The sequence below is a fragment of the Dyadobacter soli genome (assembly GCF_900101885.1).
GTDB classification, from domain to species: domain Bacteria; phylum Bacteroidota; class Bacteroidia; order Cytophagales; family Spirosomataceae; genus Dyadobacter; species Dyadobacter soli.
Map to the genome: position 1 here is coordinate 55938 of NZ_FNAN01000026.1, position 57671 is coordinate 113608.

52 protein-coding genes and 1 pseudogene (1 of these 53 only partly in view) are annotated in these 57671 nt (G+C 49.2%); 22 read left to right on the forward strand and 31 right to left on the reverse strand.

The genetic code is table 11. The features are described from left to right. Nucleotides 1-5: 5 nt before the first annotated feature. The 4 genes and pseudogenes from BLQ88_RS32255 to BLQ88_RS32270 form a co-directional block, all read left to right on the forward strand. Nucleotides 6-155: pseudogene (locus tag BLQ88_RS32255) on the forward strand (type II toxin-antitoxin system HigB family toxin); the annotation flags it as partial. After that, nucleotides 152-526 (forward strand): hypothetical protein, encoded by a 375-nt coding sequence (locus BLQ88_RS32260; protein ID WP_090157150.1) that lies wholly within the window; start codon nucleotides 152-154, stop codon nucleotides 524-526. The pseudogene BLQ88_RS32255 and the gene BLQ88_RS32260, both read left to right, overlap by 4 nt. 245 nt (nucleotides 527-771) lie before the next feature. Next, nucleotides 772-1011 (forward strand): type II toxin-antitoxin system HigB family toxin, encoded by a 240-nt coding sequence (locus BLQ88_RS32265; protein ID WP_262485727.1) that lies wholly within the window; start codon nucleotides 772-774, stop codon nucleotides 1009-1011. Beyond that, complete coding sequence (locus BLQ88_RS32270; RefSeq protein ID WP_090157152.1) at nucleotides 1008-1196, forward strand: hypothetical protein; 189 nt, start codon at nucleotides 1008-1010, stop codon at nucleotides 1194-1196. Before BLQ88_RS32265 ends, BLQ88_RS32270 begins: the two co-directional genes overlap by 4 nt. A 23-nt stretch (nucleotides 1197-1219) precedes the next feature. Here BLQ88_RS32270 and BLQ88_RS32275 read toward each other — a convergent pair whose 3' ends face one another. Both BLQ88_RS32275 and BLQ88_RS32280 read right to left on the reverse strand, forming a co-directional pair. Next, the gene (locus BLQ88_RS32275; RefSeq protein ID WP_090157153.1) at nucleotides 1220-1669 is read right to left on the reverse strand and encodes a GNAT family N-acetyltransferase; all 450 of its coding nucleotides are present in this window, start codon (nucleotides 1667-1669) and stop codon (nucleotides 1220-1222) included. 11 nt (nucleotides 1670-1680) lie between these two features. After that, nucleotides 1681-3162, reverse strand: coding sequence for a cryptochrome/photolyase family protein (locus tag BLQ88_RS32280; protein ID WP_090157154.1), 1482 nt, complete (start codon nucleotides 3160-3162; stop codon nucleotides 1681-1683). Nucleotides 3163-3187: 25 nt separating this feature from the next. On the opposite strand from BLQ88_RS32280, the gene BLQ88_RS32285 reads away from it, so the two are divergent. After that, a complete protein-coding gene (locus BLQ88_RS32285) occupies nucleotides 3188-4135 on the forward strand; it encodes an MBL fold metallo-hydrolase (RefSeq protein WP_090157155.1) in 948 nt (315 codons plus the stop codon). A gap of 33 nt (nucleotides 4136-4168) precedes the next feature. On the opposite strand, the gene BLQ88_RS32290 is transcribed toward BLQ88_RS32285, so the two are convergent. The 5 genes from BLQ88_RS32290 to BLQ88_RS32310 all read right to left on the reverse strand — a co-directional run bounded on the left by BLQ88_RS32290 (nucleotide 4169) and on the right by BLQ88_RS32310 (nucleotide 12699). After that, entirely contained in the window at nucleotides 4169-5068 is a 900-nt protein-coding gene (locus BLQ88_RS32290; RefSeq protein ID WP_090157156.1) for a DUF72 domain-containing protein, read from the reverse strand. 75 nt (nucleotides 5069-5143) lie between these two features. Next, the gene (locus BLQ88_RS32295) at nucleotides 5144-5659 is read right to left on the reverse strand and encodes a cupin domain-containing protein (protein WP_090157157.1); all 516 of its coding nucleotides are present in this window, start codon (nucleotides 5657-5659) and stop codon (nucleotides 5144-5146) included. A gap of 107 nt (nucleotides 5660-5766) precedes the next feature. Continuing rightward, nucleotides 5767-7365 (reverse strand): SusD/RagB family nutrient-binding outer membrane lipoprotein, encoded by a 1599-nt coding sequence (locus tag BLQ88_RS32300; protein WP_090157158.1) that lies wholly within the window; start codon nucleotides 7363-7365, stop codon nucleotides 5767-5769. A 10-nt stretch (nucleotides 7366-7375) separates the two neighbouring features. Further along, on the reverse strand, nucleotides 7376-10561 hold the full coding sequence (locus BLQ88_RS32305) for a SusC/RagA family TonB-linked outer membrane protein (RefSeq protein ID WP_090157159.1): 3186 nt from the start codon (nucleotides 10559-10561) through the stop codon (nucleotides 7376-7378). Nucleotides 10562-10869: 308 nt separating this feature from the next. Continuing rightward, on the reverse strand, nucleotides 10870-12699 hold the full coding sequence (locus tag BLQ88_RS32310) for a sodium:solute symporter family protein (RefSeq protein WP_090157160.1): 1830 nt from the start codon (nucleotides 12697-12699) through the stop codon (nucleotides 10870-10872). Nucleotides 12700-12802: 103 nt separating this feature from the next. On the opposite strand from BLQ88_RS32310, the gene BLQ88_RS32315 reads away from it, so the two are divergent. Further along, a complete protein-coding gene (locus BLQ88_RS32315) occupies nucleotides 12803-13687 on the forward strand; it encodes an AraC family transcriptional regulator (protein WP_090157161.1) in 885 nt (294 codons plus the stop codon). 198 nt (nucleotides 13688-13885) lie between these two features. On the opposite strand, the gene BLQ88_RS32320 is transcribed toward BLQ88_RS32315, so the two are convergent. The 4 genes from BLQ88_RS32320 to BLQ88_RS37630 all read right to left on the reverse strand — a co-directional run bounded on the left by BLQ88_RS32320 (nucleotide 13886) and on the right by BLQ88_RS37630 (nucleotide 16091). Further along, nucleotides 13886-14953, reverse strand: coding sequence for a branched-chain amino acid aminotransferase (locus tag BLQ88_RS32320; protein WP_090157162.1), 1068 nt, complete (start codon nucleotides 14951-14953; stop codon nucleotides 13886-13888). A 142-nt stretch (nucleotides 14954-15095) separates the two neighbouring features. After that, the gene (locus BLQ88_RS32325) at nucleotides 15096-15656 is read right to left on the reverse strand and encodes a cob(I)yrinic acid a,c-diamide adenosyltransferase (RefSeq protein WP_090157163.1); all 561 of its coding nucleotides are present in this window, start codon (nucleotides 15654-15656) and stop codon (nucleotides 15096-15098) included. Then, nucleotides 15653-15823, reverse strand: coding sequence for a hypothetical protein (locus BLQ88_RS36935; RefSeq protein WP_176885175.1), 171 nt, complete (start codon nucleotides 15821-15823; stop codon nucleotides 15653-15655). The genes BLQ88_RS32325 and BLQ88_RS36935 overlap by 4 nt, the downstream gene beginning before the upstream one ends. Next, nucleotides 15801-16091: a BrnT family toxin gene (locus tag BLQ88_RS37630; RefSeq protein WP_090157164.1), complete on the reverse strand. Its 291-nt coding sequence runs from the start codon at nucleotides 16089-16091 to the stop codon at nucleotides 15801-15803. The genes BLQ88_RS36935 and BLQ88_RS37630 overlap by 23 nt, the downstream gene beginning before the upstream one ends. A gap of 116 nt (nucleotides 16092-16207) precedes the next feature. Between BLQ88_RS37630 and BLQ88_RS32335 the strand changes: the two genes are divergently transcribed. The 3 genes from BLQ88_RS32335 (at nucleotide 16208) to BLQ88_RS32345 (ending at nucleotide 18627) form a co-directional block, all read left to right on the forward strand. Then, nucleotides 16208-16720: a glycerol-3-phosphate dehydrogenase/oxidase gene (locus tag BLQ88_RS32335; protein ID WP_090157165.1), complete on the forward strand. Its 513-nt coding sequence runs from the start codon at nucleotides 16208-16210 to the stop codon at nucleotides 16718-16720. 11 nt (nucleotides 16721-16731) lie between these two features. Beyond that, entirely contained in the window at nucleotides 16732-17994 is a 1263-nt protein-coding gene (locus BLQ88_RS32340) for an S-adenosylmethionine:tRNA ribosyltransferase-isomerase (protein WP_229212957.1), read from the forward strand. Nucleotides 17995-18075: 81 nt separating this feature from the next. Next, nucleotides 18076-18627: a Uma2 family endonuclease gene (locus BLQ88_RS32345; protein ID WP_090157166.1), complete on the forward strand. Its 552-nt coding sequence runs from the start codon at nucleotides 18076-18078 to the stop codon at nucleotides 18625-18627. An 11-nt stretch (nucleotides 18628-18638) separates the two neighbouring features. Here the strand turns inward: BLQ88_RS32345 and BLQ88_RS32350 are convergent, their stop codons facing one another. After that, nucleotides 18639-20396, reverse strand: a complete 1758-nt coding sequence (locus BLQ88_RS32350; RefSeq protein ID WP_229212958.1) for a family 43 glycosylhydrolase — start codon at nucleotides 20394-20396, stop codon at nucleotides 18639-18641. 172 nt (nucleotides 20397-20568) lie between these two features. Between BLQ88_RS32350 and tyrS the strand changes: the two genes are divergently transcribed. Continuing rightward, nucleotides 20569-21864 carry a tyrosine--tRNA ligase gene (gene tyrS, locus BLQ88_RS32355; protein ID WP_090157201.1) on the forward strand — a complete coding sequence of 432 codons (1296 nt, stop codon included), beginning with the start codon at nucleotides 20569-20571 and terminating at the stop codon, nucleotides 21862-21864. Between the two features lie 24 nt (nucleotides 21865-21888). On the opposite strand, the gene BLQ88_RS32360 is transcribed toward tyrS, so the two are convergent. Then, a complete protein-coding gene (locus BLQ88_RS32360; protein WP_143016985.1) occupies nucleotides 21889-23109 on the reverse strand; it encodes an NAD(P)/FAD-dependent oxidoreductase in 1221 nt (406 codons plus the stop codon). Nucleotides 23110-23337: 228 nt separating this feature from the next. Here BLQ88_RS32360 and BLQ88_RS32365 point away from each other — a divergent pair, with 228 nt between their 5' ends. Further along, the gene (locus BLQ88_RS32365) at nucleotides 23338-23961 is read left to right on the forward strand and encodes a DinB family protein (RefSeq protein ID WP_090157169.1); all 624 of its coding nucleotides are present in this window, start codon (nucleotides 23338-23340) and stop codon (nucleotides 23959-23961) included. Nucleotides 23962-23978: 17 nt separating this feature from the next. Here the strand turns inward: BLQ88_RS32365 and BLQ88_RS32370 are convergent, their stop codons facing one another. Further along, entirely contained in the window at nucleotides 23979-24794 is an 816-nt protein-coding gene (locus tag BLQ88_RS32370) for a metallophosphoesterase family protein (RefSeq protein WP_090157170.1), read from the reverse strand. Between the two features lie 111 nt (nucleotides 24795-24905). Here BLQ88_RS32370 and BLQ88_RS32375 point away from each other — a divergent pair, with 111 nt between their 5' ends. Beyond that, complete coding sequence (locus tag BLQ88_RS32375; protein WP_090157171.1) at nucleotides 24906-25358, forward strand: regulatory protein RecX; 453 nt, start codon at nucleotides 24906-24908, stop codon at nucleotides 25356-25358. A gap of 54 nt (nucleotides 25359-25412) precedes the next feature. Here the strand turns inward: BLQ88_RS32375 and BLQ88_RS32380 are convergent, their stop codons facing one another. Continuing rightward, the gene (locus tag BLQ88_RS32380; RefSeq protein ID WP_090157172.1) at nucleotides 25413-26408 is read right to left on the reverse strand and encodes a ribonucleoside-diphosphate reductase small subunit; all 996 of its coding nucleotides are present in this window, start codon (nucleotides 26406-26408) and stop codon (nucleotides 25413-25415) included. A gap of 265 nt (nucleotides 26409-26673) precedes the next feature. Between BLQ88_RS32380 and BLQ88_RS32385 the strand changes: the two genes are divergently transcribed. Both BLQ88_RS32385 and BLQ88_RS32390 read left to right on the forward strand, forming a co-directional pair. Beyond that, nucleotides 26674-27468: an FkbM family methyltransferase gene (locus tag BLQ88_RS32385; protein WP_090157173.1), complete on the forward strand. Its 795-nt coding sequence runs from the start codon at nucleotides 26674-26676 to the stop codon at nucleotides 27466-27468. Between the two features lie 11 nt (nucleotides 27469-27479). Then, nucleotides 27480-28547 (forward strand): glycosyltransferase family 4 protein, encoded by a 1068-nt coding sequence (locus BLQ88_RS32390; protein WP_229212959.1) that lies wholly within the window; start codon nucleotides 27480-27482, stop codon nucleotides 28545-28547. On the opposite strand, the gene BLQ88_RS32395 is transcribed toward BLQ88_RS32390, so the two are convergent. Continuing rightward, nucleotides 28534-29520 carry a glycosyltransferase family 2 protein gene (locus BLQ88_RS32395; RefSeq protein ID WP_090157174.1) on the reverse strand — a complete coding sequence of 329 codons (987 nt, stop codon included), beginning with the start codon at nucleotides 29518-29520 and terminating at the stop codon, nucleotides 28534-28536. The genes BLQ88_RS32390 and BLQ88_RS32395 overlap by 14 nt on opposite strands. 384 nt (nucleotides 29521-29904) lie before the next feature. Beyond that, nucleotides 29905-30849, reverse strand: a complete 945-nt coding sequence (gene corA / locus BLQ88_RS32400) for a magnesium/cobalt transporter CorA (protein ID WP_090157175.1) — start codon at nucleotides 30847-30849, stop codon at nucleotides 29905-29907. A 114-nt stretch (nucleotides 30850-30963) separates the two neighbouring features. Between corA and BLQ88_RS32405 the strand changes: the two genes are divergently transcribed. From BLQ88_RS32405 to BLQ88_RS32415, 4 genes are read left to right on the forward strand one after another with little or no spacing between them, the layout of a single operon-like run. Next, nucleotides 30964-31401 carry a DUF6934 family protein gene (locus BLQ88_RS32405; protein ID WP_143016986.1) on the forward strand — a complete coding sequence of 146 codons (438 nt, stop codon included), beginning with the start codon at nucleotides 30964-30966 and terminating at the stop codon, nucleotides 31399-31401. A gap of 4 nt (nucleotides 31402-31405) precedes the next feature. Next, nucleotides 31406-31567 (forward strand): hypothetical protein, encoded by a 162-nt coding sequence (locus BLQ88_RS36940; protein WP_176885178.1) that lies wholly within the window; start codon nucleotides 31406-31408, stop codon nucleotides 31565-31567. Nucleotides 31568-31604: 37 nt separating this feature from the next. After that, nucleotides 31605-32792 (forward strand): MFS transporter, encoded by a 1188-nt coding sequence (locus tag BLQ88_RS32410; RefSeq protein WP_090157177.1) that lies wholly within the window; start codon nucleotides 31605-31607, stop codon nucleotides 32790-32792. After that, nucleotides 32782-33390, forward strand: a complete 609-nt coding sequence (locus tag BLQ88_RS32415) for an IMPACT family protein (RefSeq protein ID WP_090157178.1) — start codon at nucleotides 32782-32784, stop codon at nucleotides 33388-33390. The genes BLQ88_RS32410 and BLQ88_RS32415 overlap by 11 nt, the downstream gene beginning before the upstream one ends. Here BLQ88_RS32415 and BLQ88_RS36945 read toward each other — a convergent pair. From BLQ88_RS36945 to BLQ88_RS32425, 3 genes are all read right to left on the reverse strand, one after another. After that, nucleotides 33387-33551 carry a hypothetical protein gene (locus BLQ88_RS36945; protein WP_176885179.1) on the reverse strand — a complete coding sequence of 55 codons (165 nt, stop codon included), beginning with the start codon at nucleotides 33549-33551 and terminating at the stop codon, nucleotides 33387-33389. The two genes, BLQ88_RS32415 and BLQ88_RS36945, sit on opposite strands and share 4 nt — an antisense overlap. Before the next feature lie 111 nt (nucleotides 33552-33662). After that, the gene (locus tag BLQ88_RS32420) at nucleotides 33663-35426 is read right to left on the reverse strand and encodes a RagB/SusD family nutrient uptake outer membrane protein (RefSeq protein ID WP_090157179.1); all 1764 of its coding nucleotides are present in this window, start codon (nucleotides 35424-35426) and stop codon (nucleotides 33663-33665) included. A gap of 33 nt (nucleotides 35427-35459) precedes the next feature. After that, entirely contained in the window at nucleotides 35460-38741 is a 3282-nt protein-coding gene (locus BLQ88_RS32425; RefSeq protein WP_229212960.1) for a SusC/RagA family TonB-linked outer membrane protein, read from the reverse strand. Between the two features lie 314 nt (nucleotides 38742-39055). On the opposite strand from BLQ88_RS32425, the gene uvrA reads away from it, so the two are divergent. After that, a complete protein-coding gene (uvrA, locus tag BLQ88_RS32430) occupies nucleotides 39056-41908 on the forward strand; it encodes an excinuclease ABC subunit UvrA (protein ID WP_090157181.1) in 2853 nt (950 codons plus the stop codon). Between the two features lie 59 nt (nucleotides 41909-41967). Here uvrA and BLQ88_RS32435 read toward each other — a convergent pair whose 3' ends face one another. The 3 genes from BLQ88_RS32435 to BLQ88_RS32445 all read right to left on the reverse strand — a co-directional run bounded on the left by BLQ88_RS32435 (nucleotide 41968) and on the right by BLQ88_RS32445 (nucleotide 45132). Then, nucleotides 41968-43338, reverse strand: coding sequence for a hypothetical protein (locus tag BLQ88_RS32435; protein WP_090157182.1), 1371 nt, complete (start codon nucleotides 43336-43338; stop codon nucleotides 41968-41970). A gap of 67 nt (nucleotides 43339-43405) precedes the next feature. After that, nucleotides 43406-44137, reverse strand: coding sequence for a LytR/AlgR family response regulator transcription factor (locus tag BLQ88_RS32440; protein WP_090157203.1), 732 nt, complete (start codon nucleotides 44135-44137; stop codon nucleotides 43406-43408). Between the two features lie 2 nt (nucleotides 44138-44139). Then, complete coding sequence (locus BLQ88_RS32445; RefSeq protein ID WP_229212962.1) at nucleotides 44140-45132, reverse strand: sensor histidine kinase; 993 nt, start codon at nucleotides 45130-45132, stop codon at nucleotides 44140-44142. A gap of 380 nt (nucleotides 45133-45512) precedes the next feature. Here BLQ88_RS32445 and BLQ88_RS32450 point away from each other — a divergent pair, with 380 nt between their 5' ends. Further along, the gene (locus BLQ88_RS32450) at nucleotides 45513-48428 is read left to right on the forward strand and encodes a TonB-dependent receptor (RefSeq protein ID WP_090157204.1); all 2916 of its coding nucleotides are present in this window, start codon (nucleotides 45513-45515) and stop codon (nucleotides 48426-48428) included. A 64-nt stretch (nucleotides 48429-48492) separates the two neighbouring features. Here the strand turns inward: BLQ88_RS32450 and hemC are convergent, their stop codons facing one another. Both hemC and BLQ88_RS32460 read right to left on the reverse strand, forming a co-directional pair. Continuing rightward, nucleotides 48493-49425 (reverse strand): hydroxymethylbilane synthase, encoded by a 933-nt coding sequence (gene hemC, locus BLQ88_RS32455; RefSeq protein ID WP_090157184.1) that lies wholly within the window; start codon nucleotides 49423-49425, stop codon nucleotides 48493-48495. Between the two features lie 28 nt (nucleotides 49426-49453). After that, complete coding sequence (locus tag BLQ88_RS32460; protein ID WP_090157185.1) at nucleotides 49454-49813, reverse strand: helix-turn-helix domain-containing protein; 360 nt, start codon at nucleotides 49811-49813, stop codon at nucleotides 49454-49456. 209 nt (nucleotides 49814-50022) lie between these two features. Between BLQ88_RS32460 and BLQ88_RS32465 the strand changes: the two genes are divergently transcribed. Next, nucleotides 50023-51102 (forward strand): DUF2652 domain-containing protein, encoded by a 1080-nt coding sequence (locus BLQ88_RS32465; RefSeq protein ID WP_090157186.1) that lies wholly within the window; start codon nucleotides 50023-50025, stop codon nucleotides 51100-51102. Between the two features lie 102 nt (nucleotides 51103-51204). On the opposite strand, the gene rimK is transcribed toward BLQ88_RS32465, so the two are convergent. The 6 genes from rimK to BLQ88_RS32495 all read right to left on the reverse strand — a co-directional run bounded on the left by rimK (nucleotide 51205) and on the right by BLQ88_RS32495 (nucleotide 56418). Then, nucleotides 51205-52107 carry a 30S ribosomal protein S6--L-glutamate ligase gene (rimK, locus tag BLQ88_RS32470; RefSeq protein WP_090157187.1) on the reverse strand — a complete coding sequence of 301 codons (903 nt, stop codon included), beginning with the start codon at nucleotides 52105-52107 and terminating at the stop codon, nucleotides 51205-51207. Nucleotides 52108-52164: 57 nt separating this feature from the next. Continuing rightward, nucleotides 52165-52638 carry an ATP-dependent zinc protease family protein gene (locus BLQ88_RS32475; protein WP_090157188.1) on the reverse strand — a complete coding sequence of 158 codons (474 nt, stop codon included), beginning with the start codon at nucleotides 52636-52638 and terminating at the stop codon, nucleotides 52165-52167. Further along, entirely contained in the window at nucleotides 52635-53753 is a 1119-nt protein-coding gene (locus tag BLQ88_RS32480; protein ID WP_090157189.1) for a DNA polymerase III subunit, read from the reverse strand. Before BLQ88_RS32480 ends, BLQ88_RS32475 begins: the two co-directional genes overlap by 4 nt. 31 nt (nucleotides 53754-53784) lie before the next feature. Beyond that, nucleotides 53785-54978: a putative sugar nucleotidyl transferase gene (locus BLQ88_RS32485; RefSeq protein ID WP_090157190.1), complete on the reverse strand. Its 1194-nt coding sequence runs from the start codon at nucleotides 54976-54978 to the stop codon at nucleotides 53785-53787. A 154-nt stretch (nucleotides 54979-55132) separates the two neighbouring features. Next, nucleotides 55133-55375: a type B 50S ribosomal protein L31 gene (locus BLQ88_RS32490; RefSeq protein ID WP_090157191.1), complete on the reverse strand. Its 243-nt coding sequence runs from the start codon at nucleotides 55373-55375 to the stop codon at nucleotides 55133-55135. Nucleotides 55376-55506: 131 nt separating this feature from the next. After that, nucleotides 55507-56418, reverse strand: a complete 912-nt coding sequence (locus tag BLQ88_RS32495) for a sugar phosphate isomerase/epimerase family protein (RefSeq protein ID WP_090157192.1) — start codon at nucleotides 56416-56418, stop codon at nucleotides 55507-55509. Between the two features lie 428 nt (nucleotides 56419-56846). Between BLQ88_RS32495 and BLQ88_RS32500 the strand changes: the two genes are divergently transcribed. Beyond that, nucleotides 56847-57671: the 5' end (the start) of a ribonucleoside-diphosphate reductase subunit alpha gene (locus BLQ88_RS32500; RefSeq protein WP_090157193.1), read on the forward strand. Its footprint extends 1620 nt past the window's final position; the window shows 825 of its 2445 coding nt (coding positions 1-825); its start codon is at nucleotides 56847-56849; the stop codon falls past the right edge of the window.

The following is a 57671-nucleotide window of genomic DNA, read 5'->3' on the forward strand; positions in this document are numbered from 1 at the left end:
CGGCGGACGCTGTCGGCGGATACTTGTACGTCTTCAATGTGCGCGGAAATCAGCTCAGGATCGTCGCCAAAATTGTGTTTAGGGTTCGAACTGTTTTTATTAAATTTATTGGTACGCATGCCGAATATGATAAGCTTAACCTGAAAAGTTTATGAAAAAGCAACTGAAATACGAAACCGAAGAAGAATGTGATGCCGCGGTGGCGGAAGTAGAACGGCTCATGGATAAGGGTGAGGAAAATTTGACGGAAGAAGAGCTCGAATTACTTGAAGCGATGGCTTTGGCTATTCAGGAGTACGAAATGGAGCATTACTACGAAGAGCCACCTCAAACGCTGGAAGGCATGATCGAACTTCGTATGTATGAGATGAGACAGGAGGGCGGGAATCTGGCGGAAACGCTGGGCGTCAGTGAGGAAGAGCTGCTGGGGATCATTAGTGGAGAACAAGCTCCCAGTGTAGCGTTTCTCAAAGCGGTTCATACTAAACTCGATATACCAGCTGATTTTATCTTACAGCACGTCTGATTCAATTAAAGTCTTCCCCAAACAAATACCCGGCGTTTTGCTTTGCGCATTTTTGAGGTATTCCGCTTGCTGGCGGTAGCTCACACTACATTCCCGGCGAATCCACCGGCGCGCATCGCGGTGTAGGTGATCGATGTTGCTTTTCAACTTCGACCAAGATTTTACACACACTTGCCAATATGGTCATTCTCAGTTTCAGTACTATACGAGAATTTGGAATGCAATATCCAGATGCAGAAAACGCAATGTTGTCCTGGTTCGACATGGCTAGCGATGCAGATTGGTCAAATTTCCATGATGTCAGGAAAACATTCAATTCTGTTGACGCAGTTGGGAATGACCGATACGTTTTTAACGTTAAAGGAAACAAATATAGAATTGTAGCGCTTATTATATTCTCTACAAGAACAATGTACATTCTGTTCATCGGTACGCATAGTGCTTACAACAAAATTGATGCATCGAAAATCAAATATCAAAAATGATGAAAGAGGTAGTTGAAAAAGTTATCACAAAGGAGGAGTACGACCGGTTGATGGTTGAAATTTTGAATCTCATGAACAAGGGCGAAGCGAATCTTTCAGTTTCTGAATTAAACGAGATCAAAGAAATGGCTTTGCTTGCACAGGCATATGAGCGTGAGCATTATTACCCGTCACATCTGCGCTAAGTTGGCCTGCATTCGGTAACTCGTCAGATTTTCTTCCCCAAACAAACACTCCGCGATTCCTCGGGAAATTCTCCGAAATGCGGGATGTCGTTATACCCCAGCTTCCGGTACAATGCAATAGCTTCCGGCTGGCCGATGCCGGTTTCGAGAATTGCAGTGCCGTAGCCGAGTTGTTTCGCCCAGTTTTCCAGTTCCGCTACCATCACCGAGGCAATGCCCTTGCCGCGGAATTCGGGTTTTACGTACATCCTTTTTAGTTCAATGCGCCCGGCGTCGAATTGCTTGAAGCAGCCGCACGCGATAGCGACGCCATTTTCATAAGCGACTACCACCGTCGGCAGGCCGGTGATGCGGTTGTATTCTTCGTAATCTTCCTTTTTGGTGTTGTAAATGCGGCAGAGTTCGTCGTCGAGTTCGCTGGTGAGATGCTGGAAATCGGGATTGTCGCTGGTGGTGCGGATGTATTCGGGCATTGGCTTGGTATTTAACTGTCGAGTTTGCGAAGATAGGCATTTGCGGTGTCGATGTGCATTTGCTTTTTCTCGTCGGGCATCTGGTCGAAGGTTTTGATCAGCATTCCCAGGCGCGGATTTCTGAGGAAAAATTTTCGGTATTTATCCATAAACCGCCAGAACAATCCGTCCCATGTTTCCTGCCAATCCCCTTTTGGGAAGTCGCTCATTTTCAGGAGATAATTGCTGGCGCTGATGTAGGGTTTGGTGGCCATTAGCCCGCCATCGGAAAACTGGCTCATACCGTATACATTCGGCACCATGACCCAGTCGTAGGCATCGATGAACAGCTCCATGAACCAGTGGTACACATCGTCCGGGTCGATTTCGCAGAGCATCATAAAGTTACCAAGTACCATCAGCCGCTCGATGTGGTGGCAATATCCGGTGTCGAGCACTTTGCGGATGACAATGTCGATAGGCGCGATGCCGGTTGTTGCATTCCAGAAATTGTCGGGAAGCTTTCGTTTGAAATGCCAGTAGTTGCGTGTCCGCTGTTTGCCGCCCTTCACTTCATAAACACCTCTCACAAACTCCCGCCAGCCGATAATTTGCCGCACGAACCCTTCCAGCGAATTGAACGGAATGCGGTGCTCGCGTGCATATGCGATGGCTTTGTCGACCACATGCCGGGGCGTGAGCAAGCCTGCATTGAGTAGCGGCGAAAGGAGGCTATGATGGAGAAAATGCTCATTCGAGACGATAGCGTCCTCATAATGCCCGAAATGCGAAAACCGGTTTTCGAGGAATTGATCAAACCATGATTCTGCCTGACTGAATGTTGCCGGGAAGCGGATATCGGGGGAAATCTGTCCGTAATTTTTTGAAAAATGCATTTCAACATAATCCCTGGCTTCTTCCCAGGCATCGGAATTTCGCGGGAAGCGGATTGTCGGCGGTTTTTGTTTTTTAGGGTATTTCAAACGGTTTTCGTCGTCAAAGCTCCATTTCCCACCGGCTGGTTCGCTGTTCCGGACGATCAGTATGTCGCGGTCCTGGCGTTGGTTCATGTAAAAATCGGCCATGAAATACCGCTTCCGGTTCATGAAATAGCCGTTAAGCTCTTCCCTGGTGTTCAGGAACATTGGCGTAGGATGTTCCACAAGCTCGATTTCAGATCGTGCGGCGGCTTTTCGTAAGCGGGAGGAGAGCCAGTCGTCGGTCAAGTCGGCAAAATGTATTGCTGAAATCCCCTTTTTCGCGAGGAATGCAGGCAACTTTCGTACATCCGAATACGCCTCATTGGCTTCCACATATTCGACATTTACCTTTCGATCTTCGAGAAACGCCTTGTAGTTTTGCATCGTCGCTCGGTGAAAGAGCAGTTTTTGTTTGTGAAAACGGAATTGTGTGAAAAACAACGGCTCTTCCACCATCACCACCGGACGATCAGCGGTAACCGCCGGATGTTTTTCAAAAAGCTGGTGTGGAAAAACAAGCGTGACTGCTTTCATGGCTGATTTTAATTCGAAATTGAATATGAGAAATATTGTTGCTGCCCTTCTCCTCCTGTCGACGATATGCCCGGTGCTTGGGCAGAATGGCTTTAAAGTCGTGCCATTGGGTGTGAAGGGAGGAACTACGGACGGAAACCTTTCCGCGTACATGCTCGCGCCCGCGGGGTCGGACGCATACGTGTGCGTGGACGCGGGCACGGTGAGTAATGGCATCGAAAGAGCCCTCAATAAGAATGCGTTTAATGCAAATGCCGAAACGGTCCTTAAAAATTACATCAAAGGCTACCTCATTTCACACCCGCATCTCGACCATATTTCCGGGATGATTATCAATTCCGTGGATGATACGGTGAAACAGGTGTACGCAATGGAGCATTGCATTGATGTGATGAAAGCGCATTATTTCAACTGGCAGAGCTGGCCCAACCTCGCCAGCGACGGCAATGCGCCCGCATTGAACAAATACCGCTACCAGCAGCTGCCCGAAGGCGTTGAAATGCCGCTTGCGGAAACCGGAATGTCGGTACAGGCATTCCCGCTAAGCCATTCGAAACCTTACACGAGTACCGCGTTCCTGGTGAAACATCAGGATGAATATGTGCTCTACTTCGGTGATACCGGGCCGGATGAGGTCGAACAGGCCGATTACATGAAGCGGGTATGGGCAGCGGTGGCGCCGCTTGTGAAGGCTGGGAAATTAAAAGGTGTGTTTTTGGAAGTATCTTATCCCAATGCGCAGCCGGATCGCCATTTGTACGGGCACCTCACGCCGAATTGGTTCATGAAAGAATTTGAAGTACTGGCCGCGCTAGTTGGGAAGGAGCATTTGCGGAATCTGAATGTAATCGTAACGCACATTAAACCAACGGGAAATAGTGAAGCAACGATCAAAAAGGAGCTTGATGCAGCCAATAGCCTCGGTTTGCGCTTGACCTTTCCCGAGCAGGGCGTCAAATTTGAATTGAAATAATATAGCAAAGGCGGGAACCGGTCCCGCCTTTGGCTACTTGAATAAACTCACTTGCCCACTCGCGACCCTCGGATCGTAAGGGACTTGCAGTTCCATTCCCAGTTCTTTATTGAGTTTTTGGATCAGATAAGACGATAGCAGCGGCGACGCCTCCTCGTGGTTCTGGTGTACAAAGAAATAGACATTCTGAATGCCTTCTTCTACCCATAGTTTCAGCCTTTCAAACCAATCGTCCAGGCGTGTGTAATCCGAATCGACGTTTGCGCCGTTGTAGCGGATAAATGCCGTGGGCGTCGTGAGCCGCATATGCAGCAGGTCGCGACGGCCGGCCGAGTCGGTGACGATATGCGTGATGTTTTTCTTTTCGAGCAGGCTGTACAGGTCTTCGCTGTTGAAAGAACCGTCGTACCAGCCTGTGTGCCGCAATTCCAGTGCCAACGGGAAGCCCGAAGGCCATTCTTCGAGGTATGCTTTTAGAATTTCCCAGTTTTTAGGGCCGAAATTGTCCGGCATTTGGAGGAAAAGCATTCCGAGCTTATCCTGCAAATGGGCGATGCCGTCGAGGTAAATGTTGGTCGGTTCCTTGGCGTCTTTCAGCCGTTTCCAGTGGCTGATCCCCTGGTGCAGTTTCGGGAAGAATTTGAAACCGGCAGGTGTTTTGGCATACCAGGTTTCGATGGTGTCGACAGGGAAGTTGTTGTAAAAGGTCGCGTTCAGCTCGATGCTGTTGAACTGCGTCGCATAATACGCCAATTCATCTTTGGTGCCTTTCGGGTAAAAACCTTTGAGGTCGGTTTTGTTCCATTTGGCGCATCCGATGTAGATCCCCGGCTTTTCGCCTTTTGCCGCATTGAGCAGCGCTTTATTGGCGGGCGCGTCGGGTGGCAGTTTGAAATCTATATCATCGGCATTATCAACTTTTCCGAATTTCATGACTGGCTAGTTTAGGATGAATAAGTATCGATCCGGCAAGCCTCACCAACCTGCCGGATTAAAGCTAATGGCGGATTATCTTCCGAAATCGTCCTGTACGCGAACGATATCGTCTTCGTCGGATGGATTGGTAGGGTCGGTGTGCTGCCAGATTTCAGCTACAAAGCCCCATTCGTTTACACCTACCAGGCGGTGGCGCTCACCTTTTTTGAGGTTTATAACTGTACCGATCGGTAATTGTTGGAGTTCGGTCTCTTCGTCGGTGTCGCTGATTACGATACCCGCGCTGCCGCCGATTACTTTCCAGATTTCGGCGCGACGGTGGTGGTACTGCCATGAAAGGCGTTTGTTGGGAGCCACCACGAGGATTTTCGGGCTCAGCTTCTCATAACCGGCGAAGTCGGCGAGCGACAGATGCGGGAAAAAAGTAGAGATGAATGTTGGCGCCTGGCTTTCGTCGAGTACGAAGAAACCTCCCCACGGACGTGAATGGTCCTTCGCTACAACCGTAAAACCCTGCTCATCTATAAACTGTTGTACTTTTTCGAAAACCTCGTTTTTATCGGCATCGGCCGCAAAAGACTGTATCATAACCGGGAATAATTAGTAAATCAGGTGAATTTCAAAATTAGGATAAAAAACAAAAAGATGCCCCAAAATATTCAGGGCACCTTTTGAATTAAATCTACTAATTTATCCTATTTGTCCCACCATACTTTGGTGGTGAGTTCGTCGGGCATCGTGGCGCCACTCTGGTAGTTCGGGTTGCCCGCCACTTCGTTGGTCGGATAGCGGAGTCTCACGGGAATGGTTCCATTGGTTACGTTGCCGGGGTAATTGATGGCGGTGAGTTTGGGGAAGCCGGTCCTGCGCCAGTCGTTCCACGCTTCCCACCAGTTGAAGAACTTGTTCACCCACATTTGCTCGCCGATCATTTCGAGCGCTGGTCTGGTGGTGCCGTAAGGATAGGTTTTCAGGTAGGCGGTTACCGCAGCGTCCGAAACCGTCAGCGATGCATCGTATGGCGTGTACATTTGCATGGACGCCTTCACGCCGGCCTCGTAATGCGACTGCGCCGTGCCGGAAATCCCCGTTCCGATTTTTCGCTCGATAGCTTCCGCCAGCAGAAACTCCACTTCGCCATAGTTCATGATCATGTATGGATCGGAATCCTGCAACATTTTGACGTTGATGCGGGAGTAGGTTTTGGGCAGTATTACGGCCTGGCCTTCGAGCTTATCGAGCATTGGCTGGTCGTAACCGTTGGGCATGCCTTTCTGTTTCAATGGGTCAACGGTAATAGGTGTATACCCGGCAGCGGTCCAGTCTCCGATGCCTCCGCTGATGATCATCAGTCGCGGATCGTCGTCGGCGGCGCTGTTGGCATTGGTGCCTTTCAGGAAGTTTACCAGCGTAGCGCTCAGGTAAGCAGGCTGCCCTCCGTCGCCCGGATCGAATGCACGGGAAATACCATTCTGGTTGGTCCATTCACCGGGGCCGTCGGCCATCGCTACCCAAACATTTTCGGCGTTGCTTGCAAACACACCTCCGGCGGCAGCTTTGGTTACATAAGTAGCGGCTTTGGCAGCATCCACGTTGGAAATACGCATTGCAAGGCGCAGCATGAGCGAATAACCAAACTTCTTCCATTTCGCAATGTCGCCTTTGTAAATGAAATCGGCGGCGGCAAAACCTTCATCCGGATTGGACGTGCTCAATGCGGAGGAAGCCTCATCCAGCTCTTTCAGCAAATCGGCATACACCGCATCCTGGGTGTCATATTTGGGAAAGAAAATACCTTCCGTGCCTTTGTTTGCCTCAGAATAGGGAATGTTACCGTAAAAATCTGTGAGGCGGGCGAAGCTGAATGCCCGAAGAATGCGGGCAGCCTGGCGCATATTTAGGTATTTACCCTCTCCAAAACCTCCCGGTCCCGATTGTTTCAGGATTTCGGCGAGGTTTTTCAGCTGGTCGTTGTAGGTGAAGTCGAACGGTGCTGCATTGGTTTCGGCATTCACCGTATACTTGTCGCCGGGAGCGATACCGCCACCCGCATTGGCCAACTGCTGAATCGCATAGGCGCACATTCCGATATTGGTACGCCAGTCGATATACCGGTTGTCGCCCGAGGTACCGTTAGAAGCTATACCCAGCTCGGCAGAAGTGAAAATCAGGTTGAGGTTCACCTGGTTCAATGCCTGCGGATTGATATTCAGGTCATGAAGCTCCTTCGTGTCGCAACCTGTTGCCAGCACCACGGCCAAACTGTATTTTAAGTATGTAGTCAAATTTTTCATGTCAGGAAAATTAGAATGTTGCTCTCAGGTTGAAACCGTAACTACGTGTTGATGGGAAACCGAAATAGTCGAAGCCTTGTGAGTTTCCGTTCGAATAGGTGGATTCCGGATCGACGTTATCGATGTTCTTGAACAGGATCGCGAGATTGCGGCCAACGAATGAGATGCTCAGGTTTTGCAGCGGGGTTTTTTCCAGCAGTCTTTTCGGGAAAGTATAACCCAATGTTAATTGTCTCAATTTGATGAAAGAGGCATCGTAAAGGTACATCGGCGTTACCGCATCAGCTTCGCCGCCGACAGACTGCCAGTAGTCAAATGCTTCGCGTGGGGAAAGGGTTTTGGTGAATGGTTTGTATTCGGTTCCTTCCTGTGTTACCCCTGTAACGGTCAACGGAGCTTCACCCTCTCTTCCTTGCAGCGACTGTTTGCTCACGCCCCATTGCGTCAGACGCATATTGGTACCCGACAGGATATCGCCTCCCCATTTGAAGTCTACCAGGAAAGAAAGGTCGATGCCTTTGTAATTGAATGCATTGGTTAAGCCTCCGGTGAGTTTGGCAATACCATTCCCGATAACTTCGTAACCGGCTGATCCGACGGGGCGGCCATCGTTGTAAAACACGGGCTGGCCATCCGGCGACATTTTCTGTACCCGGCCGGTGATCATACCGAAGGGCTGGCCTACAATGTTCTTGATGTAAGCGTTTCGTGTACGAGGCTCTTCCATTACGAGTTCATTGCTATTTCCGATCAGCGATTTCACCTTGTTATTGTTCTTGGCAAGGTTCAACGATACATCCCAGTTCAGGTTGGCGCTTTTGAGCGGAGTAACTGTCAGCAAGAGCTCGATACCCCGGTTTTGCATTTTACCCACGTTTACATAAGTCTGTCCGAATCCGCTGGCTTTGGAAATAGTGGCATTCAGAATATCGTTGGTGGTTTGCTGGTCGTAGTAAGTAAAGTCGACCGCTACCTTGTTATTGAACAGGCGGAAGTCGATCCCGAACTCTTTTTCAGTCGATGTCAATGGCATCAGGTTCGGGTTTGGAATCGTACCATTGTTACCCATTGCCTGTGAAAATGACGCCATTGCATAACCCAGGTGGGGGTTGCCGTTGAGTGAATAGGTCAGGTTAGTCGAATACGCCTCGTTTGTTGCATTACCCACCTGTGCCCAGGATGCCCGTAACTTACCATACGACAGCCAGGAAGGCAGGTTTTTGAAAGCGTCCGAGAATACGAAGCTGGTTCCGACGGATGGATAGAGGGTATTGTTGCTTTCCGGGTTCAAAACGGAAAACCAGTCATTTCGAGCGGTGGCATTCAGGTAAAGGAAACCGTCGTAGGAAATCTCCGCCGACCCGAACAGGGAGTTGATCCCTCTTTCCTGGTAATTGAAATCCCATGATTTCCCTTTCACGTTGTTGATAGCAGGGAAAAACTGAACATTGAAACCGTTACCATAGATATTGACGAAGTCGTATTTCCACCGCATCCGGTTGCCGCCGACGAATGCGTTGACCCCGATTTTTCCGAAGTCTTTGTTAACTCCCACCATATATTCCGCATTGATTTCCTGCACATTCCAGGTTCCCATGCTCCGAGCACCACCCCGCTGATACCCTGTTCCTTCCGGGGTAAGCCCTTCGGCCCGGCGCTGGTACTTGTCGAGACCGACGCGGCCTGAAACATACAACCAGTCGGTAAGCTGGTATTTCAATGACCCGGAGGTGATAAACCGGTTCTTTTTGTCGGTTTTGATAAACTGGTGGGTTACCCAGTACGGGTTCTGGCCCCAGTTGTTGCTGGCTTGCTGGAATTCCTCTCCCACCTGCTTGCCGAAAACGCTCAGGCTGTTGGCATCGGTTCCGGCGGGAATGGCACCCGGTTTGTTAGGATCGCCGTAATAGTCGAGCACATTATAGCTGCCGGGCGTGCGCCACAGCGATTGGATCGCATTTCCAGGTGAATCGGACACGTTCGGGCGGTTTTTAGCTTTCTCTTCGGAGTAAAGTACCTTCGCGTCCAGGGTCAGTCGTTTGCCGAATTTAGCATTGGTCGATAGCGAGATGTTGATCCTGTCGTAACCCGAGTTGGGAATGATGGTGGTACTGTTCAGATTGGTAACCGATGCCCTGAAGTTCTGGTTTTCGTTTCCGCCGGATAGCGCCAGGTTGTTCGTAAATGCATGGCCTGTTTGGTAAAAACGCGAGAAATTATCGCCTTGGTAGGCATAAGGCCTCATTTTGCCGTCAAATCCTACGTATTGGCTGTTATCATATTTAGGTCCCCAGGAATCATCACCCCATTCGTATGCTTGTGTCTGAGTGGATGGTTTGACGGCTACACCATCCGCGTAGGCGCCGCTGCCGTACGACTTTTGCAGGTCGGAAAGGTCATTGAATTTTTCAAAAACATAGTTGGAGCCGAACTCGACGCCGATGCCTTTTCTTTTGGTCCCGCGTTTGGTGGTTACGTTGATAACCCCATTCGTGGCGCGGGAACCGTATAGTGCCGCTGCATTTGCACCTTTCAATACAGTTACCGACTCGATGTCATCCGGGTTGATACTCGAAAGACCATCCCCTTCATCGGAACCGCCCCACAGGCCTGCCTGGCCGAAGTTATTGTTGTCCATCGGAATACCATCAATTACATACAACGGCTGGTTAGGCCCCTGCAATGATTTGTTCCCGCGGATGATCACCCGCGACGATCCTGCGGGCCCGGAAGCAATTTTGCTTACGTTAACCCCGGCTACACGCCCTGCAAGTGCATTACCGAGGTTGGCCTCACGTGCCGCCGTCATATTGGTACCGGATACTTCGGTGATGGAGTAGGCAAGCGACCTTTTCTCACGGCTGATACCCAACGCAGTTACCACCACCTCGTTCAGTGCGGTTGCCTCCGCTGTCAGCGAGAGGTTGAGGATGGTGGCATTGGCTACGACTTCTTTTGTGATATAGCCAATGTAGCTGAATGTCAGGGTTTTTCCTTTTTCAACTGTGATGCTGTACTCACCTTTGTCATTGGTGGTGGTACCTCTTGTGGTACCCTTCACGACCACGTTCACGCCGGCAATTTCTCCGCCCGCGGCGTCGCTGACTTTCCCCGATACCGTCATTTCCTGCGCATACCCTCTCAGGGCAAGCATAGTGAACAGTACCAGCATTTTAACGAGTAGATTTTTTTTCATACGGTTCTCGTACTTCGATAGGTTAAAGTGGTTACTTATAATGAGGAACTAATGCTGAAAATTGGGTCAAATATCAATACTTGGCCGAATATGTGTATAGCACTTTTTTATCTTAAAATAACACAGTTTTAACACCATTTTAATGTCAAAATATGTGTTATTCTAATATTTGATATGACTATATAGTTAAGTTGGTGAAAGCAGAAGCTAGGGTTTCGAGGAAGAATATGGTCGGATACCACCCACAGCAAGGCAGCGGTGCGTTCGCTATGCTGTATACGTCAGTGAGTGGCAGGCAAGGTTGGAGCTCAACGATCCGGGAGATTTTTGTACCAGGTTTTCCAGAGAATGACTGAGGTGATCAGCAAAACAGCGGTGGCTGCGAGTGTTTCTGCGGACATTTTAAGAATACCAAAGACAGGTATAACTGTAATGGCGGTCTGTGCGATGATTCCCGCGCTTACATTGAAAATATCTCTTGAAAAGTCCCTGTTTGGTGAAAATGAAGGGTCGCTTTTGCATACCTCCTCGCGGACCGGTCCCCAGAACCCCCAGGGATTGACTGTCCGGTAGAAAGTCTTGAGTACTTCCATGTCGGTGGGCTTCGTCGCCAGCGACCCGGCGATAGCGCCCAACACTGAAATGCCCAGTATAAGCGGAAAGTAATACAGCGGCAAAGTGCCCGCGAACACGTGCGGGCACACCAGCGCGCATACGATCCCCGCCAGCATTCCCCAGAAAAAGCCGGCGCTGTTGAAGCGCCACCAGTACCATTTGAGTACATTGGAAGCAATGTACCCGCCGTAAAGAGCCGATACGATCCATTGGAGAATACTGTTCACGTCTTTCGTAAGCAATCCGAGCAGAATGCTGATGCAGACGATGATGATGCCGGAGATATAACTTACCCTGCTGATTTGCCGGTTGCCGGCGCCGGGGTTCACCGAGCGGAGATAAATGTCGTTTACGAAATAGGCCTGCGCTGCATTGAACGTACCCGCAAACGTGCCCATGAATGCACCCATGAGGCCGATCAACACCAAACCCAGTAAGCCGGATGGAATGTAGGTATTGAGTACGACGGGGAGCACTTGCTCGAAATCGATTTCGATGGCGGCAGAAATGCCGGGTTGCCGGAAATACAGCAGGGCAAAAATGGCAATGCCGGTAATGAAAAGGTACCGGGTGGGCAGCAGCACTACGTTCACGATCATACTCATCAGCGCGGCTTCCCTGGGCGAGCGGGTCGAGAGGATTTTTTGCATGTCGTAATTAGGGGCCGGGCCTGCCAGGCTTGCGAGGACGCCTTTGGCAGCCATTAATGCAAAGAAATAGCCGAATGGAGCGAAACCGTCATTTTGCAGTTTTCGGGCTGCGGCGGGCAGATGCGCCGCCCAGTCGAGACCGAGTCCTTTTCCGAAAAAGAGGTCTGTCCAGCCTTTGGGTATCGACAAACTGGCTACTCCGGGAAGTGCCGCGTAAGCCATGGCGGCTATGGAAATGCACACGACAACCATGATCAGGTAATGCAGCATATCGACCCAAACGATGCTTTTCATGCCGCCTAGCAGCGCGTAGCAGGCAGTGAAAACGGTAAAAATTACGCCGTAGACGTGTGCGGTATATGCCGGGGGCAAGTCAAAAGGGAGGAATGCGCTGACGATTTTCCAGGGGATGAAAATCTCGATGAATTTACCCAACCCGATGAACCCGTAACCCATAAAACTCAGGCAGCTCAGCAATGCAAAAACGATGATGATCTTGTGCGAAAGCCCGGCCCCGTGCCGATCGCCAAAACGAAAAAGCATCCATTCCGCGCCCGTAGCCGCATTGGAGCGCCTCAGCCACATCGAGAGGTAAACCATCATGAATATCTGGTTGAATACCGGCCAGAGCCATGGCAGCCAAATGCTTTTTACCCCATACACCACCATAATGGCCACCATCCAGGTTGTGCCGGAAAGGTCGAACATACCAGATGCATTGGAAATACCCAGCATCCAGAACGGCATGGATTTTCCCCCGAGCAGGTAGTCGTTTTTGCTTTTTGCAGCCTGTCGTTTCAGGTAAATGCCGATCACCATCACCGTGACCAGGTATAGTACTATAATGAGGAGATCGAACGCCTTTATTTTCATCCGTGCACGCGCCAGTAATGGGAAGGTTACAAAGTGGCTTTATTGATATTTAATCTTTAAATTGTTACCTCAATATAACATAACAAACCGATCCTAATCGCCTATGAGTGAAATCTACCGGGAAATTACTCCTTTGACGCAGTATGATTGCTTTACCGTCTTCGATCGGAAAAAGACCATTTTCGACTTTCCACTGCACAGTCATGAGGAGTTTGAGCTGAATCTGATCCTGTCGGGGAAAGGAGTAAAGCGGGTTGTCGGTGACCATACGGAGGTGATCGACGACGTGGAGCTGGTGCTGGTGGGCAATAATTTGCCGCATGGCTGGCTAACCCATTCGTATCGATGGGAGGAAGGAATGCCGGAGATTGTGGAGGTTACGGTGCAATTTCACCGGGATTTGTTCGATGATAAGTTTCTGAAACGGAACCAGCTGTTTTTTGTCCGCTCGTTGCTGGAAAAATCGGCCAAAGGGATCGCATTTTCGAGGGAAACGATCGAGCGGATCAAACCGAGGCTTACGAGCCTGGCACAGAAAAGCGGGTTCGATTCCATGCTCGAACTGATGTCCATTCTGCACGACCTGTCGGTCTCGCGCGATATGCGGACACTTTCCAGCAGCACATTTACGGATGACGACGTCAATTTCAACAGCCGCCGCATTGAAAAGGTATTTGCATTTATGCGCAACAATTATGACAAGGACGTAAACCTGGCGGGCGTGGCGAAGCTGGCGGGGATGTCGGAGGTGTCGTTCAGCCGGTTTATCAAGAAGCGCACGGGCAAAACATTCGTCGAAAGTCTGAACGAGATCCGCCTCGGCCATGCGTCGCGTTCGCTGATCAATACTTCCAACACAGTTTCGGAAATCGCGTACAAATGCGGTTTCAATAACCTTTCGTATTTCAATCGGGTTTTCAAAACCAGGAACGGCTGCACACCGAAGGAGTTTCGGGATAACTATTCGGGGACGAGGACGTTTGTGTGAGGTGATTGAGTTTAAAGTTTATCAGTTTAGGGTTTATGAGTTTAAAGTTTATGAGTTTAGGGTTGAAGAGTGTTTAGGAGTTTAGGGTTGATGAGTTTAGCGTTAAGAGTTGATGCGTTTGGTTCAAAATAAAAGAGTTCAAAGCAGGCAGTATCCCAAGCTTTGAACTCTTTACTTTGAACTATAAACTCCTGAACTCTACACCTTCAACATCCACCCGAAGATATCCTCTTCTTTGCCGGTACGGAGGTCGGTGAGGTAGTTTTTTACTTTATTCACGAATGAATCTTCCTTGATTTCGGGTAGCGGGTAATCCACGCCTTCGTAAGCGATTGTTGCGAACGGAGAGATTACCACGGCGGTTCCGGCGCCGAATGCGGCTTCGAGCTTACCGGCTTTCAATGCGTCGATGATCTCTTTTACGCTGATGCGGCGCTCTTCTACGGGGATACCCCAATGCTCGGCCACTGCTACGATGCTTTTGCGGGTGATGCCGTCGAGTGTCGTTTCGGAAACGTGCGGGGTAAGCAGCTTACCATCCAGCACGAACATGATGTTCATCGTTCCCGATTCCTCGATGTACTCGTGGTCGCGGGCGTCGGTCCAGATAAGCTGATCGTAACCTTCCTGCTGGGCCAGTTTTGCGGGATAGAGCGAGCCTGCGTAGTTACCTGCGCATTTGGTAGCACCTACGCCGCCTTCCGCAGCGCGGATGAAATGTTGTTCCACTTTCACGCGCGGCGGCTTGGCATAATAAGTGCCTACCGGGCTGGTGAAAATGATGAAATAGTATGATTCCGATGCTTTGACGCCAATATAAGGGTCGGTAGCAAACATGTAAGGACGAATGTAAAGCGAGCAGCCGGGCTGTGACGGTACCCAACCGGCATCCAGGCGGAGCAGCTCGGTAAGGCCATTCATGAAAATCTCTTCCGGGATTTGCGGCATGCAAAGGCGCTCGGCGGATTTGTTGAGGCGTTTCCAGTTGTCGATAGCACGGAAAAGCAGCACTTCGCCTGCATCGTTTTTGTAGGCCTTCATTCCCTCGAAAATAGCCTGACCGTAATGTAGCGCGGCGGTAGCAGGGCTTAGCGAGAGGTCACCATACGGGACGATGCGCAGGTCTTGCCATTGTCCGCTTTTATACTCGGCGATGAACATGTGGTCGGAGATGTTCCGTCCAAAAACGAGGTTGTTGAAGTCAACCTCCTGCAAACGGGATTGGGTGGTTTGCTGAACTTCTATTTGTACTGTGTCGGCTGTCATGATGCCAAAAATTTAATTTTTCAAACGCTTTCCGGAGCTAATTCTCAGAAAAAATGCAGGATTTGGAGGCCCTGGCGGATTCTTTCTAAGTTCCGCAATTTAAAGAATTTAATCCTAAAATTTTTGATATTTAGTATAACAATTATTTTTCCCGGGAAACCCTCGGCTGCCATGTAACTTCCTCAATTCCCAACTCGTGCGTCATCGCCCGGCATAGCATAAAAAGGTAGTCGGAAAGACGGTTGAGATAGCGGATCACGATCGCTTCCACTTCCTCGCCCTGCTGCAAATGGATTACTGCCCGCTCGGCCCTGCGGCAGACCGTCCGCGCAATGTGCCCGAACGACACCGACTGGTGCCCGCCAGGCAGGATGAACGCCCGCAGCGGAGGCACTTTCGCATCGATCAGGTCCATTTCTTTTTCCAGCAGTGTGATGTCCTCATCATAGAGGTCAGGCAGGATTTTTCTTTTCTGATCGGGCTCCGAAGCTAAATGCGAACCGATCGTGAAGAGGCGGTCCTGGATTTCTTTGAGCAGGTCTTTGCGGCCGTCATTCACCGGCAAGTCGCGCAGCATTCCGATGTAGCTGTTCAGCTCGTCGACCGTTCCGTACGCGTCTATGCGCACATGCGCCTTGCTCAGCCGTGTGCCGCCGATAAGCGCGGTAGTGCCTTTATCGCCGGTTTTGGTGTAGATTTTCATGTGTGGGAGTTAGCCTTCGCTTGCCTTGCGGATTCGATTTTGACAAGTTCTTCGATGGAGCACTTAAGAGACTCCTTCTTGATGAATTCTTCCTCGATTTCGCGCATCTCCGCTGGGGTATGGCTGTTTCTGATAACGGCGATCTTAGTTGCCTTGAATGTTTTCATAATAGTAGCGTATAGTTTGTTTGTTGGCGGACCAGCAGCTGATCGGCCTGATTATTCCATTGTTAACTGAAAATACAACCACTTTTACGTTTTGCGAGTTTCCTCTTCCGACTGCTTCAAACCGCTGCTCCACCGCATTCCTTCTGCCGACGCTCATAATCAGATCCGGATCCCGGAATATGCTTTCAACTTCTTCGGCCGTATTTCCCCTCTCAGGATGATCATAAATTATATGCCTTAGATTGTGATAATCCCACTCAAAGCGCATTGTAGAAAGTTATAATGTGTGTTTGTTAAAAGCCAATTAGGTTTTGGAAGCTTCCCGACCTAATTTTGCGGCTTGATTTACTATGGCGAAAAGACCTCTATTTAGGTTACCAATTCATGAAAGTTACAACATTTGCAATAAAGATCTGGCGCTGGGCATCTTTATTATTCGTTATCGGGGCGCTGGTGTGGACGTACTCGCTTTTCCCCGAAATGGTGGCGGTGGATTTCGCAGACAGTGGTCTTGCGGAGCGTTACGTTGAAAAAGGACACATTTTTTACATTATAATGGGCCTTTTCCTGCTGAATAACGTGGTGATTACCGGCATCGCACGCCACATCCCGAACGTCGATCCAATGAACCTTCCGATTTTGAAACGCAAGGAATGGTCGCTACACCGCGCCGAACTGAGCGAGCACCTTACCAACTGGCTATTTTGCCTTGTGGCGGTCATCAATACGATCATGGGTTTCAGCTTGCTGGCCTTGGCGACAATCAACAGTACAAGCTACAAAATGGACGTTTTCGACTTCTCGTGGCTCTATTATGCGAGCCTTGCGCTGGTTTTATTCGTTTTCCTGCTTCCGCTGCGCCTGCTGTGGCCGCCTTTGCACGACGATAAATTGTAAAATCGCCTGGTATGGAAGGTAAAATGGCCGTTGAGGACAATGTATTGTGGCGAATAGAAGCGGAGGCGATCGACCTGGAAAGCTATACCTATGATTTGCCGGACGACCGGATCGCGAAGTATCCGATGGACGTTCGCGATCAGTCCAAATTGATGATATACCGCAGTGGTGAAATCAACCATTTGCGGTTTACCGACATCACCGCACAGCTTCCCGAAAATACGTTGCTCGTTTTTAACGATACGAAAGTGATCCCGGCGCGGGCGCATTTCCGGAAGGAGACAGGCGCGGTGATAGAATTGCTGCTGTTGCATCCCGAACTGCCTACCCGGGTGATCAACGATGCGATGCTGGTAAAGCATTCCTGCGTGTGGGAATGTATGATCGGGAATAAAAAGCGCTGGAAAGTTGCGGATACATTATCAAACGTCATACAGGTAAGCGGCACGGAGTTGCATTTGCAAGTCTCGTACCACGACTACGAGCGTAACCTGGTAAAGCTTACCTGGGATGCGGACGTCACATTCCTGGAACTAGTGAAAGCATTGGGAGAAATTCCATTGCCGCCTTACCTCAACCGCGATACCGAAGAGCCTGACAAGGAAACTTACCAGACCGTTTACGCCCACCACGACGGAGCAGTAGCCGCTCCGACAGCCGGACTGCATTTCACGCCGCGGGTTTTTGAGGCATTGGAGCAAAAAGGCATCCGCAAATCCTTCCTCACCTTGCACGTGGGAGCCGGTACTTTCCAGCCTATCAAAGTCGAGAAAGTTACCGAACACCGGATGCATTCGGAGCAGGTGGTTTTTACACGGGAGCTGATCAATGATTTACTCCTATCGGTTGATCACATTGTACCGGTAGGGACTACTTCATTACGTTCGCTGGAAAGTCTGTATTGGTACGGCGTAAAGCTTTTCAAAAAGGAAACCACTGATTTCAATATCGAAAAACTCTATCCTTATCCCTGGAAAGAGGCGGAACTTCCATCGGCTGCGCAGTCAATGCAAGCCATAGCCGATCATATGGATGCCACAGGTGTAAGCGAGATTGTGGGCGAAACCGAAATCTTTATTTTTCCCGGCTACCGTTTCCGCTTGTGCCGCGGGATAATTACAAATTACCATCAGCCGGGCTCCACATTAATACTCCTGGTAGCTGCTTTTGTCGGAAAAGATTGGAAAACGATCTATTCGGAGGCATTGGCAAACGATTACCGCTTTTTAAGCTACGGCGATTCGTCGCTCCTTTGGCTCATTGATGAGGCTTAGTAGTTTTATTAGTTGACCTTTTCTCACAATTGTTGTTAAAAAACAGTAAATTATGAGGAATGCACAACTAATTGACTGAGAATGACCGTTGAAGAATACTTCGAGTTGGAAGAACAAAGCGAGATCCGCCATGAATATTTTAATGGCGAGATGTACGCTATGGCCGATGATTCGCTAAACCATAACGAGATTGTCTCGAACATTCGCGCGGCCTTTAGCAGCTTTTTTCGGCCCCGTGGTTGTCGCGCGTTCGCAGAAACAATCAAGTTAAAGGCATCAGATATTTATTACGCCTACCCGGATGTGATGGTTACCTGTGCACCGAGCGATGTGTCAGGAACTTACATTGTCGAACATCCCAGTATTCTGGTCGGGGTTGTATCGAAAACGTCGGAGCATATTGACCGCGTTTTTAAGTTGAAGGAATACAAGAGAATAGCGTCTCTTAAATACTATCTGCTTGTAGCGCAAAATGACTATGGCGTTGAGCTCTATTCACGGCTCGAACAGACCGATCTGTGGACTTACCACACCTTCCACAATCCAACCGACAACGTCCGCCTCGATGCATTCGATTTCCAAATGAGCCTTGACGCGATTTATGAGAACATCGAGTTCGTGCCGGAAGAGTAGTTCCAAATGCATTATTGCACAGCAACCACCTTGCTCGCTACCGACACCCCATTCTCATTAAATGCCTCGATAGCAAAATAATAAGGTACCCCCACATTCAAAGCCCGAAGCTCGAACGTATCCGGTTCGTCGTTCCAGAATTGATAGGTCTGGTAAAGCTTATCGGGTGCGATGCCCCAAAGCACATTATAACCGACTGCACCAGGTACTTTCTCCCATTTCAAATCTGCATTACGCGCGTCTTTCTGGCGGATGGCGGTAAAAGTCACCGGTGTTTGCGGTGCTTTGCCGAAACCGTTTCCAAAAATCCTGAATTCACTGATCGCTAATGTCGGGGAGGCTACGTACACGTGCTCGTAACGCACGTAACGTGCACGCACGGGCGTGGCGAGCTCGATGTAGGCGCAGGGGCGGTCGCGTTTGGGCACTTTGGTGAGGTCGCTCGCGAGGTCCCATTTCTTACCGTCTTTCGAGGTCCAGATTTTGAATTGCGTGTAAACTTTTTCAGGTTTATTGTCAAAAATGTCGGATTTGTAGTCGGTGTAATTCACCTGAATGGCTTTTACCTCCTGCTCGGATTGCAAGTCGATTGTCAGCGTTTCGCCGGGCTTGTTTTGCTTCGCAGCCCAGAATGTCCTCGGATTCTCGTCGGTTATTTTTTGCGCAGCCATGGTGTCGAGCGTGGACGAGGCGGTCATGGGCTTTTTGTAGGACAATAGCATCCATCCGGTGAAAAGCTCGTCGCCTTTGCCTGTCCAGGTTTTGGTCGGTATTTTGTGCGGGAAATCGCCGAAGCGGGTGTTGGCGAACATTTGACCGTCTTTATCGAAACCGGCCGCGTAGCGCACGATGCGTCGTTCCATGGCCCAGTTCAGACCGATCCACGACGTTCCGGTGTTCCAGTAGTTGCCATAATTGTCCTGAAAAGTATTACCATGACCGGCTCCTGTAGCAAAACCGCCCGGTTTGTAGGAAACGGGGTTGTAGGGCGCATAAGTAAAAGGCCCGAGCGGCTGGTCGCTGACGTAGGTACCATTGGCATATACATTATATTCCGTGCCCGGCGCGCCGTATTGCAGGTAGTATTTGCCCTTATGCTTGGTCATCCAGGCGCCCTCGGTGAATGGTTTGAATGGGTCCGAGTGATTGGGCCCGAAGCGCTCCCAGCCGTGCTCGTACTGATTTAACCAAAACAGCGATTGATATTGCCCCTTGAATGCGAGCCGTTTGGAATAATCCAACTCCGAGCCAAAGATCGGATAGACGTTGGATGAGCCCCAGTACATATACCATTTGTCGGTATCCGGGTCGTGGAACAATGCCGGGTCCCAGGGGCCAATGTCTTTCGGCAGGCGGGGCGTCCAGCGGTTGTAGAATTCCCAAATGCCTTTTTCGGGCGCAACGGAATACAATATCGGCCGCGATTCGAACGTGGATTGGAACAAAAACAAGGTATCCCGTACCGAAACCGCCGCGGGCGCGCACATGTCCTCGAATGGCCAGCGGTTGGCGGTGAGGTATTTCCAGTTGAGCATGTCTTTGGAATGCCAGTAACCACCCGAAATGGTGACGAAAAGGAAGTACTCGCCTTTGTGGTTGATAATCACCGGATCGGCGCCGGAACGGTAGCTGATGTTTTCGTTGAGCTGTTCGAAGTTGTATTTGTAATCGATGTCCATCGGATTACAGTAGGTGCTTTGGGCGGCTGCCTGTATTGCATGGAGACCGAGTAGTAATCCAGTGAATATTCCGAAAGCGCGTAACAGCATGATTTTGTTGATGATAGGGTGCACATTATTCTTTTAATCCTGCAAAATTACCTGTTTTTGGATTAATAATCTTTTGCACCGGCAAAACCATCGCGTCTTTAAGAAGTTTTGAAACCGATAACCTTTACCTTTGCGGTCGATTTTGAAATAAGCAACAGTTTTTAGAATGGCGATTGATTTTATAGAGGAACTACGCTGGCGGGGCATGCTGCACGACATGATGCCGGGAACACATGAGCAACTTCAAAAGGAGATGACATGCGGTTATATCGGCTTCGACCCGACGGCCCCTTCGCTGCACATCGGTAACCTCGCTACCATTATGCTTTTGGTGCATTTCCAACGTGCGGGCCACAAACCGATCGCATTAATCGGCGGCGCGACGGGGATGATCGGCGATCCTTCGTTCAAGGCGGCTGAGCGGTCGTTCCTCGATGAGGATACATTGCGGATTAACCAGGAGGGTATCCGCAAGCAGCTTGAATCGTTCCTGGATTTCAATTCCGGTGAAAATTCGGCTGAAATGGTCAATAACTACGACTGGTTCAAGGATATCGGCTTTTTGCAATTCCTGCGCGATGCGGGTAAGTATCTGAGTGTGAATTACATGATGTCGAAAGATTCTGTAAAAAAGCGCTTGGAAACCGGTATTTCGTTTACCGAGTTCTCATACCAGCTTTTGCAGGGCTACGATTTTTATCATTTATATAAAACCAAAAATGTCCGGCTGCAAATGGGCGGCTCCGATCAATGGGGCAACATTACGACCGGTACGGAAATTATCCGGCGCAAGGAAGGCGACGACGAGGACTATTTCAAAGCCTATGCATTGACCACGCCGCTTGTGACCAAAGCTGACGGTTCCAAATTCGGAAAGAGCGAAGGCGGCAACATCTGGCTCGATCCGGAGCGTACATCGCCTTACCAGTTCTACCAGTTCTGGCTCAACCAGAGCGACGACGATATGCCGCGTTACTTGCGCGTATTCTCGCTGAAAGGCCGCGACGAGATCGAGGCATTGGAAACCAGCCATGCCGCCGAGCCGCATTTACGCATTATGCAAAAGGCGCTGGCGTCGGAGCTTACGATCCGCATTCATTCTCAAAAGGCATTGGATCTGGTGTTGAAAGCTTCCGAAGTTTTGTACGGCAAAGCGACATTGGAAACACTTCAAAGCATTGAAGTGGACGAATTCGATACCATCTTCGACGGTGTTCCTCAAACGGAGATTACCCGTGCCGAATGGAACGAATGCGCGAACATTACCGACCTCGTATCGACAGTTACCCGCGGAGAAGTGTATGCTTCCAAAAGCGAGGCGCGCAGGGCGATCCAACAGAATGCGGTGAGTGTGAATAAATCAAAGGTAAGTTCTGCTGAACAAGCGTTGAGCGAGTTTGCATTGCTGCAAGACAGGTTTTTGCTGATCTCGAAAGGCAAGAAGAACCACCTCATCAAGGTAATATAATGTTTTGACCGGCTTGGCAGGCGATTAGGACTTGCCAAGCCGGTCAAAACTGAAAATAGCGGCGTCTTTATTTTTCTTTCCTGCAATGAGATCCGTGATGATCCCGGCGGCGATAATGCTGAACAGGATGCCGTTCCCTCCGAAACCCAATGCGAACAGCGTATTCGGGTGCTCTTTCACCCCTCCGATGAACGGCAGACCGTCTTTCGTCTCCGCAAAAGTGCCGCACCAGGTATAATCCGTTACAAAAGGTAAGTCCGGAAACATGCTCCGCGCATTCTTTTCCAGCTCGACAGATTTTCGGGGGAGCAGTTTGTCCCGTTTGATCGCGCTTTGGAACATTTCGTCTTTACCGCCAATCAGCACGCGGTTGTCTTCGGTGGTTCGGAGATACAAATAAGGCCGGGCGCTTTCCCATAGCGATGCATTTTCATACCAAAGTTCCTTTTTGTCCGGCATCGGCTTGCTCACGATCGCATAGGAGGAATGTAACCGCACAAAATTACGCGAGATCAGTTTCTGAGATTCATACCCGGCCGCGACGATCAGTTTCTTTGTTTTGACGACATTCCCATTGTCCAGAACAAGACTCGTGCCGGTGCGCTCGTGCCGTATATCCGTGATTTCGACGGTATCATATACACGCGCGCCCTTCCGGATGCATTCCTGCAAGAGCGCATGCGCGAGTGCGTAGGCATCCACCTGCGCAGCGTCGTGCGAGAGGATCGCCCCACTTTTGCGGATACCGGGGAAATGCGAACGTAACGTGCCCTGGTCCCACCATTCGACATCGATCCCGATCCGTTTTCGTGCCTCGTATTCTTTTGTCAACAACGGCAGATCATCCTTTTTGGACGCATAATACAAGCTCTTAACTTGCGAAAAGCTGGTTTTGACCTGCAAGGAATCCACAATTTCACGGGCTTTGTGAATGGCTTCCACACAAAGAAGATAGCTGCGTACCGCGTCTTTTTCGCCGACGAGGTTTATCAAATCCGTCAGCATCGTGTCTATTTCGTATTGCAGCAATGCCGTGGAACCGGATGTGCTACCAAGACCAATATGCCGTTTTTCCAACAAAACCACCGGAAAACCGGCTTGCGTAAGGTGCCAGGCCAGTAATGCGCCGGTAATGCCGCCGCCCATAATCACAATTTCGGCTGAAAGATTTTCTGTCAGAGCAGGGTAAGCGTGTAAAACCCCGTTTTTGTAAAACCAATGCGGCTGGCCACTGAGTAGATCCATCGGGTGTTTTTTGTTGACTTGATGAATCGGATGGTTAAAATTCTGTACCAGGGCGTTTTGTTTCAAATCAGCTCTTTCCGCCAAACGTAATCAAAACCGGCGCGGCCGTCGGGTTATATTGATGCGACTGCCACCGGTAAAGAACCGAATGTGACCGGTCGATCATTTAAGAAGGAAGCGACCGGTTCGAATTCTTACCTTGAAAGCATTCGAACCGCTAAATCAGCTATGAAATATTCTCTAATCGTATTTACGCTATTATTATTCAGTGGAGTATCATTCGCGCAAACCAAAAGTCCGGTTTGGACCGAGCAAGAGCGACAGATTTTGTTAGAAGGGTTGCGCTCTTCGCAAAATGACCTCATTAGTGCAGTACAAGGCTTAACAAAGAACCAAATCCGCTTCAAGTCTGACAGTACAAGCTGGTCTATTGCGGAGATTGTAGAGCATTTAGCGGTGTATGATGAACTGCTTTACTGGGATTTATTGAACAAACAATATTCGCCCGAAATGCCGGAGTGGGTTGAGAAAGTGAAAGGACTTGACTCGGTAATGATCGCTTATACTGATGACCCGGTCAAGTTGAAAGCACCATTTATCGCCCAACCACTAGGCCGTTTTGAAAATGAAAAAGATCTGATAGCGTATTTTAACCGCTACCGGAGTGAATTGGTCAAGCTTATCAGTGAAACCAAAACTGATTTCAGGCTACATTTTGTTTTTCGCTCGAAGGATGCGGGAGTCTGGCGGGTTAGAGATTTGCAACAATATACACTACTCTGGATTGCACATACGCAGCGCCATACCAATCAGATCAAGCGTGTAAAGGCCCATCAAAATTATCCCAAATAGACCGCCCGGCACTCACTTCACGCCTTCCCCGAGAAAGTATTCAAAACCGGAGCGGCTGTGGGGTTGTATTGGTACGACTGCCAGGTGTGGTCGTTGTAGATTTCCACAATGCGATAGCCTTTGTATGAAGTTCCCCAGCTGCCGCCGAAATGGCCGTCGAAGAAATAGGGCTTTTTGCCGTAGATTTTGGTGCTGTCCTGATCGTGGTCGTGGCCGTTGAAAATGGCTTTCACATTCGGCGTGTTTTCAAAAAGTTCGATTACTTCTTTGCATTCAATGCCGTTCACGGTCCATTTGGCCGGGGTAATGTGCAGGAACACAAAAATGCCTTTCTTGTCTTTGTGTTTAGCGAGTTCGTTGCGTAGCCAGGTTGCGTCCGGGCATACGTATTCGCCTTTTTCATTGGAAGTGTCGCCTACTACGAATGCATATTCTCCTTTGGCGAAACTGTGGTTGGTAGGGTAGCCCCAGGTGCTTTGCCAAACGTCCAATCCCACTTTGTCGTGGTTGCCGCGGCTCACATAATAAGGTACGCTCAGGTTCGAGATCGTGTTTTTGAAATCGTATAATAAGGTAGGGTCGTCGTGAATGAGGTCGCCGTTAATAAACAGGAAATCAACCCCTTTTTGAAGTTTTTCGCGGTTAACCCAGCTTACCAGGTCGGCATGAAATGCCTTGAACTCCGTGTCCGGCTGCCCGTAATGCCCGTCGGACGCGACGATGAACCGCAATGCGATATTTGCAGCCGGTTGCGCTTTGGCGGGTTCCGATAAATAGGTGATTCCGGATAATGCAGGCAGGAGTTTTAAAAAAGACCGTCGCTGGAAAGTCATGGTTTAGCGGGTTAGGATGAACAGAAACAGGGTTTTCAAAAATAGTTATTCGTCCGTTATATTTCCTTAATCTTGCACCTTGTTATCAATATTTAACAAAAAACGGAATACATGGACCGGCTAATTCTGCAAAAAGCGGCTTCCTACTGTGCTTACCAGGAGCGGACGCAGGACGAGGTGAAGCAGCGGCTGAAAAAATGGAATGTGTGGGGCGACGAGGCCGACGAGATCATCGCCGAGCTGATTTCCATGAATTATCTCAGTGAAGAGCGCTTTGCGAAAACCTATGCCGGAGGCAAATTCAGGGTCAAAAACTGGGGCAGGATGAAAATCAGGCAGGAACTCAACCGTCGCGGCCTGAGCACATACAGCATTGAAAAAGGTATGAACGAAATCGGCGACGAAGACTATGTGGCTGGTTTGCGCGAGTTGCTTGCAAAGAAGCGGAATTTGCTTTCGAAAACGGAAACCGATCCCTTTAAATTGAAACAAAAACTGGCCCGGTTCGCGCTGGGAAAGGGCTATGAGAGCGAGCTGGTGTGGAAGGAAATAGGAGAGTTGTAAAAGTTGTCGCCCTGAGCGACCCGGCGGCCCGGTCCGCTCAGGGCGATAGACCACTTAGAAGTCGGAATCAAACGAAATCTTGTGTGCGGACTCTTTGTCCTTCACACCACTCATTACACCCGCTTTCTGATATTCTCCCACGCGTTTTTCGAAGAAGTTGGTCTTGCCCGGAAGCGAGATCAGCTCCATGAAATCGAACGGGTTGGCCGAACCGAATTGTTTCGGGCAGCCGAGTCTTTCGAGCCAGAAATCGGCAATGTACTCGATGTACTGCTTCATCAAATCGGCATTCATACCGATCAGCGACACCGGAAGTGCCTCGCTTACGAACTCTTTCTCGATTTCCACCGCGTCCAGCATAATCTCGATCACGCGCTCCTGCGGTAACTGGTTCAGAATGTGTTTGGTATAAAGCAAGCATGCAAACTCGCAATGCAGGCCTTCGTCGCGGGAGATCAGCTCGTTGGAGAACGAAAGTCCAGGCATAAGGCCGCGTTTTTTCAGCCAGAAGATCGAGCAAAACGATCCTGAAAAGAAGATACCTTCCACCGCTGCAAACGCGATGATACGTTCTGCAAACACAGGGCTGTTGATCCATTTCAATGCCCAGTCGGCCTTTTTCTGCACGCAGGGGATTGTTTCGATGGCACGAAGCAGCCTGTCTTTTTCAACCGGATCTTTAATGTACGTGTCGATCAGCAATGAATAGGTTTCGGAGTGGATGTTCTCCATCGCAATTTGGAACCCGTAGAAGCATTTTGCTTCGGCATATTGCACTTCGCTAAGAAAGTTGACAGCCAGGTTTTCGTTGACGATGCCGTCGGATGCCGCAAAGAATGCCAGCACGTGGGAAATGAAATGCCTTTCTCCGTCACTCAGGTTCTCCCAGTCTTTCATATCCTGCGACAAATCGATTTCCTCGGCCGTCCAGAATGAAGCCTCATGACGTTTGTACATTTCCCATATATCGGAATGCTTGATAGGGAATAAAACAAACCGCAAGGGGTCTTCGGTCAACAGGGGTTCCTGTCTGGTAAGTTCTTGTGACATAATTAATTAGAGTATTTTACTGGGATCAGAATGATATAACGTTAGTACTTGCCGTTGGCTCTGAAAGCCGGGCCGGAAGAAAACAAAGCTACATGCTTTGGGCTAGAATTCAAACAAAGTTGGCCGACATCTGGCCACTGAAAAACTGAACCTGGCCGATTGGTAATTATTAATGTGAGGTGAATGTGGTTGTGGGTATAATGCAGCAGGGCGATGCTTTGGATGTCTACCCCGAAAATATTCTATATCGTTAAATCTACTACCTATGCCCGTCACAGGCCCGCGGCGATACGTCAATTTGTTCCGGAATGTTCGCAATCCATTCGAGTATATCTCTGATAAATTGCACGATCCCGGCGGAACGCTACACTTTACAACGAAACCGTATAAGCTTCATTTCGACGTTCCGGCGAGTCTCCATCAAGTATTCAAGGAGCTTTTTATGGCTGACGTATACAACATCGGGGCGCTGATGCGCGTATTGCCTGCGGATCCCCTTGTGATCGATATCGGCGCAAACGCCGGTTTTTTTGATATATTGCTTTTATCTAAAACAAAGAATGCCCAAATTTATGCGTATGAGCCTCTGGGCAGTAATATCGAACGAATGCGTTCTGTTGCATCCTCCAATCGCAGGTTTGATAATAGCGTGATCATCAATTCATTGGCCGTTACCGGGACACCCTGCGAAATGCTGCGTTTATATGCGCAGGATACGGATGATAATCAGGTGGTCGCTTCTTCGTTAAAAGATTTTAATACAGATAACACCAGGGAATTATTGATTCCTGCCACTTCATTTTCAGAAATAATGGCCGGAATGCCGAAGGCCAATGTCGATTTATTGAAAATGGATTGTGAAGGAAGTGAATATGATATTATTTTGAACACCCCGCCGGACGTTGTGCGCCGGGTTGAGAGAATGCTGATAGAGGTGCATGATATTGACAGTCAGTTTAATATAAATATATTTAGTCAATATCTTGGTGAGTTGGGCTACGATGTGAACTACACATCCATTAACGGTTTTTGTTATGCACTGGAAGCGTGCAGGAAATGAATAGTCAATTTATGTTGAAACGGATTCTGATTGATTGCGAGAGGATGAGGCACCCTCATACCGGGCTTTATCACTATTGCCTTCAATTAGGGAATTCTATTCTAAAAAAGGTAGGAGAGGATAGAGAAAAGATAGCTTTCTATTTGCCGAATTCCGCTGAGCATGCTTTTGGAGAGAATGCTAATTACGTTTCACAGCATTTTATTCACAAATTGTTTTTCCCTGACACTAAATCGGTAGATATCTGGCATTGTACTTATCAGGGTTCGAAATACTTCCCGTTCGGGAAAAAGGTTTCGGTTGTATTAACGATTCATGATCTGAATTTCATTTATGACGGGAATAGATCTGAGAAGCGTATCAATAAGTATTTGAATAGATTACAATTAAAAATAGACCGGGCGGACCACATTGTTGCGATTTCTAATTATGTTCTCGATGATTTAAAAAAATACCTGCAATTGGGAGATAAGCCTACGTCGGTGATTTACAACGGATGTAATATAGAGGACTCCGGAATTATCGACAAACCCGAAAAAGTGATTGAACAACCCTTTTTATTTACGATCGGAACGATTGTCGGTAAAAAGAATTTTCATGTCCTGCCTGCGTTGCTGGTGGGCAATGATTTTAAGTTGGTTATTGCGGGGATCGAGAGTAGCCAGGAATATAAAAAGACTATTATAAAGGAAGCACAGAAGCTGAATGTCCTCGACAGGCTGGTTTTTACGGGTCCTGTCTCGGAAAATGACAAGAAATGGTACCTCAGCAATTGTTCGGCTTTCGTGTTTCCGTCGATTGCGGAAGGCTTCGGATTGCCGGTTATTGAGGCGATGTACTATGGCAAGCCGGTCATTCTTTCGCGCTGCACATCATTGCCGGAGATCGGCGGTGACTGTGCCTATTATTTCGACAATTTCGAGCCTGAGCACATGCGTAATGTATTGAATGCAAGCCTCGAACATTATAATAAAACAAAACCCAGGGAAAGAATCCGGGACAGGGCCAGATTCTTTTCCTGGGAAAGGGCAGCTTCGGAATATCTCGAATTATATCGAAGCCTCGCTAGTTCAGTTTAATTACCTGCTGGTATTTCAGCATCATCCGGAAATTGTTGATCACATCGATAATTCCGATGTCCGAATGATGTTTCTTCATTTCTCTGTTAAAAGCCACTTTCTTCGCTTGCAGATTATCCCGGTTTTTGAAGAAATCCCAGTAAGCTTCTACTTTGAAGAATTGCAGTGTCAGAATGCCGAGCAGTACATCGCAAAGCAGGATTTGTAAATGCCATAATTTCAGGTCCATACCTTGCAAATGCAGGTAGTGAACGTAATAGCGGTTCCTGAAATGGATTCTTTTGATCGCCTTCTTGTGATTGTGGTTTTTAGTGCTGGCCGAAACTTCATGGCGACAAACCGCGTCGTGTTCGTAATAACATTTCCAGCCTAACCGCCAGGCGCGGATCGAAAGCTCCTGATCTTCGCCATAGTAAGGGTTAAACATTTCATTAAACCCGTTAATAGCTTTGAGTTTTTGCGTATCCATTAATGCAATTGCACCTGATAAATAAAATGTCGGCGTAAATGCATTGATATTTTCTAAATGAAAAAAGTCCGAAGATTTTATTTTTCTTCCTGATATTTTCGGCTCCCTTGCAGCTTCACGAATCAAATCATCATTCATACCGATGACCCGTCCCATTACACCGAAAGTGTCTTCCAATTCAAAATACTTATAAAGTTTTTCCATGTAACCAGGTTCAAGGGTTACATCGGTATTGAGAAGAAAGATCAGGTCATTGGTGGCATTCTGAATGCCTATATTGCAAGTCTCCGAAAATCCGGAATTGGTTTCTTTACAGATCAGCGTGATTTTACCGGCGTAATGTTCTTGTAAATATGCAACAGAATCATCTGTGGATGCATCGTCAATTACAATAATCTGAACACTGGTGTCGAGTTGTTGAAGGACCTTATAATTATGCTCAAAATATTTTTCGAACAGGTGTTTCCCGTTATAATTGGGAATTACTACTGATATACTTTTCATATACAATCGGTTATCAAGTTAGTTGAGAGTTTTTTCAATACCCGATTCTTTAATACTTCCTTGTAACAGGATGGCGTTCATGATCTTCTCCTTTGGTGAAATTATATAGCTCATTTCCATATCCTTACGGATATTTTTTGTACAAATATCAAGCCAGCGTCTGCGGGAGCTACGCCGCCTGAACTTATGACTCTGCTGTTAGGGAAATGGTTGGAAGAGGGTTGAGTGCACCGGGCATAAAACCTGGACGCCGAAATATAACTTCTATACTAACACTATGACGATTTTTTTATTGTACTCACTCACAACAATAAAGATTACATTAAAATTATACCTGTAACGTATAATCATCATAAAATGTAACAGTGCGAAGAAAATTCCTTTCTAAATCCATTTTTTTCTTCTGAAAAACCAAAGTACTACCAGCGACGAAAATACCATCAGCAGCAACGAAAGCCAGAAGCCCCACGGTTCACCGGTAGAGGGTATGTGCTCATAATTCATGCCGAAGATTCCAGCGATCAGCGTCGGGGGCATGAAGATGATCGTCACAACGGTGAAGATCTTGATCACCTGGCTCTGTTCGAGGTTGATGAGGCCCATGAAGGTGTTTTGCAGGTATTCCAGCCGCTCGAAATTGAAGGTCGTATATTCGAGGAGGGAGTTAATGTCTTTCAGAATAATGCGCAAGTGCTCTTTCCGGTCTTCGGGGAAATACTGGCTGCGGAGAATGCCGGAAAGCACGCGCTGCTTATCGATACTCGTTTCGCGGAGCATCATCGTGATTTCCTGCAATCCGCTGATGCGGATCAGGACTTCCTGCCGAGTCTTTTGTTCGTGCGTGAGGTCTTTGCTGATCGCCGAAATGTCTTTGGAAATGCCTTCCAGCGCATCCGCGTCGGCTTCGATGCGGGTTTCCAGTAGCAAAAGCATAAAATCGACGCCGCCCTGAATGCCGTCCGGACTCACTTTCATCTTTTTGACCGTGTCGGCAAACGTTTTGGAATCGCCCCGGCGATAAGTAAAAAGCACGTTTTGGTGGAGAATGAAAGAAACGGGATACGTTTCATAACCTTCCCGTTCTATTTTGAGGAAGTTGGAGTTGGCGTTTATCGTCTCATTCTGTTCAAAAAAACGCGAGCTGCTCTCGATTTCCACGATTTCCTGAGGCGTTTGAAAACTAATGTTGCATTTGTTTTCCACCCATTCCTCCTCCTCTGCACTCGGAGACTGTAAATCCACCCAGACGAGGTTCGGGATTTTCCCCAATTCGCGGATATCGTTTTCACGCTTGATGACTCTGCCGTCCTTATAGAATATGCGTACCATGCGTTAAAGTTGGGGAAAAAATCCGTACGCTTTGCCGTTCGTTCATCGGTGCCGCATTAGCTTGGAACGCTCACCGGTTAAAACTAACTTGTATTCGCCTAATTACACGCACTTGTGAAAGAGAAATTTTACCCGTTCGAGGCATCGGAGGATTACATGTACTTTTGGTTTGAAAGTAAATCGGAAAATCGCGTGGTTGCTAAATCGGTCGAATTTAGCAAGCTTGGTGCGCAGACGTATAATCTGGCATTTGGAGATGTCGATGAAAATGATGACTTGGATGATGTCGTTGTGAGTAACAACGGAGACATGCCGAAGGTGCTGGCAACAATAGCTCAAATTGTTATCGCGTTTTTGGGAGAGTACAATGATAAGCACATTTACTTTACTGGGAGCTCGCGTGCGCGAACGAGGCTTTACCGCGCGGTTTTAACCAGGGAAATCGACAATTGGTCACCAATCTTTGAGATTAGGGGTGTATATGACGGTAGAGCAATTCCTTTTCAAAGCAACATTGATTTTGAAAGTTTCATCATAAAACGTAAAAATTGAACTTATGAAGCCGAAACCCAAAAGCGACATTTTTGACTTGTCGAAAGTGAAAATTAATCCAAATCTGAAAAGCCACGCGAACGATCCGTTCGTTCGTCGCAAAGTGGAGGAAGCCAAGCGCGTGCTGAAATCTTTACAGCCGCCCATCGACGATATCTGCGATTAAATCCCGCGCTTTCCTGAAAGTGTCGTAAATTTGCGTGATGCAAAATACCGCTTCTCCCGGAATATTGACGACGCAGTTCTGGTTGCTGGGCCTTAGCTCGTTTCTCTTCTCTTCCAGCTTTAATATGCTGATTCCCGAGCTTCCGGCTTATCTTTCGAGCATGGGCGGGGCAGAATACAAGGGAGCAATAATAGGGCTTTTTACATTAACCGCGGGCCTTTCCAGGCCATTCAGTGGCAGACTTACGGACCGTGTCGGCAGGGTTCCGGTAATGGCTTTCGGGTCGTTAGTGTGTTTCGTATGCGGGTTTTTGTATCCTATTTTCACAACGGTGATGCCGTTCCTGCTACTCAGGCTCGTACATGGCTTTTCCACCGGCTTTAAACCAACCGGTACCGCGGCGTATGTAGCCGACATTGTGCCCGCCAATCGGCGGGGGGAAGCAATGGGCATTCACGGCATGTGTATGAGCGTTGGCTCCGCATTCGGGCCGGCGATCGGGAGCATGATCAGCGAAGCTTTCTCCCTGAATGCCCTTTTTTACACCTCATCTTTCCTTGCATTCCTTTCCATCGCGATCCTGCTGAATATGAAGGAAACTTTGCAGGAAAAACAAAAGCTTTCTTTAAAGTCATTTCAAATCACACGCCGGGATATTTTCGAGCCTGATGTGTTTAGCCCGGCGCTGATTACATTCCTTTGCTATTTCGGTTTCGGCGCGGTGGCGACGGTCACACCGGATTTCAGCAATTACCTGGGTTTGCAGAACCGCGGGTTATATTTCATGATGTTTACGATCTCTTCCATTATGGTCCGCCTTTTTGCGGGGAGAATATCCGACCGCCATGGTCGGATGCCTGTGACCATTGTAGGTTGCATTGTCCTGATTATCGCGATGATCCTCACCGGCTTTGCAGAATCCGTGGCGATGTTTCTCACCGGCGCTGCATTCTTCGGCATTGCCATGGGCATCCTGTCACCGGTACTTTCGGCGTGGACGGTCGACCTCAGCGGCGATCATAACCGAGGCCGGGCTATCGCGACGATGTTTATTTCTCTGGAAGCAGGCATCGGACTCGGTGCATTCCTTTCCGCCGAATTATTTGAAAATCAGCGTCAAAATCTTCCATTGGTGTTTTTCTCGATGGCCGCATTCGCATTGGCTGCGCTTTCTTACACAGTCATTATTTATCAGTTTAAAAAGCGCCGCGCCCGTGTTATTTGAGGATACTTACCAAAGCATTGCTGAACCAGCGGAAGGCTTTTTCAAGGATAAGGGAAGTAAATTCCTGGCTTACGCGTATCCCGTCACGAACGACGCAGAGGCCAAACTTTACCTTAACGACCTACGCGAATTACATCCCAAGGCAGTGCATCATTGCTATGCTTACCGCCTGGGTGCCGACAGGATGAGTTACCGGATGAGCGATGACGGCGAGCCATCGGGAACAGCGGGGCGCCCGATTCTCAATACATTATATTCGAAGAATGTTACAAATATTTTGGTAGTGGTTGTGCGGTATTTTGGAGGAACACTGCTCGGAGTACCAGGGTTGATCAACGCTTACAAAACCGCCACCGAAGCGGCTCTGGACGTTTCGCAGATTATCACCCGGCATTATTTCAGCGTTTACAGGCTGTCATTTCAATATCCGCAAATGAATGATGTCATGCGGATCGTGAAGGAAATGGAGCTGCCCGTGCGTGCGCAAGCGTTTGAAATGCAATGCACAATGGAAGTTGAAGTGCGTTCCACGCTCGTCGAGCGGTTTATCACGCGCTCCGAAAAAGTGGAAGGCTTGTCGGTGGAACTCGCCGACTAGTTGTTTTCGCGAAGCATTCGCACAAAATCGTCTTCGTAATCCTTGATCGCCTTCAAAAGCTCCTGTAATTCTTTTTCCTCCGGGGTGCCCTTCTTTGCGTCGAACAGCTCATCCGCCCGTTCGGAGGCTTTTTCGTATTCGCTCTCGTTTGTGATTTTCATGATTGCAGCTGTTTGAAAGTTTTCTCAAAAGTATTTCATTGTTTTTCAATGCACAAAAAAACCGGCACGAAGGCCGGCTCTTTCGGGGTGCGTTAGTGGGTTATGCCAGAATCAATATTCCGGATTTTGAACTAAGGTCGGTTGCCCGTCTTTCTGGCTGTTGAGGATTTCGTCCTGAGGCAGAGGGAAATACAGGTTTTTCTTGGTGAATGTTTTACCTGCCATGTATCCTCGCTTGTTGAACGCGCGGCCCGACGGCTCTTTGCCCGGCACGGCTTCTTCCGCAGAGTATTTGTTCAATACTTTTTCGGCGATTCCCCAGCGTACCAGGTCGAAGAAGCGGTGGCCTTCCATTGCAAATTCCAGGCGCTGCTCCATCCTTACCGCGTTTCTCGCATAGTCGGCACCTTTTGCGGCGAATGTTCCTGCCGGATACGGTTCAACTTTGTAAGTAACGGATTCGTCCTGTACAGAGCCGGTTTTCGCGCGGACGCGCAGCTGATTTACCAGATCCTGGGCCACTGCCAGGTTGCCCAGTTCCACTTCGCATTCGGCAAGCCAGAGCAATACGTTCGACAGCTTGATCAAACGATAGTTGTTGTTCACATTCCGTTTGCTGGTAGAGTGCGTAGTGCTGTTTTCTTCCGCCAGATAATACATCCATTTTTTACCTGTAAAAGGTCCGGCATAAGCCTGGTCACGAATCCACGTCGAACCGGGCATTGGGCCCCAGTCGAGGAAGTTCACACCGCGGCGGCCGACGGTCCAGTCGAGGCGGGGGTCTACGGGAATGCTTTTGTCCAGCGTAAATGCGGTCGATGCCACGATGCCCTGGTCATTAGGCAAATCCACTTTGTTGTAGGTATCCAAGGAACCATCGGCAGCAGCTCCGATCATCGGGAGCCCGTTCTCGGTTTTGAATGCATTCACCAGGTTGTGGGATGGCTGGTAGAAGCCGCAGCATCCGCGTCCGGGAGCGGTTGCAGAGTAAGGCCAGTTGAGGTTATCCCCCGCGTTACCATTGTTGCCGTTGGTTCCGTCGTTTACCGAGAATTGTACTTCCATAATCGACTCGGTATTGTTGTTGCCGGTTGTGCGGTAGTTGTCATGGTAATTTGCTACCAGTTTTTTACCGGAGTTTTTTACCACGTCGTCCAGTAGTTCTTTCGCCTTGTCCCATTTTTTCTGGAAAAGCAGCGCCTTGGCGAGATATGCTTTTGCAGCCCATTTGGTAGCACGCCCCTTCTGCGCTTGTGTTACGGGAAGATTATCAGCTGCGAACTGGAAATCTGCCTCGATTTCAGGCCAGATATCTTTTGTGTTAGGCACTTTTGTCGAATTAGGGTCGCCGGAATCATAAATCTTATCATCGATATAGGGCACCTTGTTCCACATTTTCTTGGCCTCGAAGTGATAGTGACCGCGGAGGAAACGGGCTTCTGCTACTACCTGGAGCTTTTCTGCATCGGTCATATCCTTCACGTCCGGGCTTCCGGCGATCTGGATCACCTCGTTTGCACGGGCAACGCCATCGTAGGAATGCCACCATTTACCGAGGAAATAGGTATTGTCGGAAAGCCAGTTGTACTGTTCGATGAACGATTGTTCGGGCTGGTCACCGGCATCGGTACCTTTCACGGCATCATCGCTGCTGATACCGCCGAAAACGTAGTTCGAGATCGTCGACTGGCGACCGGTGTTACCCGCTCCCACGCCATCGAGCAGCGAATAGGCGCCTATAAGCAAGGCATTAACACCGTTTTTGTTGCTGAGTTGCTCCTTCGATGCGCGCCCTTGCGGTTTCAGATCAAAGAAGTCGTCGGAGCAGGAGAAGCTCAGGCCGACCAGCATGCATATTAATAATGTCTTTTTCATATATGTTCTCTGTAATGAAGATCAATGGATAAACTAGAAATTGAAACGCAAGCCACCGAGGAACGATTTAGCCACAGGGTAGGAGCCTTCGTCCACGCCCATGTGCGTATCCTGGTTGTTTTCGCCCGATCTTCTCAGGTTAATATCCGGGTCAAGTCCTGTGTATTTCGTAAATGTGAACAGGTTTTGGCCCTGAACGTAGATTTGAGCTGATCCCAGTTTTACTTTTTTCAGCCAGGAAGAAGGCAGATTGAACGTGAGCTGGATGTTTTTCAAACGGAAGTAAGAGCCATCTTCCAGGAAGTAGGACGAAACCTGCTGGCTGGTAGCATCGCCTGAATTCAGACGGGGTAATTTCGCATCGTCTCCCGATTTTTTCCAGGAATCATATAACATCGTTTTCGAACGGTTGCCCTGGAATACGTTGAAATCCGTCCAGTACTTCACATAATTGAAGATTTCGTTGCCCTGTACGCCTTGTCCGAATAAGGTCAGATCAAACCATTTCCAGCCTAAGCCAACATTGATACCGTAGTTGAAATCGGGGTGTGGACTGCCGATAATGGTACGGTCGGCTGCGGTAATCACTCCGTCGCCATTCACATCGCGGAATTTGAAAGTACCTTCTCTTGTGTAGGACCCGAATTTCGGAGCAGCATCAGCCTCTGCCTGATTTTTGATCACCCCATCCACAAAGTAGCCGTAATAGCTTGCGATCGGCAGCCCTGCTTTTGAAGCAGACATTGCCGGCAGACGGGTAGTGAAACCGAAAATGGTCGCATTCGGGTCATTGTTCAGTTTCAGTACTTCATTTTTGTAATGCCCGAAGTTCACGCCGAACATGTAGCTGAAATCACCTTTTTTGTCCCGGAAATTTACACCGAGATCGACCCCGCGGTTGCGCACTTCACCGATGTTACTGTAAGAGATCGTTCCGAAACCGGCTGTTCTTGGCACGGGGATTTGCGAAAGCATGTCGGTAGTAATGCGGTTGTAAAGGTCGAGCACCACTTCCAATTTGCTGTTGAACAGACTCGCATCAATACCGATGTTGGTCGAAGTATTGGTTTCCCACTTGCCATTGGAATTACCAAACTGCACGAGGTCGAAGCCCCCTACGATCGACGTACCGGTACCGTTGATGTCATAGCCGTTGTTCTGAGGATCGGCGGCATAGAGGGTGTAAGCATTGTAAACGTTAGGGATGAGCTGGTTACCGGTTTTACCCCAGCCGAAGCGAACTTTCAAATCATCGACGAATTTAACCGGCTTCATGAATGCCAGCTCTGTCATACGCAATCCCAGCGAGAATGCGGGGAAGGTACCGTAGCGCTTGGCTTCCGCGAAGCGGGACGATCCGTCACGACGTAATGTAACGTCGGCAAGGATGAGCTCTTTAAATGAATAGTTGACCTTTCCGAACAACGAGAAGAGCGCGGTTTCTGTCGGGCCAGGGCCTGCATTGCTCAAACCGGCGGCTGAACCGGCATCGAGAAAGCGATAATCGAGATCGTCGAATGCAAATCCGCTCCGGCTTGCGCGGAACTCACCGGCGTAAGTTTTCACGGCTTCCGTACCTGCCAGCACGTTGAAGCTGTGTACGCCTACTGATTTGGCATAATTCAACGTGTTGAACCAGGTGTATGAACGGTCCACGTTATTGATCACGTTCAAACTGTTGGCGTTTCTTGCTTCCGCAGCTTCAATATCGCGGTGAAAATATTCCGAGCGGTTCGATTGGTTGTACTCGATACCAAGACTGGTGCGGGCGTACAGGCCAGGAAGGATGTCGATCTGCGCGAACACATTACCGAATGCGTGCGTACCTTTTGTCAGGTTGTCTTTTTCGCGGTACAGGCGGGCGAGCGGGTTGGGTGCGTTGCCAAGGTTACTACCACGGCTTCCTGCAAATCCGTTATAATCGGAGGTGTTGTTTCCGCCAAGTGCTCTCGGGCCACCTGTAATATCGAATACCGGGATGATCGGGTGTACCCGGATCGCGAACATGATCGGGTTACTTTCGTCGTTGTTGGTGATACCCTGTCTCTGGTCGTAGGAGAATGTAAAGTTTTCACCCACGGTGACGATGCCTTTTTTGAATTCGGTATTCGCACGCACCGAGTATCTTTTGTACTTCGTGTATCTCAAAATACCGTTTTGTTGAAAGTAGTTGGCCGACAGCGCATATTTAGCTACGTCCGAGCCGCCGGAAGCGCCGATTTGATAGTTTGAAATTGACGCCGGGTCAAAGATAACGTCCTGCCAATCGGTACCTTCCTTGTTAGCCTTGGTAATGTTGAATGCAGTTTTGCCAAGCGCGGGGTCAGCGATGTCGTTGGTGTAGGTGTAGCTGGCTGGCAGTGTCTCATTGGGGTCATTCGGATTCTTAAAGTAGTAGTTCGGGTAAATGTAATCTGCGATCGTCTGGTTACCCTGTTCATCGAATTTGTATTGGGCGGAAGGCGATGTTACCGAAGGGTTTTTACCCGCACCGAGATCAGCTTCGTAAAGGTATTGGCCCAATTCCCTGGTATTAAGAAGATCCAGCATCTTGCCGGGGCGCTGGGTACCGGTATAGAAGTCGAAAGTAATGTTCGGCGCACCGGTTTTACCTTTTTTAGTAGTGATAATTACCACCCCATTGGCCGCGCGAGCACCGTAAATGGATGCCGCGGAAGCGTCTTTCAGTACCTGCATCGACTCGATGTCGTTCGGGTTGATCTGGTTCAATGTACCCTGGGTAGGCACGCCGTCGATCACGTACAGCGGGCTGTTGTTGTTGATCGAGCCGAAACCGCGGATACGCACCATGGTACCACCACCGGGTGAGTTGTCATTTCCGACGGTAACCCCGGACGCCCGTCCTTGCAGCATTTGCGTAACGCTGGCAGTAGGAACAGAGGTGAGTTCTTTGGGGTTAATCACCGTTACAGCACCGGTAATGTCTTTTTTGCGCTGTGCCGCATAACCGGTTACCACCACTTCGCTCAGGTTCTTGATGTCGTCTTCCATCGCCACGTCGATGGTGGTCTGGTTGCCGACGGGTATTTCCTTTTTAATCAAACCGATAGAGGAAAAAACGAGAATGGCGCCGGAGCCTTTCGCTTCGATGGCGTAGACGCCGTCTGCATCGGTTACCGTACCGACATTCGTTCCTTTCAGTTGCACGTTCACACCGGGAATGCCGGTTCCATCAGCAGAGGAGGTTACTTTACCCTTGACCTGATGATCCTGGGCGTGAGATAAATGTGCTGCTATTGCAAACAGCATAATCATGACACCCCGGAAAAGCGGGACTAGTAAATGTTTGTTCATAAATTGATTAGGGGATGATGTTAAAAATGTATTACTAAATGTCAATATACTGTTAAAAATTGAAAATTGACCGTCAAAATTGGTAATATTTTTATAATTAATATAAATCAAATAGTGGTTACAAAATATTTAATCTTCGAAAAGTCTTATTATGCAATCGTTTGCAACCGTCATTTTTTCTTGGAAAGAATCAATCCATTTACGGTATACGCATCAAGCTGAGGGAGAGAAAATTTGCAACTCAAAGTGTATTTTTGTGGTTAACTGAATTACAGCTTCATTAACAGACTAACTCACAAACTATCATCAGGACTTTGGAATATTTAAATGGCCTTGAAGTGGCAGAACAGGACCTCATCGAGGTACAAGGCGCCCGCGAACACAATCTCAAAAACATCGACGTAGCTATCCCACGCAACAAACTCGTGGTAGTGACCGGTATCAGCGGCAGCGGCAAGTCGTCGCTCGCATTCGATACCATCTATGCGGAAGGCCAGCGCAGGTACATGGAAAGTTTCTCTTCCTACGCGCGCGGCTTCATCGGTGAAATGGAACGGCCGGATGTAGATAAGATCAGCGGCCTTTCGCCGGTGATCAGCATCGAGCAAAAGACGACTTCACGCAACCCGCGCTCGACCGTGGGCACGGTAACGGAAATCTACGACTTCCTGCGCCTGCTCTACGCACGTGCGGGCGAGGCGTACTCGTACGTGACGGGTCGGCGGATGATCAAGCAATCGCAGGACCAGATCGTGAACCAGCTCATGACCCAGTTTTTGGGACAAAAAATCGTGTTGCTGGCGCCGGCGGTGAAAGGCCGGAAAGGGCATTACCGCGAGCTTTTCGTGCAGATCGCCCGGTTAGGATATACCAAAGTCCGCGTCGACGGGGAGGTGCAGGACATTATGCCCAAAATGCAGCTCGACCGTTACAAGGTCCACGACATCGAAATTGTGATTGATCGTGTGATTCCCAAAAAGGAAGAAGAAGATTCGCAGTCGCGGTACCGGATGAGCCAGTCGGTGGCGACGGCCATTAAGCAGGGTAAGGGCGCATTGATGGTGCTGGATGCGAAAGGCAATACCTATTATTTCTCTCAAAACCTGATGGACCCGGAGTCGGGGATCAGCTACGACGATCCCGCCCCGAATGCATTCTCGTTCAACTCGCCGTACGGCTGGTGCCCTACCTGCCAGGGCCTGGGCATTATCGAGGAGATTACAGAGGATTCGATCATCCCCGACAAATCGCTGAGCATTAGTCGCGGAGGTATCGCGCCGATGGGCGAGTACCGCGAGGCGTGGATATTCAAGCAATTGGAGGTTTTACTTAAGAAATACAAAATCACACTTACGACCCCGCTCGAAAAATTCCCCGAGGAAGCATTGAAGCTTGTGCTTTACGGGAGCGAAGAGGCTGTTCCGGTGCCATCGAAGAAATATCCGGGCACCGAATGGGAAACCAAGTTCGACGGGATCATCAACTTTTTGAAAAGACAGCAGGAGTCGGGTAACGAGAAGATTCAGGATTGGCTGAAAGATTTCATGGTAACCCAAACCTGCCCCGAATGCAAAGGCAAGCGCCTGCGGAAGGAGTCGTTGCATTTTAAAATAGATAAAAAAGACATTGCCGAGCTCGCCGACAGCGATATCCGCGAGCTGGCCGAATGGCTGGTAGGCCTCGAAGACCGCCTGGAAGAAAAGCAGCGCGTGATCGGCCACGAGGTATTGAAAGAGATCCGTAAGCGCGTAGGGTTTATGCTCGATGTAGGATTGGATTACCTGACCTTGAACCGCGCATTGCGGACATTGTCAGGAGGTGAAGCACAGCGTATTCGCCTCGCGACACAGATTGGGACGCAGCTGACGGGCGTACTCTATATTATGGATGAGCCGAGCATCGGCCTACACCAGCGCGACAATGTCCGGCTCATCAACTCCCTGAAAAGCCTCCGCGACCTCGGTAACACGGTTCTCGTGGTGGAGCACGACAAGGACATGATGCTCGCCTCCGATTACATTCTCGACATTGGTCCGGGTGCCGGTCGTCATGGCGGAAGCGTTGTAGGAGCCGGTACTCCGGAGAAATTTCTGCAAAATGGCTCGCTAACAGCGGATTATCTTGCTGGCAGAGAGGCGATCGAGGTTCCGAAAAAGCGCCGGAAAGGCAAAGGCGAATCCATTACGCTGAAAGGTTGTACAGGGCATAACCTCAAAAACGTCTCCGTTTCGATTCCGCTGGGAACGATGATCTGCGTCACCGGCGTGAGCGGCAGCGGTAAATCGTCGCTGATCCACGAAACGCTGTTTCCGCTATTGAACCAGCATTTTTACAAATCGAGGAGGGAGCCGCTTCCTTACAAATCCATTGAGGGACTCGAATTTATCGATAAGGTGATCGAGGTAGACCAGTCGCCCATTGGCCGGACACCGCGCTCGAACCCGGCGACTTATACCAATCTCTTCACGGACATTCGTACGCTTTTCGCGGAGCTGCCCGAGGCGAAAATCCGTGGTTATAAGCCTGGGCGCTTCTCATTCAATGTGAAAGGCGGTCGTTGCGAGGATTGCGAAGGCGCGGGTATGAAGAAAATCGAAATGGACTTCCTGCCCGATGTGCACGTGAACTGTGAAACCTGCAAAGGCAAACGTTTCAACCGCGAAACATTGGAAGTGCGTTTCAAAGGCAAATCCATCGCGGATATATTGGATATGACTGTGGAATCCGCATTGGAATTCTTCGAAAATCAGCCGAGACTGTTGCGCAAAGTTCAGACTTTGAATGATGTCGGTTTGGGCTACATTACCCTCGGCCAGCATGCCACTACATTATCAGGCGGTGAAGCGCAGCGTGTGAAGTTGTCGGAAGAATTATCAAAACGCGACACCGGTAAGACCTTGTACATTCTCGACGAACCTACCACCGGTTTGCATTTTCAGGACATTCGCCATTTGCTGAATGTGTTGAACAAACTGGTGGAAAAAGGAAATACAGTCCTCATTATCGAACATAACCTGGATGTGATCAAGGTCGCGGACTACATTATCGACGTTGGTCCCGAAGGCGGTGCCATGGGAGGCCGCATTATCGCGGAAGGAACGCCGGAGAAGGTAGCAAAAGTGAAAGGTAGTTTTACCGGTTACTTCCTAAAAGAGGAATTAAAATAATAGCATTCCTGGCATAGAAAAACACCCTGCACTACTCGAAATGCAGGGTGTTTTTCTATTTAACGTATTTCTATTTTATCCCAGAATGGTAAGGATTCCGACTTGTCGGGATAGGTGAGCCGGGCTTCATAAGAACCGGAAGGAAGGTCGGCGGGAATGGCATATTGCCCGAAGTAAGCCTTGAAGCTGCCGTCCGCGTAGGATGGATCTGCCTTCGCGACAGCCTTGATCGTGATAGTTTTTCCGGCGTTTTTAAGTTGTAAATCAGGTAGTTCCTGGTAGGGGTCGAAGGCGGCGTACATTCTGCCGAGAACTGCCGGGAACGGATTCACGTAGATGGGCTGGCCTTTTTCAGCGACTATCCTTTTGATCTTGGCATGGATGGCACCGTTGATGACGTAGTCATTCTGTATAACCCAAACGTGACCGATCGCCTTCTCCGTCTCGTTTCGGGCAATGACGCGCACCAGCGATTTAATCAGCGTGTCGTTTTCAAAAATATTCACTTTGTAAGACCCGTCGGGAATGCTCGACGGAATGGTGCAATTGAGCACGGCGGTGTCGCCGAAAGTTGCAGGGAACTTAACGGCATTCGAGAGAAAATCGCTCTCTATCGTTACTTCGTATCGGGATTTTGCGGAAAATCCTGCGCCCGTGATAGTGGTTGCCTTTCCAACCGGCGCCGCCGTAAGCAGCAGACTTTCCGCGAACAAATACACCGACGACCGGATGACTGGCAGAAGCTTCCTGTTTCTGGCCAGCTCGTAGCTTTTGTCGCCGTACCGGAGCACCACGCCCAGCTGATTGGATTTTTCAAATTGACTGGCATTTTCAAAATAAATCGCGTTGAGCCACGTGCCTCCCGGAATTTCTTTACCACTACCCCCGTCGGTGAGTGAGGCCGTTAGTTTCATTTCTGCGCCAGGGCTTTCCGGAACTGTCCCAATGCCGGTGAGGAGGTTGCACGAAATCCCCAATCCACCGGAATTTGAAAGTCGGAATTCTTCGTCGCCGTCGATCGTAGCCTTTAATGGGCCGGAGTGTTTTACGTAAAATTCGTAGGATTTGGTGTGCCCGGTAGCCGTGGTGATTGGCAGATTTAATGGCAGTTTGTTCTTATAGGCAAAGGCAATCAACGATTTCGAGGTCGTATTGCTCCATTCGAGGCGGGTGCCGGGATATAGTTTAAATTGAATGCCGATTTCATCGGCTGAGTAATTCGCCTGAAGGGTAATCTGGTATACTCGTCGTGCAGAGTCGAATTCGATTTTTTCTGCGCCCTGAATTTCGATGTTTTGAATGAATGTCGGATCGGTCAGCGGAGTGACTACGATTTCTTCCGGCTCGGGGCCTGGCGTGTCCTTTTCTTTTTTCTTACATGCGACGAAAATCGCCGTCGAGACGAAAAACAGTAGGAGCAGTTTTTTCATGAAAATAATGTGTTAATGGCTGATAGATCGGTAATCGGCCATTAATGTACACAAAATTCACTTTCAGTTACATCCACTTGCTCAAAAACTGGTTGAATGCCTCCTTGTACTGATCACTCACAGGAATGGACGTCGCGCCGATTTGAATGGTATTCCGGGTCACGGCGCTGATCTTGTCGAGGTTTACAATGAACGACCGGTGTACACGCATGAACTTGGAAGGCGGTAATTTTTCTTCCAGGGCTTTCAGGCTCGTGAGGGAAAGGATCGGTTTCGGGTCGGATTTGAGGTGGACTTTGACGTAATCTTTGAGTCCCTCCGTGTACAAAATGTCATCGTAGGCGATCCGTACCAGCTGGTATTCCACTTTCAGGAACAGGTACTCGTCCTTAGGTTCCGAAGAACCGGCCGACGAGGCCTTTTGCACCAGCTCCACGTATGCCTGCGCTTTCGATGCGGCACGGAGGAACTCTTCGTAGTTAAAGGGTTTTAGGAGATAGTCAATGGCGTCTACGCGAAAACCATCGAGTGCGTATTGGTTGAATGCGGTTGTAAAAATGATCCTCGGTGCCTTGCTTCCGGCTTTTTCAAGCACCCTTGCGAGTTCGATACCCGTCAGGTCCGGCATTTGAATATCCAGAAAAATGACGTCGATAGGCTTGCTGTTGATCACCTGTAATGCTTCGACAGCGCTGGAATAGCGGCCTGCCAGGTTCAGAAACGGCGTTTTTTCAATAAAAGCACAAACCAGTCCGAGCGCCAGCGGCTCGTCGTCGACGGCAATGCATTCCAATGTCACGCTCATGCCGTTTCCAGTTCCAGGTGTACTTCAAATTCCCGTTCCTCTTTATTCTCGTTTACTTCCAGCTGGTACTTGCCGGGATAAAGCAGGTCGAGGCGGCGCTGGGTGTTGGCAAGGCCGATGCCGTTGCTTTCGTCCAGAATGGCCCTTTTGTCGGTAAAGAGTGTGTTTTTTACTTCTACAAAAATCTTGTGGCCTTCCTGGCGGATCTGAATGTCGATCCGGCTCGGCTGTACGGCGCTTACGCCGTGTTTGAATGCATTTTCGATAAAGGGTAGGAATAGCATTGGGGCAATGGAAACGTCGTGAAGCGGATTAGGCGGGTCGAGGTGCACGGTTACCTTATCGGTCAGGCGCAGCTGCATCAGTTGAATATAATCCTGTGCAAATGCGATTTCCTGGCTCAGCAGCACGGTTCCGTGCTGGGTTTCGTACAACACGTAGCGCATCATACGCGAGAGCTTGTGCAATGCTTCACGCGCGGCTTCCACGTCGATCACAGTGAGTGCATAAATGTTATTCAGGGTATTGAAAAAGAAATGCGGGTTGATTTGCGCTTTCAGGAACGAGAGCTCGGAGTTGATCTTCTCCTTTTCAAGGTTCTGACGGTACTGCTTGTCGAGCTGGGCAGTGCGCACGGCTGCGACGCTGGTGCTGAGCCCGATGATCATCAATGCAGTCAGCAATGCAAAGTAATCGAGGCGGTCGTGGCGTTTTTTATCGCCATTCGTTTCGCGGGCCAGTTTGAATGCACGGTCCATTTGCTCGCCGTGGTTGATCGCGATCTTCACCTGCTCAGTAATCACGGCCAGCATTACCACCGACACGATATTGAAGAGAATAAACCGCGAGTACTTGTTTTTGGCAAGGAATTTGGGGAACCAGATATAATAGTTGAGATAGAATATCGTGATGAGCAGCGAGAACAAAACGGCCTGTTTTACCCAGAAGCTCACAGGGAATTCAATCTGCCAGCTCAGGGGTTGCCACATCAAGAATAAAGCCAGAAAACTCCATCCAAGTAAATGGAGGAATAACGGGGGGTATTTCCGGGCAACACGCGTATCCATTTAGCAATTAGTTAGTTTCAATGTGATTTGAACGCAACACATCACTGCAATCTTACGCGGAATTTATGAAATCACCTATTTCAATCGATCAAACTACCCCCAAATACCGACCGGCGGCTCATCGCAATCTATCAACAGCCTTCTGAGATGGAGCACACGGAATTGTCTGTCATTTACAGGGATATATCGTCCGAAAGTGCCCTTTGATCGGTACATCTTTCCTATCCATCTATTCCTTTTTTTTCACCGGATTATACCTTGTTATTTTGAAATTCGAAAAGTACACTTTTAAAACCCAAACCATGAAACTTGTTTTACATCTAACATTCCTGGCTGTGTTCTCAGGGCTTACGTCAGCGGCATTCGCCCAGTTTCCGGGCGGAGGAGGCGGTGGCGGAGGATTCCGTGGCGGTGGAGGCGATTCACGCGGCGGCGGTAACAGGCCGCAGCGGCAGACGGTCATTCCGGGAACGGCAGAAGACACTCCTAAGGGTAATGGAAAGATCACGGGCGTGCTCGTGGATTCGACTTCCAAAAAGCCGGTAGAATTTGCAGCACTATCCCTGGTCGATACCAAAACCAACAATCCGATCGATGGTACCACCACCGACGAAAAAGGTGAATTTACGCTCACAAAAGTCGCGTCGGGCAACTTCAAGATCCTGATTTCCTTCATCGGTTATAAAACCAAGACCATCAATAATGTAAAGATTGACCGCAAGACGGAACTGAATATGGGTACGGTGGTACTCGTGCCGGATGTGGTGCAGCTCAATGAAGTCGAAGTGGTAGGGATGGCCCAGATGATCGAAGAGAAGGTCGACAGGCTGGTTTACAATGCAGAAAAAGACATTACCAGCAAAGGTGGCGATGCTTCCGATGTGATGAAAAAGGTACCGATGCTGACCGTCGACCTCGACGGCAACGTCTCGCTCCGCGGTAGCTCCAACGTGCGCGTGCTGATTAACAACAAGCCTTCGACCATTATCGCCACCAGTGTGGCCGACGCATTGAAGCAGATTCCCGCGGATATGATCAAATCGGTGGAGGTGATTACCTCGCCATCGGCGCGCTACGACGCGGAAGGTTCGGCGGGTATTATCAATATCATTACCAAAAAGAGCACCATTCAGGGTGGTACACTCAACCTCGACACCGGTATTGGTAACCGCGGCTCAAACCTGGGCTTGCGCGGTAATTACCGGATAGGTAAAATGGGTTTCAGTCTCGGCGGTTTCGGACGTTTCAACTACAATATGCCGGGTAAATCGGAGAATACACAGGTCGGAAAGCTGAGCAATTTCAGCACTCTTCAGACCAGTGATTCCAAAAACAAGATGGCATTCGGCTCGTATAACTTCGGCTGGGATTGGGAGATTGATGCTAAAACTTCGTTGTCGGCCGGTGTGCGTTATGGAATGCGTAACAACAAAGTCGATCAGGAGCTTTACACTTATAATACTGTAAACGATACCACCCGCACCAGCTTCCGCGACGTGAACAGCAAGGATCTTTCGGGTACGTGGGATGTGAATGTGGATTATATGAAAACCCTGGGCAAAGCCGGGCAGGAGCTGAGCATTTCGACGCAGTACAGCCGTAACAACCGTACCAACGACTACGATGCGGATGTGTATTCGCTCAGCAATGCGCAATTGAAAGAATTATTGGGTGCAACAGGCAACAACAACAGCAGCCACAATCAGGAAAGCACCGTCCAGATCGATTACCAGACGCCTATCAAGGAAAACCAGATGCTGGAATTCGGTGGTAAGGGCATTTTCCGCCAGGTTGTGAGTAATTTTGATTATTACAGCCAAATCGGCCAGGCGCAACCAGCCAGCAATCTGAACTACGACCAGAATGTGGCTGCCGGATATTTATCCTATACTTACACTACAAAAAGCAGGTTTACCGTGAAAGCCGGTACACGTTACGAGTACACAAGCATCGACGCGCAGCAAGGCGAATCGGGCGATTTGAAACTGCCGGCATATGGTAACCTCGTGCCGAGCATTAACCTTTCGCAAACTTTCGGAAAAGGGCAGACCATTAAACTGGCCTACAACCGCCGCCTGCAACGTCCGGGTATCCAGTTCCTGAACCCGAACGAGAATGCGGCCAATCCGCAGAACATCACCAAGGGTAACCCTAACCTGAAACCTGAGCTGACCGACCAGGTCGAATTGGGTACGAGCTTTTTCAAGAACTCGCTGTACATCAACGTATCGACATTCGCGCGCTTCACCAACAGCTCGATCGAAAGCATCCGTACCACCAGTGATGACGGTGTGATCACGACCACTTACGGCAACATCGGCTCGAAGAAGAATTACGGTGCTAATATTTTCGGTAACGTGACATTCTTCAAAAGATGGCAACTGGGTGGCGGTTTCGACTTCTACTATGCCGACCTCTCGAACAACAGTCCTAATCCTGCATTGCAGAACTCCAACAGCGGTTTCGTACTGAGCGGCCGGATGCGTACCAGCCTCACCATTAAAAACGGCTGGGGCTTGCAGGCGGGCGGATTTATGCGTGGACGCGACGTGCAGCTGCAAGGCACGCAAGCCGGTTTCCGGATGTATGACTTCGGTATCCGCAAGGATTTCGCCAACAAGCGCGGCAGCATCGGCTTCGCAATGGAGAACTTCCTGGCACCTTCGTTCAAAATGAAAACAAGCCTGGAATCAAGTACATTCATCCAAAACAATACCAATTACCTGTATAACCGCGGTTTCCGTGTGAACTTCTCTTACCGCTTCGGTAAAATGACGTTCGTGGAGCAAAAACCACGCAGACGGAAATCCGTAAACAACGACGACCAGAAATCAGACGGCGGCGGCGGTATGGATACCGGTGGTGGCGGCGGTGGTGCACAAGGCGGTGCGCAAACTCCGGCGGTCACACCGGCAGCAGGCGGCCGCGGCAATGGTGGCCAGGGAGCCGGTCGGCAGGGAATGGGCCGCCCGCAAGGTGCGGTAGCGGACAGCACAGCTCGTCCGGCACGCCAGGGAGGGTTCCCGGGTCAGCCAGGTGCACGCCCGGATTCGACTATGAAACGCGATTCGACGCAATTCAGACCGGATTCTACCCGTGTGCGTCCCGACAGCAGCACCGTGAAACCGGATAGCACTGCCCGTCCGGCGGTACCCGCGGATTCATCTGCATTGCCAGTGAAGCCAGCTACCCCGGCTGATACTACCAAGAAAGATTAACAGAACACCATAAACTGAGAAGCCCGGCTGATTTCAACCGGGCTTCTTTCGTTTTATCGCATTACTATAAAGAGCTGTTCTGCTGCTTAATGCTTGCCAGAATGCGGTCGGCACCTGCTGCGAGCAGCTCTTCGGCCAATGCGGTTCCGAGCTCCTGCGGGAATGCGTGCCCTCCGCTTTCGGCTTTGCGGATCAGTTCCGTACCGTCGAGGCTGATAATGCCGCCGGTCATGTGAATTTCCTCGTCATGTAACGTTGCCATACCGAATACCGGAATGCTGCAACCGCCTTGGAGGCGTTTCAGGAATGCCCTTTCGGCCAGCAGGCAGGTTTCGGTATGTTCGTGGTTGAGGAGTTCTCTCAGTTTGCCTTTCTTTTCCGTATCGAGCGAAACGGCGCACTCAATGGCCACGCTGCCCTGGCCTACTGCCGGGGTGAATTCGTCGAGCAGCAAATGCTCGGCAATTTTGTCGTCGTACTCCATGCGGTGTACGCCTGCGTAGGCGAGCAGAAGCGCGTCGCATTGGCCTTCTTCCAGCTTGCGGAGGCGCGTTTGCAGGTTACCACGCATACCTACGGTTTTGATATGTGGGTAATAGTGTTTCAAAACAGCCACCCGCCGTGTCGACGACGTTCCTACCGTAAACGACTCACCGCTTTTCAATGACAATGTGGTATCGTGGCTTACGAGCACGTCGTTCGCGTGTTCGCGTTCGGTGAATGCGATGATTTCGAATGCGTCGTCCAGATGTGATTGAAGGTCTTTTGCGCTGTGCACCGCAATATCGATGCCGCCGCTGCGGAGCTGGTCTTCCAGTTCTTCCGTAAAAACGCCTTTACTGCCAATTTTAGAAAGCGACCGGTCGAGGATCTTGTCGCCTTTTGTTTCAATGATAACGATCTCCGTTTCAATACCGCCCTGTTGCAAAAGCGCTTCAACATAATATGCCTGCCAAAGTGCCAGCTTGCTCCCGCGGGTTCCTATTTTTATATGCATGGTTGTTTGTACAATGTAAAGCCGGATGTTAATAGGCCTGTATTAAAATCTCCGCCGGAATGTTAAGTTTTTCATTTAGCCTACGGATCATACTCAAATTTAATTTTCGTTTGCCGGAAAGGATTTCTGATTTACGGGATCGGTAACCGAGGATTTCCGACAACTCTTTTTCTGAAATGCCCATTTGCTCCAACCGGAACCGTATCGCTTCCAGCGGGTTGGGTTTTGGAACTGGGAAATGCACGTTTTCGTACTCTTTCACCAAAATGGAGAGTACTTCCAGTTCGTCGGCTTCCTCAGAATCCGGCTTGATATCAGATTGCATCAGATCATAAATGCGAGCCAGATAGCTTTGGTACTGCTCGTTACTTTTAATGGGCCCGATCATAGTAATGTCTGTATAGCAATAATGCGCATCGTTCGAACAAAGATAGATAATTTGTTACCATTTTGGTAACGTTATTTTTCTTGTGGAACGTTGGATTAAAGCAGTTTCTGAACGCTGCCATCGGAGTGCGAAATTATGGAGATACAGGCAAATCTGCCAGTGATAGATTGCGGATTTCCCCGTAAATTAACCCGATCAAAATCAGCACCATGGAAAACAGAGGCCTTATTTTCATTCCGGATATCAGCGGTTTTACGCAGTTTATGCATGAAATCGAGATTGAACATGGCCGCCAGATTATCCAGGAGCTGCTCGAAACACTTGTGAATGCGAACCAGATCGGTTTGGAGATTTCGGAAATTGAAGGGGATGCGATCCTTTTCTTCAAATTCGGGAAGGCGCCGGAGCTGGAAACGTTGTATAAGCAGGTGGAGCGGATGTTCTGTGACTTTCATAAATACCTGATTGCCTATGATAACCGCAGGTTCTGTCAATGCAAGTCCTGCATTTCGGCTGTTAACCTCACATTGAAAGTGGTGGCGCATTATGGCGAGTTTACGACGTATCAGGTCAAAAATTTCAGGAAACTGATCGGAAAGGACATCATAGTCGCGCACCAGTTGCTGAAAAACGACATCGACCAGCACGAATACTGGCTGGTAACCCAGAATCTGCTGAACGGACAAAATCCGGATGGTTTTACGGAATGGATGCAATGGTACCCAGGCTCCAAAACGACTGAAAATGAGCAGATACCGTTTCAATACACACAGATCGGCGCGTTGAAGGATAGCATTCCGCGTTACGAACCGCCATTGTTGGAGCCCAGGGAGAAAGTGAAAATGCTTTCCGTTTCCAGGGAATATGATGCAGCTATTAAAAAGATGTTCTTCACTGCCGGCCACCTCGAATTGCGTCACCGCTGGCAGGATGGCCTGATATCCATCGAAGAACTTGACCATTTCCTCCCGGGTATCGGCTCGCGCCACAGGCGTACGCGCGAGGACGGCGAAACGATCATGTATGCCAGCGGCTTCTCCTATGATCCCGAATCCCGGATCGTTTTCAGCGAATCCGACGAAAAGCTCACCAATACGCTCTATTTTGTGCTGGAAAAACTGGCCGAAAACCGTACGCGCCTCAGTTTGGAATACTATATCAAAAACGACCCGCTGAAACAGCTTGCGTTCCGTCTATTTAAAAAGGACAAAATGGAAGCCACCTACAAAAAATCACTAGCTAACCTGGAAAAGTTACTCCCAGAAATCACAGTACCAGTAGATTTCTAATGACAACTTTTTACATTCACTAATCGCTCCGGCGACCCGGTCAATCATTCAATCATTCAATCATTCAATCATCGCTCCGGCGACCCGGTGAATCATTCAAAATTATACCCCAACGGTATCGCCCTCATCCGTCACAATTTTGTCTTCAATGTAAGAGACGATCATCGATGCAATGTCGATGCCGCTTACTTCTTCGATTCCCCGCAATCCCGGTGAAGAATTGACTTCCATCACCAACGGCCCGCGCTCGGATTGGAGCATATCGACGCCCGCGATTTTCACACCCAAGGCCTTGGCGGCAGCAATAGCGGTATGCTCCTCTTCCGGTGATAGCTCGATGATACAGCCGGAGCCACCCCGGTGGAGATTGGAACGGAAATCCCCCTCGGCACCCTGACGTTTCATGGAGGCGATTACTTTGTTACCTATCACAAATGCGCGGATATCGGCACCTTTGGATTCCGCCACATATTCCTGGATCAGGAAGTTGGCCCTCAGGCCGTAGAATGCTTCAATGGTAGATTTCGCGGCTTTGATCGTCTCCGCGAGCACGACGCCCACGCCCTGGGTGCCTTCCAGCAGTTTGATAATCACCGGCGGGCCGCCTACCATGTGGATGAGCTCGTTGACCTGCGCGGGATTTTTGGCAAAAACCGTCTTTGGAATGTCGATACCCGCTTTCGCGAGCACCTGCATGCTGCGCAGTTTGTCGCGCGAGCGCAGGATGGCCTGCGATTTCACGGTCGTAAAAATCTTCATGAGTTCGAGCTGGCGCACTACGGCGCACCCGAATGCATTCACCGACGTGCCAATGCGCGGAATGACGGCGTCGATGCCGGTAATGGGTTTCCCCTTATACACGACCGTCGGCTTGCCGCCTTCGATCATGACAAAGCATTTGACGTGGTCGATTACAACCGCTTCGTGGCCCTTTTGTTTGATTGCCTCCACCAGACGCCTGGTTGAATACAGGTCCGGATTGGTGGATAATACGGCGATTTTCATAAAAATGTTTTTAGAAAATGTGGAGGTCGGCCAGGGTCGGAGACCGTGCCCGGGGGTTTAGTTCTGAGGTAGTTTTTGGGAACGAGTAGTTGGTGTCAGCGAATGCCTTGCTGCCGACAGGTTCTTTTGTGACACATCCACGATGAACCTGTTTTTGAGCAGTTTTCGCCCGAGTAGTATGGGGTAACTCATTTTCTGCCGGTTAGCCAGCGAAAATTCGGTACGTATTTTCCGTCCAAAAAGCCGGATCGGGGTTTTGATTACAAATCGTTTTTCTTCTTTCCCGAAGGAATTCCGTATGACGGTTTCCTTGAATTCGGTTACTATAAAGAAATGTTGAGGTGCCCCGCGCTTGGCGTCCAGGTAAACGTGGAGCTCTTTGCTTCCTTCTTTTTCCACCAGTTTCACGCGGGAACAATGGATGGCCGAAGTGGCCGCGCCCGAGTCCACACGAACCGGCACATGATGCCAGCCCAATTCCGGTAAATCCGCAATATCGGTCGCGCCGATAATTTCCAAAGGACGTTTCATCTGCGCTGGAAAAACTGGGCGAGCGTCAGCGACAGGTCCAGAAACACCATTTTGGCCCGCACATTGCGTTCGATGTGGTAATAGGCCGTATTCACTTCCCCGATCATCCGTTCCAGCGACTCGAAATTGACAGTTTTGGAAAAATTCTGCACGAAAGTAAGCTCTTCCTGCGGAACACGCAAAAGCTGGCCCGCGCCATGGCTCCACACGAGCATATCTCTGAACAACCTTAATGCATATTCGAGCAGGCCTTTTTGTTTTTCCTTACTCATTACATCATAGCCGTCGGCAAGTTTGACCAAATGCGCCACGTCAAATTTGTAGGACGATCGCATCCAGTCCGCGAACCACGTGGAGCGGTCATCCTGCTCTTCCTGAACGAGTTTCAATGCTTCGGCCATGTTACCGTCGGACAGGAATGCAATCTGACCGGCGACCGGGTCGCTCACTTCCTGTTGTTTCAGGTAGCCTTTAATTTCCGCATCCGTGAATGCGGGAATCGTAATGCGCTGCGTCCGCGAGATGATTGTAGTCAGTAATTTATCCGATTGGTCACTTACCAAAAGGAACAAAGTTTTTTCTGGCGGTTCTTCCAAAATCTTCAAAATGGCATTCGAAGATGCCGCATTCATGATGTCTGGCTTCCAGATGAGCAGGATTTTGTACTCGCCTTCGTACGCTTTCACCGACAGTTTCCGCAATATCCCCCGCGCTTCTTCCACCGAAATGTTGCCCTGCTTGTTGTCCGCGCCGATGTGGTCGAGCCAGTCGGGGAGGACGCGGTAGGGGTTATCCAGTAAAAACGAGCGCCAGAGTGGCAGAAATGCTTCGCTGGTTTTACCATCGACCTTTTTGGAAGTGGCAATGGGAAATATGAAATGGAAATCGGGGTGGATGAGCTTGCTCATCTTCGCGCACGACGCGCAGGTTCCGCAAGCATCTTCCTCGTTCCGGTTTTCACAGTTAATATAGGTAGAGAATGCCAGCGCCATAGCCAGGCCTGCGCCACCCGTGGAATAATCGAAGAGCTGGGCATGGGCCAGGTGGCTGTTCCGGACCGAGCGCCGCAATGTCGCTTTGATATTTTCAAGTCCCGGAATATCTCTGAAAAGCACGGTTTAAATCAATTAATAAATGGGTAAATGCTTACTGGCTGCGCTGGGTTTGGGTATTTTCAAAAACAGCACGCATTATATCTTCTTCCGTTTGTCCGAATGCGACTCCCCGGCGGCTCACGGTATCTTTCGCCACTGCCACGGCTTTGTCGAACCGATATTCGCAATAACCTTCGGCCGCGCCGCCCCATGAGAAGGAGGGCGCATGCTTGGCCTGGAACCCTGCGCCGAATACATTCACACTTACGCCGACAATCGTCCCGGTGTTGAACATGGTCGAAATTCCTGCCTTGGAATAATCGCCCATCATCAGTCCGCAGAAGATTAAACCGGTGTCTGCCAATGCATTAGTCGCATAGCTATGTAGTTTTACATTGCCGTGGTCGTTTTTCAGGTTGGAATTATTGGTATTAGCCCCGAGGTTACACCATTCTCCCAGCACCGAATTGCCCAGGTAGCCGTCATGACCCTTGTTGCTATAACCAAACACCACGCAATTGCTCACTTCTCCACCGACTTTGGACGACGGGCCTACCGTGGTATTCGGCCTGATCTTCGTTCCTTGTGCCAAAACGCCGTTTTCGCCGATCGCAAATGGTCCCTGGATCATAGAACCTTCCTGAATCAAAGCGTTTTTGCCAATATAAATAGGACCGTTCTCGGCATTCAGGATGGATGCTTTGATTACCGCTCCTTCCTCAATAAACACATTTTCCGGCTTATAGCAATGCGTGAAAGGATCAGTGATCGGCGCTGTTTTCCGTACGGAAACAATGCGTTCGTAATCGGCTCTGATCTGCGCGCCGTTCTGCCCGAAAATGTCCCACACATGGCGGATCATCGTGAGAGGCTCTTCATAGGTAACCACCGAAAGCCCATTTGTCCCGTCCGATGCATTCCAGGATGCATGCGTACGCACGGCGAGTACTTCGCCTTCCTTTGAAACGAGTGCATTGCCGTACGGTAATCCTTTTACGATCCCTGTCAAATGCTCATCCGGGCACAATGCGCCGTTGATGTACAGGTTGTCGTCGGAAGTATGCTGCGGGAATTTCTTTGAGAGATAGGTTTCGGTTTGGTACGAAACTGTGGAATGGCACCTGTCGGCCCATTTTTCAGCCAGTGTGTGAATGCCGCACCGAATGCCGGCGACTGGTCTGGTGTATGTAAAAGGTAAAAGCTGGATTCTAATCTTTGGATCGTCGAACAGAATAATATCGGGCATAAATTAATTCGTATGTGCGGGCCAAAGTTCGGGCATTTTATTGGTTACGGCAAAAAAAGAAGCAGTCTCCCGAGCATATTTGTCGGGAGACTGCCACAGTATTTTTTGTTCCTCCTGCTGTGTTCGACCACGCAGGAAAAAGCCCATGCGTCGCTTATTTTCCGTAACGCTTTCTGAACTTGTCAACGCGACCAGCTGTGTCAACCAGTACGTTTTTACCAGTGTAGAAAGGGTGTGACTGAGACGAAACCTCGACTTTGTACACAGGGTAAGTTTTACCGTCTTCCATTGTAACGTTCTCGGAAGTTTCTATGGTAGAGCGAGTAATGAATTTAAAGTCGCTTGATAGATCCCAGAAAACTACCTCTCTGTAATTGGGATGAATATCTTTTTTCATTGGTATATGGTATTATATGTTTCTATACGATTTTCAAAACGGATTGCAAAAGTAAAAAATCCTGATCTGTAAATCAAGTATTGAAACGCTATCTTTTTTAATATTAATGCAATACGGCGAAAATTAACGCGCTAGACTTCACTTAGTTGCTGTTTAAGCACTTCGACGCCGCGTTTGGCCTCCTTTTCGAAATCGGTATACACGAAGCATTCGATCGACAGCCCGCCTTTGTAGCCGATCTTCTTCAATGCACCCAGGTACGCCCTGAAATCGTCGCCCTTCACACCCGGCGGCGTCCGTTTTTCCTTCTCCGCAATGTGGCAATGCACGATATGCTTGCCATATTTCACGATCTCCGAGGCCGGCTCGTCCTCCTTTAACATATGATATATATCGCAAAGCAGCTTCACGCGCGGGCTCTTCACAGCATCCACGATCTCGACGCCCTCGGCCAGGCTGTTGATAAAATTGGTTTCCCCGCGGTTCAGCGGCTCCACGGCGATGGTAACCCCGTATTTTTCGGCCATTGGTGCCATTTTTTGGGTTAATTCAATGTGCTGCGCCTTCGCTTTTGCCTTATCGAAGCCGTCGGGTATGATTCTTGAAGCACCACTACCAAATACCACAAACTGGGAGCCGCATTCCTTGGCGCGTTTCAGGACGGTCTCCGTTCTTTGAAGGATCGCCTCGTGATTTGCTTCGGGTCCAAGGGTTTTCAGGCTCGCTGGTAACAGGATTACATAGGATTTGATAGGGAAATGCTCGGTTTTGAGGTGTTCAAGGTTTTTCTCATAACCGGCGTCGCCGCCTTCGGGGATGAGGAAGCCGGCGACGGATTCTTCAATATACGCACACCCCGATTTGCGTAAAAAGTCCGCTTTATCGTAAGCCGCATACACACCCAATGGAATACTGTAAGCCGCGTTTCCGGCAGCTTTGGCCATGGCTTCGGTAAGCGACCCGCCCAATGCGAGGCCCGCCACCATCCCGGAGGTCGTTTTAAGGAATGTCCGCCTGTCGGCCTGTTCGATAATCGTGCTCATAATTATATTGTTTAGCGTCTGTCAGTTGAAAATTTGTGACGGAATGTTGAACTATTAATTTTACAAAGTTTACAAGTTTAGATTTATTCTAAATAGTTAATAACTTTTAAAGTATTGATTTTCAATGTTTATCTTAAAATACCTAAGATTTCTGCTGAAAAAATTTGAAAAAAAGTTTGCAAATTTTTGAATCTCATTTTGTGAAAAAAATTTTCTCAGATTTCAATTTCCGGAAACATCTGGTTATTAGTTTCTTAACAATTTGGTAACTTGTACTATGACGATAAACCCGGTTTTTGTAGCGAAATACTGATTGCGTTTGTGATTAATTTAATGTTATTTCAAGAGATTTTTAGAGTGCACCTCCGAGTACAATCCCAACAATATACATCACTAACGTTCTATTAAACACCACATTACTTATGTCTATGTATGTCATAAAGCGTGACGGTCGCCGCGAATCCGTGAAATTCGACAAGGTGACTGCCCGCATAGAGAAACTGAGCTACGGCCTGGACTCTGCTTACGTCCAACCCGTGGAAGTAGCCAAGAAGGTTGTATCCGGCATTTACGATGGCGTTACCACCGCCGAGCTGGATAACCTCGCTGCCGAAACCGCCGCTTCCATGACCACCAAGCACCCGGATTATGCGATCCTGGCTGCCCGCGTCGCTATCTCGAACCTCCATAAGAACACATTGAAGTCGTTTTCGGCTACAATGAAGCGTCTTTATACATATATAGATTCCAAAACCGGCGAAAATGCATCGTTGATTTCCAAGGAAGTTTACGAGGTAATCCGCCAGCACGCATCGCTACTCGACTCTACTATTATATATGACCGCGACTATTCCTACGATTATTTCGGCTATAAAACCCTCGAAAAGTCGTATTTACTGAAAGTTGAAGGGAAAATTGTCGAGCGCCCGCAGCATATGCTCATGCGCGTTGCGATCGGAATCCACCAGGAGGACGTGCAGGCGGCAATTGAAACCTACCATTTGCTTTCGGAAAAATGGTTTACCCATGCGACGCCTACGCTATTCAATGCAGGTACGCCGAAGCCGCAAATGTCGTCATGCTTCCTGCTGACGATGAAGGAGGACAGCATCAATGGTATTTATGATACCCTCAAAAACTGTGCATTGATTTCGCAGTCTGCCGGCGGTATCGGTTTGAGCATTCACGACGTCCGCGCGACAGGTACTTATATTAAAGGAACCAATGGACAATCGAACGGTATCGTTCCGATG

Bases quoted from the DNA above. Each gene is read 5' to 3' on its own strand.
- BLQ88_RS32260 (WP_090157150.1), top strand. From the start codon at position 152: ATGAAAAAGCAACTGAAATACGAAACCGAAGAAGAATGTGATGCCGCG.
- BLQ88_RS32265 (WP_262485727.1), top strand. From the start codon at position 772: ATGTTGTCCTGGTTCGACATGGCTAGCGATGCAGATTGGTCAAATTTC.
- BLQ88_RS32270 (WP_090157152.1), top strand. From the start codon at position 1,008: ATGATGAAAGAGGTAGTTGAAAAAGTTATCACAAAGGAGGAGTACGAC.
- BLQ88_RS32275 (WP_090157153.1), bottom strand. From the start codon at position 1,669: ATGCCCGAATACATCCGCACCACCAGCGACAATCCCGATTTCCAGCAT.
- BLQ88_RS32280 (WP_090157154.1), bottom strand. From the start codon at position 3,162: ATGAAAGCAGTCACGCTTGTTTTTCCACACCAGCTTTTTGAAAAACAT.
- BLQ88_RS32285 (WP_090157155.1), top strand. From the start codon at position 3,188: ATGAGAAATATTGTTGCTGCCCTTCTCCTCCTGTCGACGATATGCCCG.
- BLQ88_RS32290 (WP_090157156.1), bottom strand. From the start codon at position 5,068: ATGAAATTCGGAAAAGTTGATAATGCCGATGATATAGATTTCAAACTG.
- BLQ88_RS32295 (WP_090157157.1), bottom strand. From the start codon at position 5,659: ATGATACAGTCTTTTGCGGCCGATGCCGATAAAAACGAGGTTTTCGAA.
- BLQ88_RS32300 (WP_090157158.1), bottom strand. From the start codon at position 7,365: ATGAAAAATTTGACTACATACTTAAAATACAGTTTGGCCGTGGTGCTG.
- BLQ88_RS32305 (WP_090157159.1), bottom strand. From the start codon at position 10,561: ATGAAAAAAAATCTACTCGTTAAAATGCTGGTACTGTTCACTATGCTT.
- BLQ88_RS32310 (WP_090157160.1), bottom strand. From the start codon at position 12,699: ATGAAAATAAAGGCGTTCGATCTCCTCATTATAGTACTATACCTGGTC.
- BLQ88_RS32315 (WP_090157161.1), top strand. From the start codon at position 12,803: ATGAGTGAAATCTACCGGGAAATTACTCCTTTGACGCAGTATGATTGC.
- BLQ88_RS32320 (WP_090157162.1), bottom strand. From the start codon at position 14,953: ATGACAGCCGACACAGTACAAATAGAAGTTCAGCAAACCACCCAATCC.
- BLQ88_RS32325 (WP_090157163.1), bottom strand. From the start codon at position 15,656: ATGAAAATCTACACCAAAACCGGCGATAAAGGCACTACCGCGCTTATC.
- BLQ88_RS36935 (WP_176885175.1), bottom strand. From the start codon at position 15,823: ATGAAAACATTCAAGGCAACTAAGATCGCCGTTATCAGAAACAGCCAT.
- BLQ88_RS37630 (WP_090157164.1), bottom strand. From the start codon at position 16,091: ATGCGCTTTGAGTGGGATTATCACAATCTAAGGCATATAATTTATGAT.
- BLQ88_RS32335 (WP_090157165.1), top strand. From the start codon at position 16,208: ATGAAAGTTACAACATTTGCAATAAAGATCTGGCGCTGGGCATCTTTA.
- BLQ88_RS32340 (WP_229212957.1), top strand. From the start codon at position 16,732: ATGGAAGGTAAAATGGCCGTTGAGGACAATGTATTGTGGCGAATAGAA.
- BLQ88_RS32345 (WP_090157166.1), top strand. From the start codon at position 18,076: ATGACCGTTGAAGAATACTTCGAGTTGGAAGAACAAAGCGAGATCCGC.
- BLQ88_RS32350 (WP_229212958.1), bottom strand. From the start codon at position 20,396: ATGCTGTTACGCGCTTTCGGAATATTCACTGGATTACTACTCGGTCTC.
- BLQ88_RS32360 (WP_143016985.1), bottom strand. From the start codon at position 23,109: ATGGATCTACTCAGTGGCCAGCCGCATTGGTTTTACAAAAACGGGGTT.
- BLQ88_RS32365 (WP_090157169.1), top strand. From the start codon at position 23,338: ATGAAATATTCTCTAATCGTATTTACGCTATTATTATTCAGTGGAGTA.
- BLQ88_RS32370 (WP_090157170.1), bottom strand. From the start codon at position 24,794: ATGACTTTCCAGCGACGGTCTTTTTTAAAACTCCTGCCTGCATTATCC.
- BLQ88_RS32375 (WP_090157171.1), top strand. From the start codon at position 24,906: ATGGACCGGCTAATTCTGCAAAAAGCGGCTTCCTACTGTGCTTACCAG.
- BLQ88_RS32380 (WP_090157172.1), bottom strand. From the start codon at position 26,408: ATGTCACAAGAACTTACCAGACAGGAACCCCTGTTGACCGAAGACCCC.
- BLQ88_RS32385 (WP_090157173.1), top strand. From the start codon at position 26,674: ATGCCCGTCACAGGCCCGCGGCGATACGTCAATTTGTTCCGGAATGTT.
- BLQ88_RS32390 (WP_229212959.1), top strand. From the start codon at position 27,480: ATGTTGAAACGGATTCTGATTGATTGCGAGAGGATGAGGCACCCTCAT.
- BLQ88_RS32395 (WP_090157174.1), bottom strand. From the start codon at position 29,520: ATGAAAAGTATATCAGTAGTAATTCCCAATTATAACGGGAAACACCTG.
- corA (WP_090157175.1), bottom strand. From the start codon at position 30,849: ATGGTACGCATATTCTATAAGGACGGCAGAGTCATCAAGCGTGAAAAC.
- BLQ88_RS36940 (WP_176885178.1), top strand. From the start codon at position 31,406: ATGAAGCCGAAACCCAAAAGCGACATTTTTGACTTGTCGAAAGTGAAA.
- BLQ88_RS32410 (WP_090157177.1), top strand. From the start codon at position 31,605: ATGCAAAATACCGCTTCTCCCGGAATATTGACGACGCAGTTCTGGTTG.
- BLQ88_RS36945 (WP_176885179.1), bottom strand. From the start codon at position 33,551: ATGAAAATCACAAACGAGAGCGAATACGAAAAAGCCTCCGAACGGGCG.
- BLQ88_RS32420 (WP_090157179.1), bottom strand. From the start codon at position 35,426: ATGAAAAAGACATTATTAATATGCATGCTGGTCGGCCTGAGCTTCTCC.
- BLQ88_RS32425 (WP_229212960.1), bottom strand. From the start codon at position 38,741: ATGAACAAACATTTACTAGTCCCGCTTTTCCGGGGTGTCATGATTATG.
- BLQ88_RS32435 (WP_090157182.1), bottom strand. From the start codon at position 43,338: ATGAAAAAACTGCTCCTACTGTTTTTCGTCTCGACGGCGATTTTCGTC.
- BLQ88_RS32445 (WP_229212962.1), bottom strand. From the start codon at position 45,132: ATGTGGCAACCCCTGAGCTGGCAGATTGAATTCCCTGTGAGCTTCTGG.
- BLQ88_RS32450 (WP_090157204.1), top strand. From the start codon at position 45,513: ATGAAACTTGTTTTACATCTAACATTCCTGGCTGTGTTCTCAGGGCTT.
- hemC (WP_090157184.1), bottom strand. From the start codon at position 49,425: ATGCATATAAAAATAGGAACCCGCGGGAGCAAGCTGGCACTTTGGCAG.
- BLQ88_RS32460 (WP_090157185.1), bottom strand. From the start codon at position 49,813: ATGATCGGGCCCATTAAAAGTAACGAGCAGTACCAAAGCTATCTGGCT.
- BLQ88_RS32465 (WP_090157186.1), top strand. From the start codon at position 50,023: ATGGAAAACAGAGGCCTTATTTTCATTCCGGATATCAGCGGTTTTACG.
- rimK (WP_090157187.1), bottom strand. From the start codon at position 52,107: ATGAAAATCGCCGTATTATCCACCAATCCGGACCTGTATTCAACCAGG.
- BLQ88_RS32475 (WP_090157188.1), bottom strand. From the start codon at position 52,638: ATGAAACGTCCTTTGGAAATTATCGGCGCGACCGATATTGCGGATTTA.
- BLQ88_RS32485 (WP_090157190.1), bottom strand. From the start codon at position 54,978: ATGCCCGATATTATTCTGTTCGACGATCCAAAGATTAGAATCCAGCTT.
- BLQ88_RS32490 (WP_090157191.1), bottom strand. From the start codon at position 55,375: ATGAAAAAAGATATTCATCCCAATTACAGAGAGGTAGTTTTCTGGGAT.
- BLQ88_RS32495 (WP_090157192.1), bottom strand. From the start codon at position 56,418: ATGAGCACGATTATCGAACAGGCCGACAGGCGGACATTCCTTAAAACG.